A 43915-nucleotide genomic window follows, 5' to 3' on the forward strand; every position below is an offset into this window, starting at 1 on the left:
GGGTCCCTGCCGATGCGTAGAGAGTGGGAGCTGGAGGACCTCATCGAGTGCTGGACACTGGATGAGGCCGAGGCCGAGTTACTGGCGAACAAGAGCGGTGCCACCCGTCTCGGATTCGCGCTGATGCTGAAGTTCTTCGAGCTGGAGGGCCGCTTTCCGCGCCGGGAGGACGTGCCGAAGGCCGCGGTGGACTACGTGACGGGGCAGGTGAAGGTCGATGCGGCGCTGTTCGCCGAGTACCGCTGGTCGGGCAGCACGATTGAGTATCACCGGGCGCAGATCCGCCGGTTCCATGGCTTTCGCGAGCCGACGGTCGCCGATGAGGACAAGCTGACGTTCTGGCTGGCCGACAAGATCTGCCCGGTGGAGACCTCGCGGGAGCGGCTGCGTGCCGCGCTGCTGACCCGCTGCCGGGAGGACCGCACTGAGCCTCCCACGCCCAAGCAGATCGAGCGGCTGGCCGGCGCGGCTGAGGCGCTGTTCGAGCGGGAGTTCACCACCACCACGATGCGACGGTGCCCCATCTCGGCAGCGGCTGCGCTTGAAGACTTGATCGCAGTCCCCGACCCTGACCCCGACCCGGACGGCAAGGGCGAGGCCGGGGCAGCCGGAGCGCGCAGCTTCCTGCAGGAGCTGAAGGAGGACCCCGGACCGCTGCAGTTGGAGACGCTGCTGGCCGAGATCGTCAAGCTGGAGCGGGTGAAGGCGATCGGGTTACCGGAGACCTGTTCGAGGGGGTGTCGGAGAAGGTGGTGGAGGTGTGGCGGGCACGGGCGATGCGCATGTACCCGTCCGATTTCGCCGCCGCGCCGGAGCCGATCAGGCTGACCTTGCTGGCGGCGCTGTGCTGGGTGCGCAAGGCCGAGATGATCGACGGTCTGGTGGAGCTGCTGATCCAGCACCGACGCCTTCACCTCGGTGGCCTCGCGCACCGTCATCGTTGAGGCGGTGCTGCAGAGACGGCTGTTGCTGTGCCTGTACGGGCTGGGGACGAACGTCGGGATCAAGCGGGTGGCCGACGGCGTGGCCGCGGCCACGCTGCCACCCGGGCAGCTCGACAACGAGGCGGCGCTGCGGCGCACCCGCCGGTTGTTCATCAACCGGGACAACCTGCGCGAGGCGATCCGGCTCATCGTCAACGCCACCCTGAAGGCGCGCGACACGGTGTTGTGGGGCGAGGGGACCTCGTGCGCGTCCGATTCGCGCAAGTTCGGGTCGTGGTCGGCGAATTTCATGACCGAGTGGCATGAGCGCTACCACGGGCCGGGGATCATGGTCTACTGGCACGTCGAACGGCGGTCGGTGTGCATCTACAGCCAGGTGACCAGCACGACCGCCTCCGAGGTGGCCTCGATGATCGAGGGCCTGCTGCGGCACCTGACCGACGCGGAGATCGATCGCCAGTACACAGATACCCATGGAGCCTCGATCGTCGGGTTCGCCTCCTCCGAACTGCTGGGCTTCAAGCTGCTGCCCCGGTTGAAGAACATCGGCTCTGCGCGGCTGTACCGGCCGGGACCGGCGAGGATGAGGCGTGGCCGCGCCTGGAGGCGGTGCTGTCGAACAAGACCATCGACTGGGATGTGATCGCCCGCAATTACGACCAGATGATCAAGTACGCGACCGCGCTGCGGTTGCGCACCGCCGAGTCCCACCAGATGCTGCGCCGCTTCACCCGCGGCGGTCCCAAGCACCCCACCTATCAGGCGATCGAGGAGCTGGGCCGCGTGATCAGGACGATCTTCATCTGTGAGTATCTGGCGGATGAGGAACTCAGAAGGGAGATCAACGAGGGGAACGTGGTGGAGAACTTCAATTCCGCCAGCAAGGATCTGTTCTACGGCAAGGCTGGCGACCTGACCGGCGACGACCGGGAGAACGTCGAGGTCTCCACGCTGGCGCTGCACTTGGTCGCCGCGGCCATCACCTACCTCAACACGCACCTGGTCCAGATCGTGCTGCGCGATCCGGCCTGGCGAAAACGGCTGAGCCCGGCCGACCGGCGCGGGCTGACGGCTCTGTTTCGGTCCCATCTGAACCTGTACGGCCGCTTCGAGCTCGACATGAGTCGCCACCTGGAGCTGGACGGCGTTTCGCTCGGGCGGCCCAGCGCCCCGTGACGCACGGGGCCGACATGGCTGATGCTGTTCAGCCCTGTCGGCCCCGCCGTCTACGGCTCGGATCGCTGCCGGATCGGCAGGCCGGTGGCGGGGTCGAACGACTCCCACCGTTGCACGACGGTCTGCCGCACCCCCTGGTCGAGCTGCGCCGCCACGCGGTGTTGCCCCTCGAAGTAGCGCCATTCGGCGTTGGGTTCGGTGTTCGGCTCGATTCCTCCGGTGCAGGCCAGGGCGAGGACCGCATCTTGTTCCCGATCGCCAGAGACCTTGCTCGTCAAGGCGTTCGATGGCGTAGTCGCTGATGCGTTCGCCGTGAAGGCCGGCGGCTTGGGCCTGGCGGACCAGACGAATGGCCGCCTCTGCGGCCTGGCTCCAGTCCACCTGGTGGTGCCAGCAGCACGCACGCGGGGCCTGGCGGGGCACGAGCCAGGGAGCCAGGCGGCGGATCCGCCGCCTGACCCAGACCTTCGGGCCGATCATGCAGTCCGGTTCGCGGATCTCGTTGGGCACGGGCAGGCGGACGACCTTCACCACTTCATACACCGGCTCATACACCGGCTGGATCGACTCGCTCGGCTCCGGCATGTAAGCCATCTTTGCCTGCCCGGAGTGGGCGGGCCGGGGCAACGGACGAAGTCATCGAGCCGCCGCGCCCGCCGCATCGGGAGCAGTGCTGGTCTTGTCGTCATGGTCGCGGAGCATCCGCACGACGGTCGCCGCCGAGGGGCGCCGTCCTTTCCGCTTGCCCCTGGTGACGACCAGGCGTGCGGCGATGTCGCGCGGTAAAAGGCTGCCCGGACCGTGGTGCCGAGGCCCTCATCGAGGGTGGTCTTCGACGGCTCGCTGCCCTGCCCGGCCGCTGGGGTTCGAGGTGCCGGCCGTAGCGGCTATTGCGTAGGGCGGAGTGCCTGCCTTACTTCGCGGTTGATGGCCCAGGCGTCCGCCACTGGGCCTACGTGCCCGAGCTTGTCGGGGTTGATCACCGTACGGATCGTCTGGATCTGCCCGTCGAGGATGTCGAGCGCCAGGGTGTGGAGCACCTTGCCGTCCCGGTCGCGGAAGATCGCGCCCGGCTGGCCGTTGACCTCGTGCGGCTCGCCCGTCACGCCGATCAGGGCCATCTGAGGGAAGGCCGAGGCGAGCAGCCGGGCCACGTTCTGGGCGCCGATAACGGCCTTGGCCAGTTGCGGGGCCTTGCCGCCGCCGTCACCGACCATCGATACATCGGCAGCCAGCAGATTCTGCAGGCCGACGACGTCGCCTTCACGCAGGGCGTCGAAGAACCGCGACGCCAGTTCTTCTCGCTCCTTGCGGCCCGCCTGAAAGCGGGGCCGGCCTGCGGCCATATGGCGCCGCGCCCGCACCGCCAGCTGGCGGCACGCCGCCTCCGAGCGCCCCACCGCTGACGCGACCTCGGGAAAGCCGAAGTCGAACACTTCCCGCAGCACGAAGACCGCCCGCTCAAGCGGGGACAGCCGCTCCAGCAGCACCAAGGCCGCCATCGACAACGAGTCCGCCAGCTCCGCCGAGCGCTCCGGGTCCTGGTATGGATCGGCGAGCAGCGGCTCAGGCAACCACGGCCCGACGTACTCCTCCCGCCGGACACGGGCCGAGCGCAACACGTCGATCGAGATCCGGGTCACCGTGGCCGACAGGAACGCCTTGACCGACCTGAGCTCGGTCGGGGCCGCTTCGAAGCGCAGCCAGGTCTCCTGGACCGCGTCCTCGGCCTCGCTCGCGCTGCCTAGAATCCGGTAGGCGATCGAGAACAACAGCGGCCGCAGCTCCTGAAACTCCTTGGTCCTGCTCATGCCAGCTCCTCCGTGAAACCCTGCCGCCACGACGGGTAGCGCAGCTGCCAGCCGAGCTCCCGCTTGGCCTTGGCGTTGGAGAAGCCGCGCCCCTCGGTCATCATCGTCACCACCACCTGTCCGGCCAGCAGCCGGGCCAGCCATGTGGGCACCCGCTTCGGCCGCTTCGCTCCCACGCACTCCGCCAGATACGGCAGCCATTCGACGGCCGGGGCCGGTTCGTCGTCCACGATGTCGAACACCCCTCTGGCCTTCTGCTCCACCGTCAGGACCGTGGCACTCGCCGCGTCGTCCACATGCACCCAGGAGGAGTAGCCGGTACAGCCCCCCACCAGCGGAACCTGCCGCTTGCGGATGAGTTCGACCTGGTCGTCTATGGCCCCGTGCCCGTACAGCCCGCCATAGCGTAAGGCTGCACCGCCGGCCTTGACGATCACCTCCTCGACATGGCGGATCGCCGCCGCCCCGGCGCGTGCCACCGTATCCTCCTCCGGGTCCAGCGGGTCCTCCTCGGTTTTCACCCATCCGCCCTGCCGGATGCCGTTCCATGAAGCGTGGCTCTGCGCGACGAGGTGGGAGACCCCGGTGGCCTCGGCGGCGGCCAGCAGGTGGTCCGTCCCCTCCGTGCGCAGCCGGTTGGTCTGGGTGAGCCACCGGTTGAGGTGCTTGATGTCGGGCTTTCCCGCGCGCGTCATCGACATCGCGCTCATCTGGTGCACGATCGCGTCCGGCCGAGCGGTGGCCACCACCTCACCGACCGACATCGCATCCAGGCCGTCCATCACCAACCCCTGCGCGCCCAACTCCGCCAGCAGCCCCAGCTTTGCCTCAGTCGTCGTCGTGGCCGTCACCTGGTGGCCTCGCGCCACGAGCTGCGAGACCAGCCGCCGCCCCAGAACCCCACTCCCGCCTGCCACGAACACTCGCATGGTCATCACTCTCCATGGTCGGCCACGATCCCTCCGCGGAGGGGGCCAGATGATCGGAACTGGGTGTCGCCGCCCGTCAACCGGTGAAGGGCTCAAGGACGAAGCGGCCCCACGCGATGAACGCCGCAACCGCGAGGTAGACCAGGTTCAGCACCACGAACGCGGATTCGCCGCGTCGACCGTGGGTGATCATCGCGCCGGCCATCAGCAGGATCCAGCAGACTGCGGTCACCGGCACCAGAACCGGCGCGATGCCGAGCGCGCCGGGCAGGATCAAGCCCGCCGCGGCCAGGAGCTCAAGGACGCCGAGGGTCTTGACGAAGCCGACGCTGGCGTCTGCGGTCCATCCCCCACCATGGACCGCAGCCAGTTTCTCCTTGGGCACGAACGCCTTGCTGATGCCGCCGCTCAAGGCCACCACCGCCAGCAGCCCGGCAGCGATCCACAACGCTAGGTTCATCGTCCACTCCTTGATCGAGGATTGTCTGCACCCCCTAGACGAGACAGCGACCTCCGCAGTGACATTTCCCAGCCTTCGCAACCCTGCGGCCCCAGGCCGCCCCCGCGGCACTACCCGTGGCCCGCACCCCGCCACCGGGTCATCAAAACCACCAGCCAGACGGCCTGTCACAACACCAGGCGACTAAAAGCGAGCTAAGACGAGGCGCCCCGATCGGCTGTGACACAGTGTGAGCCGCCTCACAGCCGAGAGCTTTCTGACCGGTACCGACGGGACTGTACGCGCGTGGTCCGCTGGCAGGTGTGCCGAGTTGCGCGTGAATGGAACGAAATCGGCGTCGGACCCGGCCGGGTGTCAGTTGCTCGGCGGGCAGGGGTTTTCTCAGGGCAGGCGCAGGTTGGTGACGAAGGCGCGGGCCAGGCAGAGCTGGGTGTAGGCGGCCGGCATGAGCCAGGTCCACCGCAGTCGTGACGCTAGGCAGCACGGCCGCGTGCGCGGTGGTGGTCTCCGTCGCGCTCATGGCGAGCGGCTGGTGGACGTTCGCGTACGGGGGTGCGGCGGGGCAATTGGTGTGGCCGGCGCCCGCACTGTGGCTGGCGGCGCTCGGGTTCTTCGCGGCCGCGGCGTTGCGCAACACCGCGGCGGCCACGTCACCGGTGGCGTTCGTGTGGACTGGGGAGCAGCTCTTCGGCGGCGCGCTGGCGGACAATGCGGCACACCGGCTCCTGCACCTGTTCGCGAACACGTCCTGGGGGAATCGCGCCCAGCTCCGCCAGCAGCCCCAGCCTCGCCTCAGTCGTCGTCGTGGCCGTCACCTGGTGGCCTCGCGCCACGAGCTGCGACACCAGCCGCCGCCCCAGAACCCCCGCTCCCACCTGCCACGAACACTCGCATGGTCATCACTCTCCAAGATCGACCATCGCCCCTCCGCAGGACGGGGCCAGAAGATCGGGAACTGTGGGTCGCCGCCCGTCAGCCGGTGAAGGGCTCGAGCACGAAGCGGCCCCACGCGATAAACGCCGCAACCGCGAGATAGATCACGCACACCAGCACGAACACGGATTCGCCACGTCGAACGTGGGTGATCACGGCGCCGACCATCAGCAGGATCCAGCAGACCGCGGTCACCGGCACGAGAACCGGCGCGATGCCGAGCGCGGCGGGCAGGATCAGGCCCGCCGCGGCCAGGAGCTCAAGAACACCCAGGGTCTTGAGGAAGCCGACACTGGCGTCTGCGGTCCATCCATAAGCAAGCGCCCTCTGATGGAAGGCAGCCAGCTTGTCCTTGGGCACGAACGTCTTTTGGATGCCGCTGCTCAGCGCTAGCACGGCCAGGAACCCGGCAGCGATCCACAACGCGAGGTTCATCATCTACTCCTTGATCGAGGATTGCCTGCACCCCCAAGACGAGACAGCGACCCCGCCAGTGACATCTCCGAACACTCGCGCGTCCTGTCTTCGGCGGGATCCCCGGCGGGGCCGCATGTCGTGTCCATCGCAGCGACCCTGATCTGGTGACCGGCCAGCCGATGGACAAAGCTCCCGCCGATACCAGCCCACAAGCTCGCGATTGTGAGGCCGTTCACACGGTGTCACAGCCCATCGGGGCATCTCGTCTCAGAGGGCATGACGAACTCGGAACAGACCTCGGTGCTGATCACCGGTGGCAACAAAGGACTTGGCCTTGAGACGGCCCGGCGGCTCAGCGAACAGGGCTGGACGATCTTTCTCGGCTCGCGCGACGAAAGGCGAGGACGGGCGGCTGCCGACAAGCTGAGCGACGGCGGCGCGAACGTGGTCATGGTCCCGCTGGACGTGACCTCGGACGAGTCGGTGACCGACGCCGTCCGGCTCGTCCGCGAGCACACCGATCGGCTGGATGTGCTGATCAACAACGCCGGCACGCCAGGAAAGGGCATCGCGCCGGTAGACGCGACGGCCGACGAAATTCACTCCGTCTACGACACCAACGTGTACGGACCGGTCAGGGTCACGCACGCGTTCCTTCCCCTGCTGCAGGCGGCGGACCATCCGCGGGTGGTGATGGTGTCCAGCGCCGGCGGTTCCTTCGCGGTCGTGACCGATCCACAGCAGGCCGTCTCGAAAATGCACGAGCTCGCCTACACCTCGTCCAAAGCGGCGCTGAACATGATCACCATCCGGTACGCCCAGGCGATCCCGCAGGTCAAGTTCAACTGCATCACTCCAGGAGAAGTCGCCAACCACAAATTCACCGCCACCGACATGAACAACCACACCGGCCAGCTGACGGTCACCGAGGGCACCGATCCGATCGTCAAACTCGCGCTGAGCGACGCCGACGGACCGACCGGGACCTTCACCGATCGGCTTGGCCCCGTTGCCTGGTGACCACCGCGCATCCCTCGGCCTTTGCCGGCGAGCCCGCAAAGGCCGAGGTGACACCTCTCGCAGCCACCGTTGTCCCCCACGAGGGCGGCGGTCGGCGCGGCGCACGTATGAACGCCGACCCTGAACGACCGGAACAACTCAGCCAGATCAATCACTGGGAGGTCATTCATGACGAAGAGCGTTGACAGCGAACTCGCCGACCTGGAACTGCCGGTCGAGCGGGGCTGCCCGTTCACCCCGCCCGCCGCCTACGAGCGACTGCGCGAGAAGGCGCCGATCAACAGGATCCGCCTGGTCAACGGTGGCGAGGCGTGGTGGGTGTCCGGGCATGAGGAGGGCCGTGCCATTCTCGCCGACCGCCGCTTCTCCTCCGACAAGCGCAAGGACGGCTTCCCGCTCTTCAACGTCGACGCCGCCACCCTACGGCAGCTCCGCAGCCAGCCGCCGCACATGCTCAGCATGGACGGCAGCGAACACGCCGCTGCCCGCCGTCCGGTGATCGGCGAGTTCACCGTGAAGCGGCTGGCCGCACTGCGCCCGCGGATCCAGGACATCGTCGACCACTTCATCGACGACATGCTCGCCACCGACCAGCGCCCGGTCGACCTGGTCCAGGCGTTGTCCCTGCCGGTGCCGTCCCTGGTGATCTGCGAACTGCTCGGCGCGCCGTACACCGACCACGACTTCTTCCAGGGCCTCACTGCCGTGGCGGTGCGCCGGACATCCTCGCCGGAGGAACGTCAGCGGGCCTTCGCCGAGCTGCGCGCCTACCTCGACGAGTTGATCACCCGCAAGGAGTCCGAACCCGGCGACGACTTGTTCGGCCGGCAGATCGCCCGGCAACGCCGGGAGGGCACCCTTGATCACGCGGGTCTGGTGAGCCTGGCCTTCCTGCTGTTGACCGCCGGGCACGAGACCACGGCGAACATGATCTCGCTCGGCGTGATCGGGCTGCTCTCCCATCCGGAGCAACTGGCTCTGATCAAGGCCGACCCGGGCAGGACGCCCATGGCCGTGGAGGAACTGCTGCGCTACTTTTCCATCACCGACACGGTCTCCTCCCGGCTGGCCACCGACGACGTGGAGATCGGCGGGGTGAGCATCAAGGCCGGCGAGGGCGTCATCGTCTCGGGCCTGTCGGCTAACTGGGACCCGGCGGTGTTTGAGAATCCGGCGGACCTGGATGTCGAGCACGGGGCCCGACATCACCTCGCCTTCGGATTCGGCCCGCACCAGTGCCTGGGCCAGAACCTGGCCAGGATGGAACTGCAGATCGTCTTCGACACGCTGTTGCGCCGCATTCCCACCCTGCGGCTCGCCACACCAGTCCAGGACCTGCCGTTCAAGACCGACGCCGTCATCTACGGCGTTGACGAACTCCCGGTCACCTGGTGAGGACATGATGCGGAGCAAAGTCGACACCGGGGTCTGCGCCGACTCCGGCCAGTGCCTTCCGAGCCGGCCGTGTTCGCCCAAGACGACGACGGCATCGTGGTCCTGCTGACCGACCACCCCACGGCGAGACCACGGCACAGGGGGCGCGGCGCCGTCAGCACCGACTTGGTTGGTGATCATGGGGTTCTGTCGCCCGTGTTGGAGATCTCCGACGTCGCTGACGTCGTGTTCGACCAGAGGACTCGATCTCGAATCAGGAAAGGAAGCAATTGATGACTATGACGGAGCAAGGAATGGGTTTGTTGGCCGGGAAGGTCGCGGTCGTGACCGGAGCGGGGTCCGGTATCGGCGCGGCGACCGCGGCGAGGCTGGCGGCTCTGGGAGCGCGGGTGTGCTGCGCCGGACGTACGCTCGAGAATGTCGAGCGAACGGCCGGGGAGATCGTGGCTGCTGGTGGTCAGGCGTTCGGGATGCGGGTGGACGTGGCGTCGCCTGAGGACAACGATGCGATGGTGCGCGAGACGGTCGCCCGTTACGGCGCCGTGCACATCGCACACCTCAACGCCGCGACGGGACACTGGGCCGGTGTGCTGGACTACCCGCTGGAGGAGTGGGACCGCACCATGGCGGTGAACCTGCGTGGTGTGCTGCTCGGTCTGCAGGCGGCGGGCCGGGCGATGCGCGACGGGAGTGGTGGCTCGGTCGTGGTCACCTCGTCGGCTGCCGGGCTCACCGGTGCTCGGATGTCAGCGGCGTACGCGGCGTCGAAGCACGGTGTGCTCGGACTGGTCAAGTCGGCCGCCCTGGAACTGGGGCCGGTCGGCATCCGGGTCAACGCCATCTGCCCGGGATACATCGCCAGCAACGACCTCACCCGGAAAATGGGCGAAGAGCTCGACGTCGCCAGCCGATTTCCGCTGGGCCGACCGGGGCGCAGCGAGGAGGTCGCCAATCTGGTCGCGTTCCTGGCCGGTGAGAGCGCGTCGTTCATCACGGGCAGCGTGTTCACCATCGATGGCGGCTGGCTGGCCGGCGGCATCGAACTCGGGGGCGATGCCGAGCAACCAACGACCAGCGACGACCGCATGGCTGCCATTGCCAACACGTCCTCCCTGAACTCGTAAGAACTGGCCGAACAGAACACCCGCATCGCCGACGCCGCGGCGGTGTCACCGAAGAGGCATGACCTGACCGCCGTCCGGTCTGCCGCCCTGTATCAGGAGGACATGTGCAACGTGGCGAAGTCTGGTGGGTCGCGTTCGACGAGCGGCGGCCGGTCGTACTGCTGTCGGGAGACGACGCGTCCGGGATCCGGGCGATGCAGGTCGTCGCTCCGGCGGGCGTCGACATCAGCGGCCTGGGCGTCGAAGTGGTAGTAGGAGCCGTGGAAGGACTGCCCTTTGAAGGCGTGCTGCGGATAGCGTTCCCTCATCTAGGCGTCACTCCGTGCACGTGGCTGACCACGGTGTCCCGGGACGACCTGATCGAGCAAGCGGGCGTCCTGTCCTCCGCGAAACTCAGCGAGATCAGGGACGCCCTCCGTCTCGGCGGACTCAGGTAGGCGGAGAAGGCGAACCCCGTCCTGGACGACCCCACCAGCGTGACCGGCGAGGCACAGCGCATGCTCGCCTCCGGCAGGCGCAGCGTGCCGACCGGGCAGGACCGGGCCGCCTTTAAATCTCGTGAAGGGCAGGTCCGTGGCCCAACGTCTACCGCATCCTCGCCGACCGCCACGTGCGCCCATTCTGGCATCTACGCGCAGGGCGCCCCGCTCATGCCAGTTATGGAGAGTTACTTCGATACGGACCCGAGTGGCGGAGCAATGCTGATGTACGTGATAACGGCCTATTATCACGTACATCAGCGATCATGGCGGCGCGGCGACCAGGACAACACTTCGCAGGGACGGTGCGCAACTCCGGCACGTTATCCGGTACATCATCCGGGCCGCAGCATGCTCCGCCGGGCGGTCGGCATGAGCGCCGCGCCAAAGATCACCGCCCTGCGCGGCGGGCACGTCACGCTCGCCGCGGCCGCCGACGCCTTCCTCGCCACCCCGCGCACCGCCAACCCCAACACCCACCGCGCCTACGCCTCCGCGATCGACCGCACCATCGAGCGGCTTGGCCGCGACCGGCCGCTCGCCGAGATCGCCGACGCCGAGATCGGCCAGGCGCTCGCCGAGCTGTGGGGCCGCTGCGCGCCGGCGACCTGGAACCGCAACCGCGCCGCCGTCACCTCCTGGCTGACCTGGTGGGCGTCCAGCGGGCCAGCCGTCGAGGCTGAAGGCGTGAGCGTGGCGGTGGGCGTCGATGCCGGTGCGGATGTAGGCGACGACGTCTTCGGGCAGGCGTTGCCCACCTCAACCTCCTGGGCCGCTACGACATCGGCCGGAGGCCTGTGCCGGCTCGGTGAAATTCCGACCTGCCCGGGGTGATCGGGAACGCGGGGATTTCCTGCAAGATCAAGCAAGGAGCGGTGCGGACGATTTGCAGAAATATATAGACCGGTCTATTTTGACGTCATGATTGAAACAAAGGGAGCCCAGACCAGCGCCCGGCTGGCTGAAGCGATGCTCGACTTGGTCCAGCGGCACGGCTACAGCGGTACGGGACTCAACACGGTCCTCCAGCACGCCGGCGCCCCGAAGGGGTCGCTGTACTTCCATTTCCCCCAGGGGAAGGAGGAACTGGGAGAGAAGGCCGTCGAGCTGGCGGCCAGGCAGTTTCGTTCGCTTGTCACCGACCAGGCACTGGCATCGGCCTCACCGATCGAGGTGGTGCGCCGTGTGATCGACACGCTGGCCGACCTGTTCACCGACAGCGACTTCCAGCTGGGCTGCCCGGTCTCGGTGGTCACCTTGGAGATGGGTGCCCAGAGTGAGCGGCTGCGGGAGGCCTGCGCGAACGCTTTCGAGTCCTGGATCGCGCCGGTCACCGACCAGCTCGTCGCCCACGGCCGTCCTCGCCCCGCCGCCCGTGCGACGGCAACCGCCGTGGTCAGCATGGTGGAGGGAGCGTTGATTCTGTCGCGTGCCCAGCGCTCCACCGAACCGCTGAGCTGCGCCGCCGAGGCGCTCGCCGTGCTGCTGAACGACGGTGCGGAGGCCTCGGCATGAGCGCCACGCAGCGGCACGCACTGGTGCTGGGCGCCAGCGGCTTCATCGGACGCCACGTGGTCCTCGCGCTCCGCCAGGCCGGCGTCCGGGTGAGCACAGCCAGCCGGAGCCATGAGTCCTACCAGCGGCTTGCCCGCTGGCTGGCCACACGCGGACTCGACCAGGCCCCGGCCGATCTACGGGTCGACTTCACCGGCCCCACCCTGATCGAGGGCGACTGCGACGATGTCACCGAGATCTACAACTGCGCCGGCGCCTACCGGTTCGGGATGTCAGCCGACGAAGCGCGCCACGCCAACGTCGACACCGTCCGCGCGGTCGTCGCCTTCGCGGCGCGATTGCCGCACCTGCGCCGCCTGGTTCAGGTCTCCGGCTACCGCGTGGGAGGGCAGGACCCTGCCCCCTGGAGTGAGGAGCACCGACGCCAGACCTACCAGGCCCTGGGCGCCTACGAGGCATCCAGGGTCGAGGCAGACGCCGTCTTCCAGGCAACAGCAGAGCGACTGGGCGTCCCCTGGTCCATCGTCAACCCGCCCAGCGTCATCGGCGACAGCGCCACCGGCGAGTCCGACCAGCACCTGGGGCTCGCCTCCATGGTGAAAGACATCTGGCAAGGCTCGTTGCCCGCGGTCCCGGGCAACGAGCAGACATTCGTCCCCATCGTGGCGGCCGACTATCTGGCCCGGTTCATGACCCTGTTGCCGACGGACGAGGCCGCCGAAGGCGCGGCGTACTGGCCACTGGACGATGACACCCCGACGATGCCCGGCCTGCTCGCACTCGTCGCCGAGCACTACCAGACCAAAGCCCCCCGGGCACGGATCCCGGTGCCGCTGCTCAAGCGCCTGCCTCGATGGCTCACCAAGGCCGACCCGGAAACCCTGACGTTCCTGTCGAGCGACCGATACCCCACCGACTCCGCGCACGCCTTCGCCGCCCATCACGGGCTGCGCATGCCGGACACCGCCACCACGATCCGCCGCTGGGCCGACCACCTGGCCGCGCACCGTTTCGGGGACGCGCCCACCGGCGACCGACGGTTCGCCGTGCTGGGCGGGGTGCGGACGTTCGAGCTCGGCGAACCGGGCGCCCCCACGGTGGTGCTGCCGGGTCTGCCGGTCAACGCCGACACCTGGGCACCGGTCCTCGCAGCGATGCGCGGCGCCCGCGCTGTCGATCTACCCGGGCTGGGGATGAGCGCGGGACACCGCCAGGACTGGCCGTCCTGGCTGAGCGCATTGGTGACCCAGACCGGAGCCCGCCACCTGGTGGGCCACTCCATCGGCGCCGCGGCTGCCGTCGAGGCCGCGGCCGCCCACCCCGAAACGGTGGAGCAGCTCACGCTCGTGGCGCCGTTCTTTCTGCAGCCGCCCCCAGGATTCCCTGCGCGGTCGGCGTTCCTGACCCGCCAGTACCTGAGCCGAGCAACACCCCGCGCGCTGGCCGAGCGACTCACCGGTGACACCGCACACGCCACCGCACTCCACACGAGTGTGGCCGATCTTCGCCGCGGCACCGCCGCCGCCACCGCCCGCCTCCTGGCAGTCACCACCCAACCGCAATGGCGCGAAGACCTCCAGACCAAACTGCAGCGCTACCCCGGGCCAGTACACATCATCGTGGGCTCCCACGATCCCCTCACCCCACATGGACAGGCCCTGCTGGACGCACTCCCGAACGCCACCGTGATCGTCATCGCCGACGCGGGACACCATCCCCAACTGACCCACCCACACGACCTCGCCCAGACCATCACTGGGCCTGGATCCACCACACTGATTTCGAGTGAGCGTTACGGCTCACCTTGACCGCCGGGCACCAGGATCGGATGATCGCCGCTGAGATCGTCATCAATGCCCTGTCCCGGCATGGCCTGCAGGCTGCGCACCCTGGATGGCCAGATCGCCGATGCCGCCGCGGTCGCCGGCGGCCGGGTGCTGGCGATCCGACCGCCCGGCCGTCTTGCCCATACTTCCGAGATCGACCCAATCTCGGAAGTAGGCTCCCGAGCGTGACTTCCGACGCATGTGGCTGCTGCGCGACGGCCCTGCCAAGCGCAGCCGCGTCTACGTCAACTCCGTCCTCACCGCGCTGGACGACTTCCACGTCCGCCGGGGCCTGGGCAAGGCCGACATCGCGCGTGAAGACCTGCCCAAGAACGCGCCGCGCGCCCTGGCCGAACGCGCCCGCATCCGCTGGCTGCGCGCCGTCGAGGCCCATCTGTCCCCCCGCGGCCGGTGCATCGCGCTGATCCAGTACTACGCCGGCGCCCGCATCAGCGAGGTCGTCCGGCTCGACGTCGGCGACGTCCAGATGTCGGCCCGCAAGGGCAAGCTGCGCCTGTACGGCAAGGGCGACACATTCCGCGAAGTCGACATTCACCCCAAGCTCCGCACCGAGCTACAGCTCTGGCTCGACGAACGCCCCAACTGGCCCCACGCCGGCGACAACCGGGCCCTGTTCCTTAACGCCAAGGGCGGACGGCTGACCGCCCGCGCCGCCGGCGGCATCATCGCCGAGATCGCCCAGACAGCCGGGCTGGACGATCCCACCACGGCGCACGTCCTGCGCCACGCCCTCGCCACCACGTTGGTCCGCGGCAAAACCGACCTGGTCCTGGTCGCCGAGATCCTCGGCCACGCACGCCTGGAGACCACCCGCCGGTACAGCTTGCCCTCCGACCAGGACAAGGAAGACGCCCTCAAACTGATCACGGTTGACCGCTGACCGCACACTGGCCTGCAGAAACGGGTATCAAGATCGACTCGTGGCCGGTTTTACCTGTATCTCGGCTGGACCCGCATACGGGAGTTCCGGAGCCGATTCAGCGGCTCCAGACACACTCGGCGACGAAGGCTACAGAGAGTTACTTTGGGGCTGGTCGCGCCGACCCGAGCGGTGGGCCAACGGGACGAACGGGTTCATCGCCGCCGTCGCCCCTTGCGCAGGATTTGCTCATGTAAGCTAGGATTTGCTTATGCGAGCAAATGAGTCGTCCGGCACACGCGGCCGGACGTTCACGGAGAGCGCACGGCGGGCGCAGATCGTGGCCGCCACGATCGAGACGATCGCCGAACTGGGCTACGCCCGTGCCTCGTTCGCCCAGATCGCCAAGCGGGCGGGCCTGTCCAGCACGGGCCTGATCTCCTACCACTTCGCGAGCAAGAACGAGCTGGTCAAGCAGGCGGTCATCCAGATCTACGGCGAGATCACCGCGTTCATGACCGAGCGGCTGGCAGACCAGCCGACGGCGACGGAGGCGCTCCGCGCGTACATCGAGGGGAACGTCGAGTTCTCCGGAGCTCATCGGGTGGAGATGAAGGCGCTGCTCGACATCTTCATCAACGGCGGCATCGACTACGGCGAGCCCAAGGAGCGCGCCGCGCTCTCCCCAGTGGAGCAGATCCTCCACTGGGGGCAGCAGACCGGCGAGTTCCGCGAATTCGACGTCCAGGTGATGGCGACCAGCCTTCAGCGTTCCGTCGAGGGGCCGAACTTCCTGCTGGCCGGCGACACCGCCCTGGATCTGCGGGCCTACGCCCGCGAACTGGTGTCGCTGTTCGAGCGGGCCACCCGCGCGGACACCTGACACACACACCCACCATTGACAGGGAGACATCCTTCATGAAAGTCCTGCACCGCCTGGTGTGCCCCGGCGCGTTCCTGCTCACGCTGGGTGCGGCGGCCCCCACACAGACCACCGGCCCGCCCGCTCCCGACCCGAAGCCGGCGGTGTCGGCCCAGGCGACCGGCTCGCCGGTCGTCCGCCTGCAGTCCGGGCGCGTTCGTGGCGTCGACAAGGGCGCGGTCCGGACCTTCTCCGGCATCCGCTACGCCGAGCCGCCGGTCGGCCGCCTGCGCTGGGCCCTTCCCAAGGCCGTGCGGCCGTGGAGCGGCGTCGCCGACGCCACCAAGCCCGGCGCCGCGTGCCCCCAGGCCAAGATGCCCGGTGTGCCGCTGACCGACGAGGACTGCCTGTACGTCAACGTCACCATGCCGCGCAACTCCGGCGGCAAGCCGCTCCCGGTGATGGTCTGGATCCACGGCGGCGGGTTCACCAGCGGCGCCGGCAGCCAGTACGACGCCCAGCGCCTGGCCACCCAGGGCAATGTGATGGTCGTGACGGTGAACTACCGGCTCGGCGTGCTCGGCTACTTCGGTCACGAGGAACTGACCGGCTCGGGCACGTACGGGCTGGCGGACCAGATCGCCGCGCTGCGCTGGACGCGCCGTAACGCCGCCGCGCTGGGCGGCGACCCGGGTAATGTCACCGTCTTCGGCCAGTCCGCGGGCGGCATGAGCACGTGCGGCCTGCTGACCACGCCTGCCTCGGCCGGCCTGTTCGACAAGGCGATCGTCTCCTCCGGCTCGTGCCTCATCGACTGGCCGAAGGGAGGGTTGTTCCCCAGCTCTCACGCGCACACCCCGTACACGTCCCTGGCGACGACCAAGAAGGACGGCGCCGCGCTCGCCCGGACCCTGAAGTGCGACAAGGGCTCGGCCCGCGAGACCCTCGACTGCATGCGCAAGCGTCCCGTCGCCGACTTCCTGCCGCACATGACCACCTTCAGCGACCACATCACCTACGGCACGCCGTTGCTGCCCAAGAACCCCGCCACAGCGCTGCGCAAGGGCTCGTTCCATCGTGTGCCGGTGATCTCCGGCGGCACCCGCGACGAGATGCGCGCCTTCATCGGCGGCGCCGCCATGGGGGGCCAGAAGTTCACCGCCGAGCGCTACCCCGAGCTGATGCGCACGACGTTCGGCGACAAGGCCGACGAGGTGCAGGCCCGCTACCCGCTCTCCGCCTACGACTCGCCGGCGATGGCCTGGGCGGCGGTGAACACCGACCGTTCCTGGGCCTGCCCCACGCTTGAGGCCGACCGGCTGTTCGCCCGCCACACCGACGTCTACGCCTACGAGTTCGGTGACCGCAACGCGCCGAACGTCAACGGCATCGACGTCCCCGGGCTGCCCCCGGGCGCGGCCCACGCCAGCGACCTGCCGTCCCTGTTCGACCTGAACGGCGTCAACATCCTCCCCACGCCGGCGCAGCAGCGGCTCGGCGCGCAGATAGTCGACTACTGGACCGCCTTCGCCCGCACCGGCGACCCCAACGGGAAGGGCTCGCCGCGCTGGTCCCGCTTCACCGGGCAGGGGCCGGTCCTCGGCCTGGTGCCGGACGCCGTGCGGCCCGTCGACTACGCCGCCGACCACCAGTGCTCCTTCTGGAACAAGCTCAGCTGAGGCCGCCTCGCGGCGCCCGACCGGGGGCGCCGCCATCAGATCCGGGCTGGGCGCACCATCCACCCATCGGTTGATTGCGCGCTCAGCCCGATCCGCCGCCGATCATGGCCGGCGGGTCGATCCCCGGCCTGAGCTGGGAGATCACGATGGACGCATGGCAGTCATCGACGTCGCCGGCCTCACCAAGAGGTACGGCGGCCACACGGTTCTGAACGGCGTCTCCTTCTCCGTCGAGGAAGGCGAGATCTTCGGCCTGCTGGGCCCCAACGGCACCGGCAAGACCACCACCGTCGAGTGCGTGGAGGGCCTGCGGCGGCCCGACAGCGGCACGATCCGGGTGCTCGGGCTGGACCCGATCGGCGACGGCCGCGCGCTGCGCGAGCGCATCGGGGTGCAGCTGCAGCACACGGAGCTGCCCGACAACATCAAGGTGTGGGAGGTGCTCGACCTGTACGCCACCTTCTACGCCGAGCCGAACGACTGGCGCAAGCTGCTGGAGCAGTGGGGGCTGGGCGACAAGCGCGACGCTCGTTTCGGCAAGCTGTCGGGCGGCCAGAAGCAGCGGCTGTTCATCGCCCTGGCCCTGGTGGGCAATCCGAAGGTGGCCTTCCTCGACGAGCTCACCAGCGGGCTCGACCCGCAGGCCCGCCGGGCCACCTGGGAGCTGATCAAGCAGGTACGGGCCTCGGGCGTCACCGTCGTCCTGGTCAGCCACTTCATGGACGAGGTGGAGGAGCTCTGCGACCGCGTCGCGGTCTTCGATCGGGGTGGCATCGTCGCGACCGGCAGCCCGGCGGAGCTGATCGACGAGGTCGACGCCGAGCATCAGGTGCGGTTCACGCTGATGGCCGGCGCCGCCGACGACCCGGTCGCCCTGCTGAGCGGCCTTCCCGGCGTCTCGGGTGTGACGCGTGACGGCGACCGGGTGAGCGTGACGGGCCGGGGAGACTTCGCCACGGCCGTCACCTCGGCCCTGGCCCGCAACCTCATCCCCGTCGCGAACCTGCGCATCGACAAGCGCACGCTCGACGACGCGTTCACCACCCTGACCGGTCGTTCGTTCCACCCGTGAGGAAGACCCATGACCGTCATCGCCAAGCTCACCACCGTCGAGCTCAAGCTGCTGGCCCGCGAGCCCGGCTCGATCTTCACAGTGCTCATCCCGCTGTTCATCCTCTTCGTCTTCGGCAGCTCGATCCCACCCGGCGACACGGTGTTCCTGCCGATCACGCTGGTGATCGCCGTCGGGCTGGTCGGCCTGTACCAGCTGCCGACCACGTTGGCCACCTACCGCGAACGCGGCATCCTGCGCCGGCTGTCCACCACCCCGGTACGCCCGGGGAGCATGCTGGCGGTGCAGCTCATCCTGCAGTTCGTGCTGGCGCTGACCGCCTGCGCGCTGCTGACCGCGGTCGCGGGCACCGTCCTGGGCGCGCACGTGCCCTCCCAGGCGCTCCGGGTCGCCGCGGTGTTCCTCCTCGGCACGGCCGCGATGTTCGCCGTCGGGCTGCTGATCGCGGCGTTGGCGGCGAACGGGCGCACCGCCAACGGGGTGGGCGTGCTGCTGTACTTCCCGCTGGCCTACCTCGCCGGGCTCACGCAGCCGGCGGACCAGATGCCGGATATCCTGGCACGCATCGGCGCGTTCACCCCCATGGGCGCGTTCCGGCAGGCCCTTCATGACGTCTGGGCGGGGCTGACGCCGGACCTGCTGTTGCTGGGCGTCATGGCCGCGTACGCGGTGATCGTCGGTCTTGCCGCGGCCAGGTTCTTCCGCTGGGAGTGAGCGATGACGACAGAGGACGTCTCCCGTCTGGATCAGTGGGAGCGGCTGCTGCAACGGCTGCTCACCACCGTCCCGTACGTCCTGCTGGCCGTCTCCATGGCGCTGTCGTTGCTGACCGACGACCGGCCGGGAACGTACCATCTCGTCACGCTCGGCCTCTCCGTGCTCGCCGCGGCGTGGGTCTGGCTCATGCCCAGGCGCCATCCGGTCGTCTATGTAACGGGCCTGGTGATCCTCATCGCGATGCTCTGCTCGCGTGGATTGTGGTTCGGCAGTTTCTTCGCCTTCACCGGCTACCTCCACTCCTGGCACCTGCTGAAGGGGAAATGGAAGTTCGCCGGGGTGGCGGCCACGGCGGTCATCTCGATCACGGCCTTCAGCGGAGGGCTGCCCGAGCCCACCCTGCCCGCGATCGCCACCCACGTGGTGTTCACCGCCGCGATCGTGGCGGGCGTCAGCCTGTTCAGCTTCGTCGGCGAGGTCACGGCCGAGCGCAGCGCCGAACGCGAACGTATGGTGACGCGGCTGGAGGAGGCGATGCGGGAGAACGCCGGCCTGCACGCCCAGCTCCTTCTGCAGGCCCGCGAGGCCGGCGTGCTCGACGAGCGCCAGCGCATGGCCAGGGAGATCCACGACACGCTCGCCCAGGGGCTGGCCGGCATCATCACGCAACTGCAGGCGGCCGTGCAGACCGAGGCCGACGCGCGGGCGTGGCGCCGGCACCTCGACCACGCGATGGGGCTGGCCCGAGAGAGCCTGACCGAGGCCCGCAGGTCCGTGCACGCCGTCCAGCCGGGCCCTCTGGCCTGCGCCCCGCTGCCGGCGGCGCTCGCGGAGATCGCCGCCCGGTGGTCGGAGCTGAACGCCGTGCGCGTGGAGGTGTCCACGACCGGCACGGCACGTCCGGTGAACCCGGAGGTCGAGGCGACGCTGCTCCGTGTCGCCCAGGAGGCGCTGGCCAACATCGCCAAGCACGCCGGGGCGACGCGGGCCTGGCTCACACTGTCCTACATGGAGGACGTGGTCAGCCTGGACGTCCGCGACGACGGCGCCGGCTTCGACCAGGCGCGCGCGCTCGCCGGCGGCGGCTTCGGCCTGGCGTCGATGCGCGAGCGGGTGGTCTGCCTGGCGGGCGCCTTCGAGATCGAGTCCGAGCCCGGGGCCGGCACCGCCGTCTCCGCCGCCGTGCCCGCCATCACCGTGCCCGCCATCACCGTGCCCGCCATCACCGTGCCCGCCACCACCCCTGAGGAGTCCCGGAGTGCCTGAGGCCCCCGTCCGGCTGCTGATAGCCGACGACCACCCCATCGTCCGCGACGGCATCCGCGGCATGTTCGCCGGCGATCCCGGCTTCGAGGTGGTCGCCGAGGCCGGCGACGGCGCCCAGGCGGTCGACCTGGCGCGGGCGCTCGATCCCGACGTGATCCTCATGGACCTGCGCATGCCGAGGATGGACGGGATGACGGCCATCAGGGAGCTGGCCCGGCTGGGTCTCAAGGCGCGGGTGCTGGTGCTGACCACGTACGACACCGACAGCGACGTGCTGCCCGCGATCGAGGCGGGCGCGACCGGCTACCTGCTCAAGGACGCGCTTCGGGAGGAGCTGGCGCGCGCGGTCGCCGCGGCGGCGCGCGGCGAGGCGGCGCTCTCCCCGTCGGTGGCCACCCGCCTGCTCGGCCAGGTCCGCGCCCCCGCCGACCCGCTGAGCGGGCGGGAGCTGGAGATCCTCGACCTGATCGCGCAGGGCACCACCAACCGGGAGGCGGCGGCCCGCCTGTTCATCAGTGAGGCCACGGTCAAGACGCACCTGCTGCACGTCTACGCCAAGCTCGGCGTCACCGACCGGGCGTCGGCGGTGGCCGCCGCCTTCCAGCGGGGCATCCTGCCCCGCAGGTGACGGCCTCGGTCCGGGGTTCGGGCGGGTCCTGGAGATGATGGGTCGCTGCACGCACTGGTGATGAATGACATCGCCCGCCGCACCACCGCGGGGCAGCCGCCGGTACCGACATGCGCGACATCAGGAGCCGGCGGCGCCGGCCCGGGCCTGCGTGAGAGCGCCGGGGCCGGGTAGCCGGCATGTCCGGCAGGGTGGGCCGGCGTGAGCGCCGCGGATCGGGCGAGGTATGGGTGCCCGGCGGGCACTGATGGTGGCTACTGCCGGAGGGGTTCGGCGAACAGCTGCGCGACGAGCTCACCGCGGCTGGAGGTCCCCGCCTTGCCGAAGACGGCCTTGAGGTGACCGCGAACGGTATGGGGAGAGATGAACAGGGCCGTGGCGATCTCGGCGGTGGACAGGCCCCGTGCCACGAGCTGAGCGATCTCGAACTCCCGTGGCGTCAGCCCGTATGCCTGGGCGACGATGACCGCCAGGTCGGAGGGGGGCGCGGGCTCGATGACGAGGGCTGTCGGACCCGGCCGTCCGCCGGGACCGCTCAGGCATGAGGCGCGGCAGGTCAGCCACTGCTTGTCGAGAGTCCGGATGCGTATCCTGGCGCTGCCTCGGTCGTGGCCTTGGGCGACGGCCCGCGCCTGCAGTGTCGTGCCCATCAGCCAGATGGGCAGCCTCAGCCCGAGCGCTGTGGGTATGGACGGCCCGTCCGGTAGGAGCGCGAGATAGCGCCGGGCCTCCTCGTTGATCGACGTGGCCTCGCCTTGCTCGTCGAACAGCAGCAGGCCGGGCGCGGAGGCGCCGGGCTCGCCGTCCGATCGGGACGGACGGGCGAACCGGCGCAGCCGGTCGGCGAGTGGTCCGGACAGATCGGCGAGCAAGGCGATCTGGTGCGTGCCGAACGCGGGACCACCCCACATGCGGAACAGGCTCACCGCGCCCCACGGCCGGTCGCTGATCCGCAGCACGGCCCGCAGTTCGTCGTACACGCCCTGGTCGCCGAGCAGGCGGCGGAAGCGTGCGCTGCGCGCGGGCAGGTCGCCGGTGGCCGCGCGCAGACCGGCCACGGGGACTGCTGCGCGGGCGAGGTCACGGAACGGCAGAACGTTCTCCTCCAGGAGTTCGCTCTCCCAGTAGGCGGCGCATCCTTCGCCGGAGCCGAGGTTCTCCACCAGCATGGGTGCGGTGACCAGGCCTGTTTCCGGGTCGGTGGCCGTCCATACCGCGGCGTCGAACGGCATGTGCCTGCGCAGACTGGCAGAGGCACGGCTGAAGAGTTCCAGCGCGCTGGTGGCCCGCTCGGCAGCCGAAAGGATCTCGGCGTGGCGGGGCGGCTGGGTCATCGAGCTTCCTTCAGGCGGTGGGCCACCTTGCGAGGGTTGAACAAGGGTCAGCTTGCCTGTTCTCCCCTCCTTCGCCAAGCCCTCATTTGAGGGGGTCGTCTTTTGCCGATCCCCCGCAGGCGGGGGATGGAGCGGGATCATGGCGTCCGCGAGAGTCGGATGGACCTTCTGGACGAGCAGGGAGAAACGTAGTGCATATCGCGATCATCGGGGCCGGCGCTGCCGCGGTCGGCCTGCTGGACGCGCTGGCCGTCAGCGGGACGGGGATGGGGGAGATCACCGTGTTCGATCCGTCCCCGCACCTGTGGCGTGGACGGCCGTACGGGCCGGATCTGGACAGTGTTCTGGTCAACGCCCCGCCCGCCATCATGTCTATCCGCCATCTGGACTTCGAGCACTACGCCTCCTGGCTGGGGCCGGAGCGTGCCGCTGTCCACCGGGACGACTTGCTGGGACAGCCGCTGGTGCCGCGCGCCCTCTACGGGGCGTACCTGGCCGACACCGCCGAGGCCGCCCTGGCCGCGCTGCGCGAGCGCGGGTGGCGGACGCGGGTCGTCGCCGCCCGGGTCGTCGCGGTGGCCCGTTCCGGCGGGGGCCTCCGGCTGGCGCTTCGCACCGAGGACGGGCACGACCATCCGGCCGACCGGGTGGCTTTGTGCGTGGGCGGGGGGACGCCGCAGGACCATTACGGCCTGGGCGGCGTCCCAGGGTTCGTGGGCGATCCTTATCCGCTGGCGAACTCGCTCGGCCACGTCCCGGCCGCGGCCGACGTCGCGGTGATCGGCAGCGGGCTGACCGCCGTGGACGTGGCGGTGTCGCTCGCCGCGCGCGGCCACGCCGGGCGGATCACGCTGGTGTCGCGGAGCGGCATGCTGCCCCACGTCTGGCAGCGTCCCCTCGGCCACCGGCCCGTGCACCTGACCGCCGAGCGGGTGGAGGCGTCGTGCCGCGAGCACGGCGGCCTCACCCTCGACGACCTCGCCGGGCTGCTTCGCGCCGAACTGGCCGAGACGGGCGAGGACTTCGCGGACTTCACGGCCGAGTTGCTTGCGGCGGGGTCGGAGGAGCCCGTGCGGCGGTTGCGGCGGCAACTGGCCGTCGTCGGCGACCCGCGGATCGGGCGGCGGGTGCTGCAGGAAACCGCCCACACGGTCGGCCCGTACGCCTGGCGGCTGCTGCCCGAGCCCGACCGTGAACGGCTGCGCAGGCACTTCCGTCTGGCCACCAGCGTGGCCTCGCCCATGGTGCCGGTGAACGCCGCAGCTCTGCTGCGGCTGTTCGAGTCCGGGCAGCTCACCATGGTGGCAGGCGCACGCAAGATCGAGGCTGTGAAGGGAGGGTTCCAGGTTCGGGGCGACGGTGACAACCTGGACGCCGACGTCGTCGTCAACGCCGTGAACCCGCCGCCCCAGGCGGTGCCCCGCGCGACGGAGCCGCTGATCACGTCCCTGCTCACCGATGGGCTGGCCACCCTGCATCTGTCGGGAGGGCTGGTCCCCGCCGACCCGCGCCTGCACGTGGTGGGCGACCTGGCCGGCGGCGGTCCGTTCATCACCTCGAGCATCCCCGGAGTCGCCGCAGCGGGGGCCCGTACCGTCCGCGTGCTGCCGGCCGCACATACCGGCTGACCAGCCGCCGGCCTGGAGGAGCGTCGTCCCCTGGTCGGCGGCTGGTGCAGGCGCCGGCCACGGTGCCGCTGGTGCTGGGGCGGTGCGGGGCGTGGTGGCGGGCGCGGTGTTGTGCCGGGCGCAGTGCGCTGGATGGGTTCGGGGCGACGATCACGTTCGTGGGCGACTCCCGGCACCACCCGCATCATGCCGCCGGCTGCCCGGCAGGCCGAGCGGCCTTGCGCTGGAGGCGATCGTGCATCGCTATGGACCGGCGGTGAGGGTGGTGCGAACAGGTCGCCACCATCGTGGAGGAGATGTTGCCGCTCGACGCCGAGCGCCGTCCGCGCGGGACCGCTGATCCGCGTCGGCCGGGCAGCGGTCGCTGCTGCGCCTCGTATCCCGGTGGCAGATGATCGGGGCGAATGTTGTGGGATACCTCCATGACTGAAGCGTGCCGTTCTGGTGTGAGATCGACCCCATGAAGGATGAAGGGAAGCAGCGCAGGTTCCCCACGGGCGACCTGGCGAGAGTGGCCGTGTTCGCCGCGCTGATCGCCGTACTCGGGTTGCCGGGTTCGTTCAACGTCTTCGGCAACGCGACCCCGATCACCCTGCAGACCGCGGGCGTGATGCTGGCGGGCGCGATCCTCGGCTCGTGGCGGGGTGCGCTGGCCGTCGCCGTACTGCTGGTGCTGGTCGCGGCGGGCCTGCCGCTGCTGGCGGGCGGGCGCGGCGGGCTGGGCGCGTTCACCGCGCCGTCGGCCGGATTCCTGCTGGGCTGGCTGCCCGGCGCGGCGGTGACCGGATGGCTGGTGGAGCGGGCCGGCCGCTCGCCCCGCCTGGCGCACCTGCTGGTGGCGAGCCTGGTGGGCGGCATCGCAGTGGTCTACCTGGTCGGGATTCCCGTGCAGGCGATGGTCACCGGAGTGTCGCTGAGCTCGGCGGCGCTGCTGACGCTCGCGTTCCTGCCCGGCGACCTGACCAAGGCGGTCGTGACGGCCTTCGTCGCCAAGGGCGTGCAGCGCTCCTACCCGGACGCGGTGCCGGCTGTGCACCGCGAGCGGCTGCGCACCGGGGAGCGTTGACCCCGCGATGCCGGTAGCAGATCACGTGCTGCGGCACGCCGCCGAACGTCCCGCGCGGCCGGCGGTGTGCGGCCATGACGCCGAATTGTCCTACGCCGAGCTCGGCACCGACATCCAGGGCGCCGCCCGGCACCTGCGCGGCCGGGGGATCGGCCCCGGCTCGCTGGTCGCGATCGGGCTGGCCGGCCCGGCCGCGCTGCTGACCGCCGTGCTCGCCGCCGACCTGGCCGGCGCCACACCGCTGGTGGGCGACCCCGCCTGGGGGCGCGAGCGGTGGGCCCGCGTCACCGGCGCGCTCACACCGGACCTCCTGGTCACCGAGCCGCTCCCGTACGCGCCCGGCCGCGCCCTGACCCCCGACCCGGACCCCGCCGACCTGGCGTGGGCTTGTTTCAGCTCCGGCAGCACGGGGCGGCCCCGCGCCGTGGTACGCCGCCGTGCGTCGTGGACGGACTCGTTCGCGCCCTTCAGCGAGCTGGCCGGGATCGGCGCCGGCGACGCGGTCCTGGTGCCTGGACCGCTGACCTCCAGCCTGTACGCCTTCGCCGCGGTGCACGCGCTGGCCGTCGGCGCGTGCGCCGTCGTGCCCGGCCGGCTCCCCACCACGACACCGGCCGGGATGAGGGCCACCGTCGTGCACCTGGTGCCGCACCTGCTCGACGAGGTCCTGCGCCGTCCGGGGTCGCTGCGCACGGCCGTGGTCGGCGGCGCCGCTCTCCCTCCCGGCGCGCGCGCGTCCGCGGCCGAGGCCGGGGTGAACGTGGTGGCGTACTACGGCGCGACCGAGTTGTCGTTCGTGGCGGCCGACGCCGACGGGGGCGGGCTGCGCCCGTTCCCCGGCGTGGAGATCGAGGTCAGGGCCGAGCCGGGGGCCGGGCTCGGCGAGGTGTGGGCGCGCTCGCCGTGGCTGGCCGACGGCTATCTGGGTGACGTGCCGGGCCCGCTGCGTCGCGACGCCGGCGGCTGGGCCAGTGTGGGGGACATGGCGCGGCCCTACCGGGAGGGCGAGGTGCTGCGGCTGCGCGGCCGGGGTGACGGCGCGATCCAGACCGGCGGCGCGACCGTCGTGGCCGAGGACGTCGAAGAGGTGCTCAGGACGGTGCCGGGCGTGGGCGACGTCGTGGTGGTCGGCTCGCCGCATCCGTCGCTGGGTTCGGTGGTCACGGCGATCCTCGAGGCGGAGGGCGCCTCGCCCCCGTCGCGGGCGGCGCTGGAGTCGATGGCCAGGGGCGGGCTGGACGCCGCGCAGCGGCCGCGCCGCTGGTACGCGGTGCCGAGCCTGCCGCGCACGCAGTCGGGCAAACCCGCCCGCGCCCTGGTGGCGGCCCGGCTTGCCGGCGGCGACCCCGACATCCGGCGGCTGGCCTGATGGCCGTCGTCGTGGCGGCCCGGCGCACGCCCATCGGCACGGCCGGGCACGCGTACAAGGAGCTGACCGTCGACCGGCTGGCCGCCCCGGTGATCGCCGCAGTGGCCGGCGATGTGGAGGGGCGGCCGGTGGACGACGTGGTGCTGGGCAACTGCATGGGTCCCGGCGGCAACGTGGCCCGGTTGTCGGCGCTGGCCGCCGGGCTCGGCCACGAGGTGCCGGGCGTGACGGTCGACCGGCAGTGCGGGAGTGGCCTGGCGGCGATCCTGCTGGCCGCCCAGGCGGTGCGCTCGGGTGACATGGACCTGGTGATCGCCGGAGGGGCCGAGAGCGCGTCGACCGCGCCGCTGCGCACCCGCAGGGGTGAGGCGCAGCCGTACGCCAGGGCGCCCTTCACCCCCGGCGGGCATCCCGATCCGGATATGGGGCCGGCCGCGGAGGCGCTGGCTGCCTCGTGCGGCGTCAGCAGGGAGCGCCAGGACGCCTACGCCTGCCGCAGTCACGCGGCGGCGCTGGCCGCCCGCGCGGCGGGACGGTTCTCGGAGGAGATCGTGCCGGTCGGCGGTCGCGACGGCGATCAGCGGCCACGGCCGATGCGGGCGTCGTCGCTGGCCCGGCTGCCGGCGGCGTTCACCGCCGGCGGTACAGTGACGGCCGGTAACGCGTCCCCGGTGAGCGATGGCGCGGCGGCTGTGGCGATCGTTCCCGACCGCGCGGGCCTGCCGGGGCTGCGGCTGGTGGCCGGGTCCGTCGTCGGGTGCGATCCCGGGTTGCCCGGGTGGGGCCCGGTGCCGGCCGTGCGGCGGGTGCTCGCGCGTGCGGGGGTCGAGGTGGAACGGGTGGCGGCGGTGGAGATCGTGGAGGCGTTCTCGGCGCAGGTGCTGGCTGTCACCGACGCGCTCGGGCTCGATCCGCTCGGCGCCGACGGTGAGCGGGTGTGCCCCGACGGCGGTGCGCTGGCGCTGGGCCATCCGTGGGGCGCCACCGGAGCGGTCGTGGTGACCCGGCTGTTCGCCCGGCTGGTCCGCGCCGGCGCTCCGCCGGGCACGCTCGGCCTGGCGACGGCCGCGGTCGGCGGCGGCCTGGGCGTGGCCGCGCTGTTCGAGGTGGTGAGGTGATCGAGTTCGCGGACGTGCACGTCCGGCTGGGCGGCCGTGACGTGCTGCGCGGCGTCACCGCGCGCCTTCCCGAGCGGCGGGTCGGCGTGGTGGGCGCCAACGGCTCGGGCAAGAGCACGCTGGCCCGGCTGATCAACGGCCTTGCTCTGCCCACCTCGGGTGGCGTCACCGTGCTCGGCCTGGACACCCGCCGGCACGCCGCGAAGATCCGGCGCGGGGTCGGGTTCCTGTTCACCGATCCGGACGCGCAGATCGTGATGCCGACCGTGGCCGAGGACGTCGCCTTCTCCCTGCGCCGCAAGGGCCTGGAGCGTGAGGAGGTGGCGAGGCGCGTGCACGAGGCGCTGGCCGCGTACGGGCTGGACGGGCACGCCGACCACCCGGCGCACCATCTGTCGGGCGGCCAGAAGCAGTTGCTGGCGCTGTGCTCGGTGATGGTGCTCCAGCCCGACATCCTGGTGATGGACGAGCCGACCACGCTGCTGGACCTGCGCCATTCCCGTCAGGTCGCCGAGGTGCTGCGCGGGCTGCCGCAGCAGGTGGTGGCGGTCAGCCACGACCTGCCGCTGCTGGCGGACTTCGACCGGGTGCTCGTGCTCGACGAGGGCAGGATCGTGGCCGACGGCGGCCCGGACGAGGCCATCGGCCACTACAGGAAGATGATGCGGTGAACGACCTGAGCGGCGCCTACGTGCCGGGTTCGTCGCCGTTGCACCGCCTGCCCGCCGGGGCGAAGCTGGCCGGGCTGGCCGTGGCCTGCACGGTGCTGGTGCTGCTGCCCTCGCCGGCGGCGCTGGGGGGCGCAGCCGTGGTCGTGGCGGGCCTCTACGCGGTGTCGCGGGTGAGTCCGGCGGCGGCGTGGGCGCAGGTGCGGCCGGTGCGTTATTTCGTGGTGGCGCTGTTCGGGCTGCAGTGGGTGTTCGTCGGCCTGGAGGGGGCGGCGGTCACGTCGCTGCGGGTGCTGCTGGCGGTCGCGCTGGCGGGGGTGGTCACGCTGACCACCCGCACGTCGGCGATGATGGCGGCGCTGGAACGATGTCTGAGGCCGGTGAGGCTGGTCGGGCTCGACCCGTTCCGGCTGTCGTTGCTGCTGTCGCTGACCGTACGCAGTGTGCCCGTCATCGCGGCGCTGGCCGTACGCGTCCGGGAGGCTCAGCGGGCCCGAGGGGTCGAGCGCAGCCTGCGCGCTTTCGCGGTGCCGCTGGTGGTGAGTTCGCTGCGGCACGCCGACGCGCTGGGGGAGGCGCTGAGCGCGCGCGGGCTCGACGACTGACTGCCCCGGTATTGACTTATATAAGTGAATCCTGAAATATTGGGTGCTGTGCACGCCTTCGACGTCCTCGGCGATCCGGTGCGACGCCGGATCCTGGAGCTGCTCGCCGAGGGCGAGCGCAGCTCCGGCGAGGTGACCGCGGTCATCCAGCAGGAGTTCGGCATCTCCCAGCCGGCCGTCTCCCAGCACCTGCGGGTGCTGCGCGACAACGGGTTCGCCAACGTACGCGCCCAGGGCACCCGGCGGCTCTACGCCGTCGATCCCGGCCCGCTGCAGGAGGTCGACCTCTGGCTGGAACGATTTCGCGGCTTCTGGAACCAGCGGCTCGACGCTCTGGCCACCGAACTGGCACGGGGTAAACGCGAGCGCCGCATCAAAGACGACACGAAGGACGCCTGATGGATTTCATCGACGAGCTCAACCGCACCCATCGCCACCTGGTCAACGGCGAGCGCAAGACCGTCTCGCTGCGTCGCCACTATGACGCCGACGTGGCGGAGGTGTGGGAGGCCTGCACCGACGCCGAGCGGCTGAGCCGCTGGTTCCTGCCGGTCACCGGGGACCTGCGGCCGGGGGGCACGTACCAGCTGAAGGGCAACGCCGGCGGTGAGATCCTGCGCTGCGAGCCGCCGCGCCTGCTGAAGGTCACCTGGCTGTTCGGCCCCGACCCCGGCTTCTCCGAGGTCGAGGTGCGCCTGTCGGCCGAGGACGGCGGCACCCTGTTCGAGCTGGAGCACACCGCCGAGATGCCGGCCGAGATGTGGTCGCAGTTCGGGCCCGGCGCGACCGGTGTGGGCTGGGACCTGGCGCTGCTGGGCCTGGGCCTGCATCTGTCGGGCGGCGAGCAGGTGGAGGAGGCGACCTTCCACCTGACTCCCGAGGGCCGCGGCTTCATCACCGGCAGCAGCCGGGCGTGGGGGGAGGCGTTCAAGGCGGGGGGCGCCACGGACGGCGAGGCGGAGGCCGCCGTGGCCGCCACCACCGCCTTCTACGCTCCCGAGGAGGAGTCCCCCGCCTGACCGTGGCGTATCCAGATGACGCTGCGCGTCCTTGAGGCCGAGGAACGTGCGGACAGCCGTTGGCGGCACCCGCGAGTAACTTAGCTGGATGCGTGGACGGGGTCGTCCTGTACACGCCGTCACCCTCGCAAGCCCAGTCGTGACCAGCTGCACGTGCACGATGGTCGATGTGCCGTAGAAGCTTCGTCGCCCCGGTCAGTGGTCGGTGATGAGGGCGTCCAAGGCGGCGGCTTTGTCGGCTTCGGTGGGGAGAGCGTAGCGGCGGGTGGTGTCCAGTGAGCCGTGGCCGAGGAGTTCGGCGACCAGAATGGGGTCTTTGCCGTCGCGGAGGAGCTGGGTGGCGAAGGTGTGGCGCAGGACGTGCGGGCTGAAGGGTTCGGTGGGGTCGTCACCCAGTCCGACGGCGTCGCCCAGGCCGGTGATGATGTCGCGGGCGGCGCGGTCGCTCAGGCGGCCGCCGCGGTGGTTGAGGAACAGCGCGGCGTGGGTGCCGGCCCCCTTCCGGTCGGCGCGGGCCTCCAGCCAGTCGGTCAGGGCCTGACGCAGGTCGGGGTGGACGGGCAGCAGGCGGATCTTGCCGCCGTCGCGGCCCTTGCCGCGGATGCGTAGTTCGCCCTTGCGGGCCGGCAGGCGCACGTCGGCCAGGTCGAGGCCGACGACTTCGGAGATGCGCAGGCCGGCGTAGTAGGGCAGCAGGGCGATGGCCTTGTCGCGCGGCGGCGCGGTGAGCTGGACGTGGCGTATGTAGCGGCGCGCGCGCCGGGCGTCCAGGGCGCGGGGTGCGGTGCGGCGCACGTCACGTTCGCGACGCGCCTGGGGCTTGCCGAGGCCGCGGCGGGCATAGAAGTCGTCGATGGCCGACAGGTAGGTGTCGATGGTGTTGGGGGCGCGGCGGCCGTTCTTCAGATGCCGGCGGAAGTCACGCACCGCGCCGGTGGCGGCGACAGGATCGGCGAGCGGGTCGCCATCGAGCGCGCCGGCGTCGGCCTGGTCGGTGAGCCAGGCCAGGTAACCGCGCAGCCGCGAGTGGTATTTGGTCTTGCTCGTCTCGGCCAGGGGCGAGCGATTCAGCGCGGCGGCGTACTCGGCGAGGATCGCCGAGTACGGGCCGGGCAGCACGATGGCTCGTGACCGGCTCGTGTTTCCGGAAGTCACCTCGCCAGTGTACTTCCGGAACCACGCAATTCCGGAAGTTGTGAGGTAAGATGGGGACACTGAGGGCTTTTCGAGCGTTGACATTCAGGTCGGCGTCGTCCACGGTGAACCACCACCGGCACCCTTCGCAAGGAGGGGGCCTGGACAGGTCAGGCGACCATGACGCCGACGCTCCTTTCTCAACACACACCCCTCAGCCCTGTCGCATGGGCGATTCCGCGGGTCGATTTCGCGCTCCGGCTCGCTCTCTACCCGGCACCGGATCGCCGGGCCGTGGTGGACGGGGCCTGGTGGCCCTGCTCCCGCAACGCCGCCGCCGAACTGCCTCCTCTCATCGCCGCCGTCGACCAGCGGCTGGGCCGGACCATCCTGCGGATAGGGGTGTACCGGGACGCCTGGCAGCACATCCCGCGCCGCATCCCGGCCCGTGGCCGGCAGGTCCGCGTCGGCTGGTTCCGCCACTCCGATCCACGCGTGATCACTCTCGTCTTCGCCACCGGCGAGCCGATCGCCTTGCTGCTCATCCCGCCCGACACCGCCGCCGGAACTGCCGAGGCCGCGCTCAAGCTCACCGCCCAGGACACCACCGGCCTGGCCACCGACGACATCCTCATCCTGGCGAGCCTGCCACCCGATCCCGCGATCCATGCCACCTCCCGCGCGGGGACCACCGACAGCCCGGCCCGCTGGGAGAACGAGGGCGGATCGGTCATCGCGCAGAAGGCGAGCACTTCAGACACCCCAGCGTCAGCACCGGCGTGAGGTCACCCACGTGCCGCCTGCCGGCCGGATCGAGCGGATTCAGGTACCCCTATCCAGCGGTGGACCGCTCTCCTGTCGGCAGGCATCTCTCCGGACCCCCGATTCGCCGCCTCTCCGAACAGGAGACTTCCATGACCGTCATCGACACCGCCCCGCCGCTCGGCGGTCCGAGCGCCGCGGCGCCCACCCTGATCCACCTGTCCGGAGACATCGACATCTTCACCACCGAGCAGCTGCGCCAGCGGCTGCTCAACGCGCTCGGCTACAGCACCACCCTGCTCGTGCTGGACCTGTCCAAGGTCACCTTCTGTGGCGCCGGCGGGCTGGGCGTGCTGCTCGGCGTGCAGGGACGCGCCCGGGTCCGGGGCATCACACTGGCCTTGACCGGGCTCACCCCGTTGATGACCCGGCTGCTGCAGGTCTCCGGCCTGGAACGCCGATTCCCGATCATGGCGTGACCGGCCATGCCCAACGCAGCTCTCACTGATGTGGGCGATGACGGCAGCTCGTCGCTCCCCGACCCACCACGCCCGCCCGGACTGGCCGCTTACACCCACTCGCCGCCACCACGCGCAGGCAGCCGTCGCCTGGGCGAGGCGCATGAAGGCGGTTCGCCGCTGGGGCACGCGCCGACCCCGGCCGCGCGGGGGCGCCGGGCGACGGTGGTGTTCCGGCGCGGCCCGGGGCTGCGCCGGCTGCACCTGCACGAGACCTGGCTGACGGCTCCGCCCGGCTGAACCCGCGCAGGCAGCGGGCCGCGACACGAGCGGCGGGTCACAGCGGGGCACGGGTCACAGCGGGGCACGGGTCACAGCGCGGGTACGGGTCACAGCGCGGGCAGCAGCGAGAACGCCCGCCCGGCCGCGCGAACCGCCTCGGCCTCGACCTCTCCGAGCGGCCGTCCCCCGGCCAGCTGCTCCCAGGTGCGCCGGGCCAGCACCCGCTGCGTGGCCAGCACCTGCCCCGCGAGCAGTCCCGCGGTCAGGTCGTCGGTCGTCTCGGCCAGAGCCTCGGCGAGCGCCCGCTCTTCGAGCGCCATGTGCTGCAACAGCCGCGCCGCCAGGGTCGGCGTGAAGAACACCATCCGGTGGTAGGCCACCACCTCGGGGTCGTCGTTCAACCCGGTGACGGGGTCGTGCCGGGCGAGCCCGTCGAGGAAGTGGCGGCGCAGCGCCTGCACCGCCCCTTCGCCCTCCGCGCGCCGCCGCACCACGCGCGCCGCCTCCCCCCGGTGGTCGGCGATGCGGTGGAGGGCGAGGTCCTCCTTCGTCGGGAAGTACTTGAACAACGTCGGCTTCGACACACCGGCCGCCGCCGCGATCTCCGTCACGGGCACCTCGTCGAAGCCGCGCTCCAGGAAGAGCGCGATGGCCGCCGTCGAGATGGCATCGTGCACCCGCTGCCGCTGGAGCTCTCGCAGTCCCGTCATGGGCACACCCTACCAAAGTGTTAACCTGGTCAATCTCTTAACCAAGTTAACACTTTGGGAGGTGCGATGGGCACGCTCGACGACGAGAGACGGTACGTCGAAGAGTGCAGGGCCGGACTGCGCAGGATGGTGCGAGGCGCGCGCGACAACGTGATCGTCGGCGAGGCCGTGGCTGGCGACAGCTACAGCGCGGAACAGCTGGGGCGCCACCTCAAGAGCCTGGCCAAGGAGCTCGGCGAGGAGCCCGAAGGGCCGCCGTTCTTCGGCCGGCTCGACTTCGGGCCGGGTTCGGCCGAGCACCGCGGCCGCGCGTACCACATCGGCCGGCGCCACATCACCGGCGAGCTCGGCGGCCCGCCCCTCGTGATCGACTGGCGCGCGCCCGTCTCGAGGGCCTTCTACCGGGCCGGCGCCCGCGACCCCCAGGGCGTCGCGGTGCGTCGCCGCTTCGGCTGGTCGGGCACCACCCTGACGAGCTTCGAGGACGAGCGGCTCGAACAGGGCGAGGAGGGCGAGAGCAGGATCCTCGCCGCCGAGATCGAACGCCCCCGCGTGGGCCCCATGCGCGACATCGTCGCCACCATCCAGCCCGAGCAGGACGACCTCGTACGCGCCGAGCTGGACACCTCGGTCTGCGTCCAGGGCGGCCCCGGCACCGGCAAGACCGCGGTCGGGCTGCACCGGGCCGCCTTCCTGCTGTACGCCCACCGCCGGCGCCTCGAACGCTCGGGTGTGCTGGTGCTCGGCCCGAACCGGGCCTTCCTCGGCTACATCTCCGCTGTCCTGCCCGCGCTCGGCGAGGTGGACGTCGAGCAGACCACGCTGGAGCGGCTGCTCGGCGCCGTGCCCGTCACCGCGACCGACAGCGACGAGGCCGCCGCCGTCAAGCATGACGCCCGGATGGCGAAGGTCCTGCGCAAGCTCCTGTACGGGCGGATCAGCAAGCCGGTCGAGCCGGTCGTCGTGCCCGACGGCTCCTACCGGTGGCGGGTGTACGAGGACGAACTGCGCCGGTTCGTGGACGACACCCGGCGCGAGGCGCTCCCGTACGCCGTCGGGCGGGAACGCGTACGCGCGAGGGTGGTCGAGTCAATCCGGCGGCAGGCCGAGACCCGCGGCCAGACGCCGAACGCGCCCTGGCTGCGCAAGATCGGCCGCGGCGTCACCTCGTCGCTCGACGTGCTCTGGCCCGCCGCCAGGCCCGTGGAGGTCCTGTACGAGCTGCTGCGCGGCCCAGAATCAGGCCCCGATCCGGCCGCGGGCGTGCTGTCCGACGCCGAGCGCGCCGCCATCACCTGGGACAGGCCGCCCCGCAGCGTCAGGAGCGCCACGTGGTCGGCCGCCGACCTGGTGTTGCTCGACGAGCTCGCCGGGCTCATCGAGCGCCCGCGCGGCTACGGGCACGTCATCGTGGACGAGGCCCAGGACCTGTCGCCCATGGAGTGCCGGGCGGTGGCCAGGCGCAGCGAGCACGGCTCGCTCACCGTGCTCGGCGACCTCGCCCAGGGCACCACCCCGTGGGCCGCCACCTCGTGGCGGGAGCGCATGGAGCTGCTCGGCAAGCCGGACGCCCGGGTCATCGCCCTGACCACCGGCTTCAGGGTGCCCGCGGCGGTGGTCGACCTGGCCAACACGCTGCTGGCGGCGCTCGACGTGGAGGTGCCGGCGACGCGCTCGTACCGCGCCGACGGCCGGCTGCGGGTGACCCAGGTGGCGAAGCCGGCCAAGGGCGTGGTGACGGCGGTCCGCGAGGCGCTGGCGTTCGAGGGCTCGATCGGGGTGATCGCGGCCGACGCGGACGTGGAGGAGCTCGCGTCGGCGCTGCGGGACGAGGGCGTCGACGCGGGCGAGCGGCTGACGGTGCTGGCCGCCGCCATGGCCAAGGGGCTGGAGTACGACCACGTGATCGTGGCCGAGCCCGCCGCCATCGCCGAGGCGGAGCGGCGCGGGCTGAACCGCCTGTACGTCGCCCTCACCCGGGCCGTCTCCCGGCTCGACGTCGTGCACGCGCGTCCGCTGCCTCCCCAGCTCACCCGCCCCCGCTGAGGCCGCAAGGACGCTGATCCGGCTCACCGGCTCGACAGGGCCGCCGTATCGGGGTGTGATGGTCGGCCCGGTCATCACGCACAACTTCGACGTCCTGTCCGCGCGGGCTGGGCTGCCGGAGGTGTTCGTGCGCCGCTACGACCAGAAGATCCCGCCGGTGCCGCTGCTGTACGAGGCCAAGGCGCTGCTGGTGATCGGGCTACACGCCGACCGGCGCGCGGTCCAGGCCCGCGCCCGTGAGAAGGCCTGCCGTTGACGAAGCTGTCACCAGGTACACGCGATTGCGTTGTCCGTGCTCATAGCCGCCTGAACCTGGAGAGGGCAAACTGTGCGAGACCAACGCGCCGCTCGGTCGCGGCGGCGTCGGGGTCCCGGCAGCAATGGAGCAGAATCCAACGAACCCGCCTCTGGCCTGCAGTGACGTGGTGTTCCGCGCCGAGGTAGATGGACTTCGTCGTGGTCGTCGGTGCTGACGGCTGATCCGTGGGTCAGCGAGGTCAGAGCCCTTTGTGGAAGGCGGCGTACTCGGCGCGGGCCTGTTCGGCAGCGTCGGGGTGGCGCTGGGACTTCTCGTGTTCTGCGAGGGCGCTAGATGCTGGCGAGGGAGGGGTTGTGAAGACCGGCAGGGCGATTCATTGTGCTCTTCGCTCAGGAAGTCGCGAGCAACAGGGCCATGGTCGTTCCGGTGACCACGGCCAGCACCACGGGCGCCACGGCGTGGGAGCGGTGGCGCCGGTGCGCGAAGTCGCGGGCACGGAGATGGAATCCCGCTGCGCCGATCAACAGCAGCGTGAGACCGGCCGTGGCCGCGACGGCGAGCGGCTTGAACCAGAGGCCGGCCGCGAGCCCGAGCGCGCCGGCGATCTCCAGGGTGCCGATCGAGCGGGTCATCGTCGAGCCGACGCCGAGCCTGAGCAGGTTGGCCGTCACGGGATCCCGTAACAGGACCTTCTGGGCGCCGGCGAGCAGGAAGACGAGAGCGACCAGAGCGCTCAGGGTGCTGGCGGCAAACGACATGGTGCGACCTTTCACAGCAAAGAGAACGAACATTCTTTTTCTAAGAGTAAGGTGGCAAAGTTGTCAAGTACGAATGTTCGTTCTACGTTGTGATCCCATGGCACGCATGCCCAAGGAGCACCTCGAAGCCCGCCGCCGCCAGATCCTGGACGCCGCCCGGCGCTGTTTCATCCGCAACGGCTTCCATGCCACGTCCATGCAGGACGTACTGACCGAGGCCGAGTTGTCGGCCGGGGCCGTCTACCGCTATTTCAAGAGCAAGGACGACATCATCGCGGCGACCGCCGCCGAGGCTCTGGCCGAGGTCGCGTCGGCGTTCGAGGCGAAGGACGACGCGCGACCGCCGGATCTGGACAACATCGTCGATCTCGTGCTGGGGGTCGAGCGCCCGCCGCTGTCCGGATCGCAGGAGTCGGCCCAACTGCTGGTCCAGGTCTGGTCGGAGGCTCTGCGATCGCCGTCGCTGAGCACCAAACTGAAGGAGGTCATGGCGGAGGCCCGCGGCGTGGTCGGCGGCCTTGTGGCGCGGCATCAACAGCGCGGACTGCTTCCCGCCGACGTCCCGGCCGAGCATGTGGCCGATGTCCTGATGGCTCTGGTCGACGGGTTCCTGGTACGCCGCGCGGTATACGGCCACGCGGATTCGGTGACCTTCAGGAGCGGCATGCGAGCCCTGATGTCGGCGCCCACGCGAGCCGCCCGATAGAGAAGGGACATTCGCTCTTGACGACGATCGTAGGATCATGCTCTTCTAAAAAGAACGATCATTCGTTCTAAGAGGTGGGTTTGTGACTACGAAAGCGGACGTTCTCATCGTCGGAGCGGGGCCGACCGGCCTGGTGCTGGCCATCGACCTGGCACGGCGGGGAGTGATCCCACGGATCATCGACGCCGGGAGCGCGGACCACCGGGAAAGCCGGGCGGTGTCGATCGTGGCGAGATCGCTGGAAATGCTGGACGATCTCGGGCTGGCCCAAGCCGCCATCGAACGAGGCGTCCCGCTGCACACGCTGAACTTCTACCAGGGCACGACGGCCCTGGCCGAGATGGACGTGACGGCTGTGGACTCCCCGTTCCCGCTGGACCTGTGCATCCCGCAGTGGCAGACGGTCGCGCTGCTACGCGAGCGCGCCGAGGAACTCGGAGTCACCATCGAATGGGGCACCCGCCTGGTCGGGCAGCAGGCCGGCGAGCACAGCGTCAGCGTGGAACTCGGCCACGAGGACGGCCGCGGCGAACGGTGCGAAACCGGGTGGCTGATCGGCGCCGACGGCGCCCACAGCGCCGTGCGTGAGACGGCGGGCATCACCCGGGAGAGAGCCGACCTGAAGCGGGGGTTCATCCTGGGCGACGTCGCCGTGGACTGGCCGCTCACGCGGGACCGTTTCCATGTCTACTTCGGCAAGTCCGGCCTCGTGGCGGTCTTCCCCATGATCGGGGGCTACTGGCGCATCCTGGCCAGCACCCCGGACGACCGGCCGCCGCAGAGCCCAGGGCTGGACGACTTCGCCGCCCACGTCGCCGAACGCACGCCTTTGGACGCTGGCGTACGCGATCTGCAGTGGAGTTCGTCGTTCGTGGCCCGCGAGAGCCTGGCCGACCGGCTTCGCCAGAACCGGATCCTCCTGGCCGGCGACGCCGCGCACAGCCACAGCCCGGTGGGCGGCCAGGGCATGAACACCGGCATGCAGGACGCCTACAACCTGGGCTGGAAACTCGCGCTCGTCGTCACCGGGCGCGCCGAGGAGCCCCTCCTGGACAGCTACGAGGCCGAACGCTGGCCCGTGGTCAAGGCCGTGGTCGAGGCGACCTCGGCCACGACGAAGGCCGCCACCGGCAGCACACTGGTCGCCCGCAGAGCCAGGCGGCACGCGCTGCGCCTGTTCGGCCGGCTCAATCCCGTACAGCAGCGGCTGTCGAACGCCTTCGGCGAACACCTCGTCCACTATCGCGACAGTGACCTCGTCTTCGAACGCTGGCACGGATCACAGGCCAGAGCGTGGAGCGACGTGGCCTGCACCGGACCGGAAGCCGGCGAACTGGTGCGGGACGTCTACGTGGAGAACCGTGAGGGGCCGGTGGCGCTCCGTCACATACTCCGGACGCCGGGCCACCACCTCGTCCTGTTCGCGGCGGACACGACGGACTCCGCCACCCTGGCCGCCTGGCATGCCTCCGCACACGAAGCGATGGCCGGGCACGGCGAGGTCCATGTCATCACCCGCGGCCACCTGCCGCACGACTCCCTGGACGGAGTCTTCGCCGACCTGCGCAGCGAGGCGCACAACCGCTACGGCGTGCGCCGCCCCAGCCTGTACCTGATCCGCCCGGACAAGTACGTCGGCTTCCGCGGCGACAGCGTCGACTTCGCACCCGTGAGCGACTACTTCCGCGCCCTGGGCGCCCGCGCGTGACACCACCTGTCAAGAAGAGGAGCTGGACAACCCCGTGACACAAGAACCGACCGTCCCCAAAAGCCTGGCAGGAATCGGCGCGACCGCCTTGGGCGTGGCTCTCCTGCGCGCTCAAGAAAGCAGCCGACCGGACCGGCTGTTCGACGACCCCTACGCACGGCACTTCCTCCAGGCCGTCGATCCGGCGTTCACCCCTTGGGCCGCCGGGGCCTCTCCGGCGACCGCACGTTTCCTGCAGGTCATGGCCGAGCAGGTCGCCGTCCGCACCCAGTTCCTCGATCGCGCGCTACTGGAAGCCGCCGAAGGAGGATGCGAGCAGGTGGTCCTGCTGGCGTGCGGCATGGATGCCCGCGCGTTCAGACTCGCCTGGCCGCCCGGCACCAAGGTCTTCGAGCTGGACTTCGCCGACGTGCTCGCATTCAAGGCAGCCGTACTCGACGGCCGCGGCGCGACCGCCGCGTGCCACCGCGTCGAGGTCGCCACCGACCTGCGCCAAGACTGGCCGCGCGCGCTGACGGAGTCCGGCTTCAACCCGGGGCGGCCGGCCGCCTGGCTGGCCGAGGGCATCCTGTACGCACTTCCGCCCGAAGCCGCCGACCTGCTCCTCGACCGGATCACCGCCCTCTCCGCCCCAGCAAGCATGCTCGCCCTGGACCACATGAAGGACTCCGAGCTGCTCCGCAGCGCCCGCGCGGACATCTCCGCCGAGCTCGTCGACCTGTGGCGCGGCGGCCCCACCGAGAACCTCAATGCCTGGCTTACCCGCCGCGGCTGGCAGCCCGCCGTGACGGACATCGCCGAGGCTGCGGCCGCCCGCAAACGCCCGATTCCACCCGCGTTCGATCCCTCCCGCGCCGCCGCCGGCCGCGGCTGGCTGGCCACGGCACACCTCCCGAAACCTCGCTAAGAGGCCCTCGACGTGCCAACCATCGAGACCGAGCTCGCCCTACCTCGCCGTTGGGCTGGACATGCGGCCCCTGCCGGCGCGGGCTTCCCGGCCTGACGAACTGTCCCGCGCCTAGGCTGGGCCGCCGTCCGGTCCGGGCCGCTTGGAAAATGCGGGCCGGCTCACTGCAGGTGTTCATCGCAGGGTGAGCGGGGTCTCGGATGCGATGCGGGTCAGCTTGTGGGGGTTGCGCACGTAGTAGAGGCCGGTGATGCGAGCGTCCTCGACCCGGACCGCAATGACGCCGTCGATCTCGCCGTCCAGGCGCAGGAGTAGTGCCGGGCTACCGTTGACCATGGTGGGCTCGCCGGCGAGCGCGACCCGGGCCTTGCCGAGTCCCTGGACGATCATGCGGGCCACCCTGCCGGCGCCGGTGATGGGCTGCGGCGCGGCCTGCTTGACGCCGCCGCCGTCGCTCATCAGGACGACGCGCGGGGCGAGCACGTCCAGCAGGCCCTGCAAGTCTCTGGTTTCCAGCGCGCGCTGGAACGACTCCAGCACCGCCCGGGTCTGCTCCGGGGAGACCACCTCGCGCGGGTGACGGGCCTCGACATGCCGACGGGCGCGGTGCGCGATCTGACGCACGGCCGCGGAGCTCTTGCCGACGGCGGCCGCGATCTCCTCGTGACTGATGCTGAAGGCCTCGCGCAGTACGAAGACGGCGCGTTCGGTGGGGGAGAGCGTCTCCAGTACGAGCATGAGCGCCATCGAGACGCTCTCGGCGAGCTCGACGTTCTCGGCCACGTCCGGCGCGGTGAGCAGCGGCTCAGGCAACCAGGAACCGACGTAGTCCTCCTTACGCCGCCGGATGGCGCGCAGCCGGTCGAGCGAGCGCCGGGTGGCGATCCGCACCAAGTAGGCGCGCGGGTCGGACACCTGCCCATGATCGACCTTGATCCACCGCAGCCAGGTTTCCTGCAGCGCGTCCTCGGCGTCGGCCGCCGAGCCGAGCATCTCGTAGGCGACGGTGAACAGCAGGTTGCGGTGGGCGATGAACGCCTCGGTCGCCGGGTCCGCCCGCCCGCCCCCAGCCGCCGGCTCGGTGGTGCCCGTCGTCGCGTGCGTGTGCTCGTTCATGCCTGGCTCCTGCCTGCTCCCGTGGCTCCTGCTCTATGCACAAGGCGCCGGCGCCCGCCGTGGTGTGACACCCGTGCCCGGTGACACACCTCACAGGACGGCGCTGTCACAAAGTCCGGGGCTGCGGCGCCGCATGGTCAGGACGCCGCGCGAACGACGTACGCGGCACACCGCTGTCGACCGATCACCTGTGGCCCCGCTGCGTGCGGACCCCCACACAGCCGCCACCGCAGAAGACAAGGAACGGAAAACCATCATGAGCAAGGTCTGGTTCGTCACCGGTTCATCTCGCGGCCTGGGCCGCAAGTTCGTCGAGGCCGCCCTGTCGCGCGGCGACAAGGTGGCCGCGACCGCCCGCAACGCCGCAAGCCTGGAGGAGCTGGTCGCCGGCTACGGTCAGGCGCTGCTTCCGCTGGAATTGGACGTGACCAGTGAGGCAGCCGTCTTCGACGGTGTCAAGCGGGCAGCCGAGCACTTCGGCCGTCTGGACGTCATCGTGAACAACGCCGGCTACGCCCAGGTCGGCGCGGTCGAGGAACTGACCGCACAGAACCTGCGCGACCAGCTCGAGACCAACCTGTTCGGCGCGCTGTGGGTGATCCAGGCCGCGCTGCCCTACCTGCGCGAGCAGGGCGCGGGACACATCATCCAGCTGTCTTCGGCGGCCGGGCTGATGGCGATGCCGCTCAGCGGCGCCTACAGCGCCTCCAAATGGGCCCTGGAAGCGCTGAACGAATCCCTCGCCCAGGAGGTCGCCGGCTTCGGCATCAAGGTGACCATCATCGAGCCCGGCGGCTTCGCCACCCGGGACGGCAAGAACCCCGACCCCCTCGCCAACGGCCACCTGGCCGAGCCCGACCCGGTCTACGACGGCCTTCGCCGCCGCATCGCCTCGTTCGCGGGCAAGCAGCCCGCCGGCGACCCCGCCGCCGCGGCCCAGGCACTGCTTGCCATCGTCGACTCAGCCGAGCCGCCCCTGCGCGTGCTCTTCGGCCAGGGCTTCTACCCGATGCTCCAGCAGGTCTACGCCGACCGGCTCAAGACCTGGGCCGACTGGCAGGACCTCTCCGCACAGGCGCACGGCACCCCCGAGCGACAGCCTCGGTGACCCCCGGGGACCGCCGCATCCGCTGACCACCAACCAGCACACCGACAGGAGCACCCATGAAACACCGCATCGTCGTCCTCGGCGCCGGCTATGCCGGGGCCTACACGGCCGGCAACCTGGTCCGCCGGCTGTCACCGAAAGACACCGAGATCACCGTGGTCAACGCCGTTCCGGACTTCGTGCAGCGCATGCGGCTGCCCCAGCTGGCCGCCGGCCAGGACATCGAGGCGCCGAAACTCGCCGACGTCTTCGCCGGCACCGGCATACGGCTGCGACTGGCCCGCGTCACCGCCATCGACCCCGAACACCAGCGCGTCACCCTGGACGACACAGCCGACACAGCCGACGCCGCCGACACCGATGGCGGCGGCGGCGAACTGGGCTACGACACCCTCGTCTATGCGCTCGGCAGCCACGTCGCCGACCACGGCGTCCCCGGCGTGAGCGAACACGCCTTCGACGTCACCGGCCGGCCCTCGGCACTGCGCCTGCGCGAACGCCTGGACACCCTGGACAGGCGGGGCGAAGGCGGGAACGTGCTGATCGTCGGCGATGGGCTGACCGGCATCGAAACCGCCACCGAGATCGCCGAATCCCGGCCCGGCCTGTCGGTGACGCTCATCGCCCGCGGCGAACTGGGCGCCCGGCTCAGCACCGGAGCCCGCGCCCACCTGCGCCAGGCCTGCGACCGGCTGGGCATCACCGTCCGAGAGCACACCAGCGTCGAAGCCGTGGAAAGCGGGCGGGTGCGGTGCGCCGACGGCACCACCCCGGCCTCTGATGCGACCGTGTGGACGGCCGGCTTCGCGGTCAAGGCCATCGCCGCCGCCGCCGGGCTGGAGGTCACCGACACCGGCCAGACCGTCGTCGACCGCACCATGCGCTCCGTCTCGCACCCGAACGTGTACGTCATCGGCGACAGCGCCTATGCCATCGGCGACAACGGCCGGCCGATGCCGATGTCCTGCGCGTCGGCCGGCTACACCAGCCGGCAGGCCATCGAGGCGATCGTGGGACGCCTGACCGGCCGCACGGTCGCCCACACCAAGCTGGTCTACAACTACAACCACATCAGCCTCGGACGGCGCGACGGGATCCTGCAACTGGTCGACCACGAAGGCCGGGCGAAACCGACGTACCAGGGCGGCCGCAAAGGCGCGCACCTCAAGGCCGGCATCCTCACGATGTCGCTGTGGGCCACCTCACACCCCACCTACGGCATCCCCAAACGCAGGCACCGCCTGACGCCGGACGCGATCGCCCACCGGCATCATGCACGACGACCTCCCTACGCTCCGGTCCCGTAGGTCCCGAAGGCGGGGGCGATCACGAGCCGCAGCGTGCCGACCAGCCCGGCGGCCGGCAGCGACTGCGTCAGCCGGGCGCTGCCGTGGAACTGCAGCTCCCGGCCTGGCCGCCGCTTCAGCACGGCGACCTGGGCGGGCACGTCGCCGGACAGGATCGTGGTCGGGTTCCAGCCGGCCTCGGTCAACGTGTGGGAGGCCCCGTACTTCGGCAGCCCGTCGCGGCGGCCGCGAACTCATCGGTCCGGCTGCCACCGTCCGTGGACGGCGGCCGACGGGTCACGTTCGGGCGGGCCTGCGGGCCACCAGCCGCCGTCGCGTTCGGTGAAGGGGTACCACCGGCCGTCGCGGCCGTAGCGCAGCTGCAGCCTGCCGAGCGTCCAGCGGTTGCGCCAGGACTCGACGGGCGGCGGAGCCTCGCCCTCCCAGCCCGCCTCCAGCCGGGCCCGCGCCCTGGCCAGGTCCTGGCGGGGCGGCGTCCAGGGGGTTTCGAGCACGTCCAGGCCGTCGGCGCCGCCGTACCTCCAGGCCTGTACGGCGGCCTCGATCCCGAGACCGAGGCCGTGCTCGGCGGCCAGCCGCACGCGGTCCTGGTATTCGGTGAGGCGGGGCAGCCGCCCGCTCAGCAGCAGCTCGCGCGCCCGGGAGGCGGCCGAGGCGGCCAGCACGCTGAGCGCGGCGACGTCGATGCCGGAGTCTCCGCCGGGGCCGGGCTCC

Annotated in this window: 49 protein-coding genes and 1 pseudogene; 38 read left to right on the forward strand and 12 right to left on the reverse strand. The window is 70.7% G+C overall.

All coding sequences use genetic code 11. The features are described 5' to 3' along the window. From E1267_RS46425 to E1267_RS47255, 3 genes are all read left to right on the forward strand, one after another. Nucleotides 1-828, forward strand: an 828-nt coding sequence (locus E1267_RS46425; protein WP_246063978.1) for a DUF4158 domain-containing protein, incomplete at its 5' end; no start/stop codon positions are given. 120 nt (nt 829-948) lie between these two features. Further along, the gene (locus E1267_RS47250) at nt 949-1587 is read left to right on the forward strand and encodes a Tn3 family transposase (RefSeq protein WP_281283645.1); all 639 of its coding nucleotides are present in this window, start codon (nt 949-951) and stop codon (nt 1585-1587) included. Then, on the forward strand, nt 1554-2120 hold the full coding sequence (locus tag E1267_RS47255; RefSeq protein ID WP_281283646.1) for a Tn3 family transposase: 567 nt from the start codon (nt 1554-1556) through the stop codon (nt 2118-2120). Before E1267_RS47250 ends, E1267_RS47255 begins: the two co-directional genes overlap by 34 nt. Before the next feature lie 50 nt (nt 2121-2170). On the opposite strand, the gene E1267_RS17345 is transcribed toward E1267_RS47255, so the two are convergent. Further along, nucleotides 2171-2398 carry a hypothetical protein gene (locus tag E1267_RS17345; RefSeq protein ID WP_132333612.1) on the reverse strand — a complete coding sequence of 76 codons (228 nt, stop codon included), beginning with the start codon at nt 2396-2398 and terminating at the stop codon, nt 2171-2173. Between the two features lie 71 nt (nt 2399-2469). On the opposite strand from E1267_RS17345, the gene E1267_RS17350 reads away from it, so the two are divergent. Beyond that, nucleotides 2470-2709 (forward strand): hypothetical protein, encoded by a 240-nt coding sequence (locus E1267_RS17350; RefSeq protein WP_132333613.1) that lies wholly within the window; start codon nt 2470-2472, stop codon nt 2707-2709. 298 nt (nt 2710-3007) lie between these two features. Here E1267_RS17350 and E1267_RS17355 read toward each other — a convergent pair whose 3' ends face one another. From E1267_RS17355 to E1267_RS17365, 3 genes are all read right to left on the reverse strand, one after another. Further along, a complete protein-coding gene (locus tag E1267_RS17355) occupies nt 3008-3931 on the reverse strand; it encodes an RNA polymerase sigma-70 factor (RefSeq protein WP_132333614.1) in 924 nt (307 codons plus the stop codon). Further along, a complete protein-coding gene (locus E1267_RS17360; RefSeq protein WP_220449528.1) occupies nt 3928-4866 on the reverse strand; it encodes an NAD-dependent epimerase/dehydratase family protein in 939 nt (312 codons plus the stop codon). The genes E1267_RS17355 and E1267_RS17360 overlap by 4 nt, the downstream gene beginning before the upstream one ends. Nucleotides 4867-4936: 70 nt before the next feature. Continuing rightward, the gene (locus tag E1267_RS17365; protein ID WP_132333615.1) at nt 4937-5320 is read right to left on the reverse strand and encodes a DoxX family protein; all 384 of its coding nucleotides are present in this window, start codon (nt 5318-5320) and stop codon (nt 4937-4939) included. A gap of 467 nt (nt 5321-5787) precedes the next feature. Between E1267_RS17365 and E1267_RS44370 the strand changes: the two genes are divergently transcribed. Beyond that, nucleotides 5788-6303 (forward strand): hypothetical protein, encoded by a 516-nt coding sequence (locus E1267_RS44370; protein WP_165959654.1) that lies wholly within the window; start codon nt 5788-5790, stop codon nt 6301-6303. Here E1267_RS44370 and E1267_RS17375 read toward each other — a convergent pair. Continuing rightward, nucleotides 6293-6691 (reverse strand): DoxX family protein, encoded by a 399-nt coding sequence (locus E1267_RS17375; protein WP_246063979.1) that lies wholly within the window; start codon nt 6689-6691, stop codon nt 6293-6295. The genes E1267_RS44370 and E1267_RS17375 overlap by 11 nt on opposite strands. 255 nt (nt 6692-6946) lie before the next feature. Between E1267_RS17375 and E1267_RS17380 the strand changes: the two genes are divergently transcribed. From E1267_RS17380 to E1267_RS17450, 15 genes are all read left to right on the forward strand, one after another. Further along, complete coding sequence (locus E1267_RS17380) at nt 6947-7690, forward strand: SDR family NAD(P)-dependent oxidoreductase (RefSeq protein WP_132333616.1); 744 nt, start codon at nt 6947-6949, stop codon at nt 7688-7690. Next, complete coding sequence (locus E1267_RS17385) at nt 7687-7875, forward strand: hypothetical protein (RefSeq protein ID WP_132333617.1); 189 nt, start codon at nt 7687-7689, stop codon at nt 7873-7875. Before E1267_RS17380 ends, E1267_RS17385 begins: the two co-directional genes overlap by 4 nt. Beyond that, nucleotides 7859-9085, forward strand: a complete 1227-nt coding sequence (locus E1267_RS17390; protein WP_132333618.1) for a cytochrome P450 — start codon at nt 7859-7861, stop codon at nt 9083-9085. Before E1267_RS17385 ends, E1267_RS17390 begins: the two co-directional genes overlap by 17 nt. 293 nt (nt 9086-9378) lie before the next feature. After that, a complete protein-coding gene (locus E1267_RS17395; RefSeq protein ID WP_165959655.1) occupies nt 9379-10209 on the forward strand; it encodes an SDR family NAD(P)-dependent oxidoreductase in 831 nt (276 codons plus the stop codon). Nucleotides 10210-10313: 104 nt separating this feature from the next. Continuing rightward, complete coding sequence (locus tag E1267_RS48195) at nt 10314-10646, forward strand: type II toxin-antitoxin system PemK/MazF family toxin (protein WP_132333620.1); 333 nt, start codon at nt 10314-10316, stop codon at nt 10644-10646. Nucleotides 10647-11060: 414 nt separating this feature from the next. Further along, nucleotides 11061-11522 carry a hypothetical protein gene (locus tag E1267_RS46435; protein ID WP_246063980.1) on the forward strand — a complete coding sequence of 154 codons (462 nt, stop codon included), beginning with the start codon at nt 11061-11063 and terminating at the stop codon, nt 11520-11522. Between the two features lie 87 nt (nt 11523-11609). Next, the gene (locus E1267_RS17410; RefSeq protein ID WP_132333621.1) at nt 11610-12203 is read left to right on the forward strand and encodes a TetR/AcrR family transcriptional regulator; all 594 of its coding nucleotides are present in this window, start codon (nt 11610-11612) and stop codon (nt 12201-12203) included. Then, nucleotides 12200-14011, forward strand: a complete 1812-nt coding sequence (locus tag E1267_RS17415; protein ID WP_132333622.1) for an alpha/beta fold hydrolase — start codon at nt 12200-12202, stop codon at nt 14009-14011. Before E1267_RS17410 ends, E1267_RS17415 begins: the two co-directional genes overlap by 4 nt. Before the next feature lie 217 nt (nt 14012-14228). Beyond that, on the forward strand, nt 14229-14930 hold the full coding sequence (locus E1267_RS17420; protein ID WP_132333623.1) for a tyrosine-type recombinase/integrase: 702 nt from the start codon (nt 14229-14231) through the stop codon (nt 14928-14930). 250 nt (nt 14931-15180) lie between these two features. Next, nucleotides 15181-15792: a TetR family transcriptional regulator gene (locus E1267_RS17425; protein ID WP_132333624.1), complete on the forward strand. Its 612-nt coding sequence runs from the start codon at nt 15181-15183 to the stop codon at nt 15790-15792. Nucleotides 15793-15827: 35 nt separating this feature from the next. Further along, the gene (locus E1267_RS17430) at nt 15828-17450 is read left to right on the forward strand and encodes a carboxylesterase/lipase family protein (RefSeq protein ID WP_132333625.1); all 1623 of its coding nucleotides are present in this window, start codon (nt 15828-15830) and stop codon (nt 17448-17450) included. 154 nt (nt 17451-17604) lie between these two features. Beyond that, on the forward strand, nt 17605-18522 hold the full coding sequence (locus E1267_RS17435) for an ABC transporter ATP-binding protein (protein ID WP_132333626.1): 918 nt from the start codon (nt 17605-17607) through the stop codon (nt 18520-18522). A 9-nt stretch (nt 18523-18531) separates the two neighbouring features. Beyond that, nucleotides 18532-19236 carry an ABC transporter permease gene (locus tag E1267_RS17440; protein WP_181957815.1) on the forward strand — a complete coding sequence of 235 codons (705 nt, stop codon included), beginning with the start codon at nt 18532-18534 and terminating at the stop codon, nt 19234-19236. Nucleotides 19237-19239: 3 nt separating this feature from the next. Beyond that, complete coding sequence (locus E1267_RS17445) at nt 19240-20505, forward strand: sensor histidine kinase (protein ID WP_132333627.1); 1266 nt, start codon at nt 19240-19242, stop codon at nt 20503-20505. Then, on the forward strand, nt 20498-21133 hold the full coding sequence (locus tag E1267_RS17450; RefSeq protein ID WP_132333628.1) for a response regulator transcription factor: 636 nt from the start codon (nt 20498-20500) through the stop codon (nt 21131-21133). The genes E1267_RS17445 and E1267_RS17450 overlap by 8 nt, the downstream gene beginning before the upstream one ends. Nucleotides 21134-21387: 254 nt before the next feature. Here the strand turns inward: E1267_RS17450 and E1267_RS17455 are convergent, their stop codons facing one another. After that, the gene (locus E1267_RS17455) at nt 21388-22467 is read right to left on the reverse strand and encodes a response regulator transcription factor (RefSeq protein WP_132333629.1); all 1080 of its coding nucleotides are present in this window, start codon (nt 22465-22467) and stop codon (nt 21388-21390) included. A 191-nt stretch (nt 22468-22658) separates the two neighbouring features. Between E1267_RS17455 and E1267_RS17460 the strand changes: the two genes are divergently transcribed. The 8 genes from E1267_RS17460 (at nt 22659) to E1267_RS17495 (ending at nt 29940) form a co-directional block, all read left to right on the forward strand. After that, the gene (locus E1267_RS17460) at nt 22659-24095 is read left to right on the forward strand and encodes an FAD/NAD(P)-binding protein (protein WP_132333630.1); all 1437 of its coding nucleotides are present in this window, start codon (nt 22659-22661) and stop codon (nt 24093-24095) included. A gap of 460 nt (nt 24096-24555) precedes the next feature. Continuing rightward, nucleotides 24556-25161: a biotin transporter BioY gene (locus E1267_RS17465; RefSeq protein ID WP_132333631.1), complete on the forward strand. Its 606-nt coding sequence runs from the start codon at nt 24556-24558 to the stop codon at nt 25159-25161. 7 nt (nt 25162-25168) lie between these two features. Beyond that, nucleotides 25169-26530 carry a class I adenylate-forming enzyme family protein gene (locus tag E1267_RS17470; RefSeq protein WP_132333632.1) on the forward strand — a complete coding sequence of 454 codons (1362 nt, stop codon included), beginning with the start codon at nt 25169-25171 and terminating at the stop codon, nt 26528-26530. Beyond that, on the forward strand, nt 26530-27648 hold the full coding sequence (locus E1267_RS17475) for a thiolase family protein (RefSeq protein WP_132333633.1): 1119 nt from the start codon (nt 26530-26532) through the stop codon (nt 27646-27648). The genes E1267_RS17470 and E1267_RS17475 overlap by 1 nt, the downstream gene beginning before the upstream one ends. Beyond that, complete coding sequence (locus E1267_RS17480; RefSeq protein ID WP_132333634.1) at nt 27645-28319, forward strand: energy-coupling factor ABC transporter ATP-binding protein; 675 nt, start codon at nt 27645-27647, stop codon at nt 28317-28319. The genes E1267_RS17475 and E1267_RS17480 overlap by 4 nt, the downstream gene beginning before the upstream one ends. After that, nucleotides 28316-28921 carry an energy-coupling factor transporter transmembrane component T family protein gene (locus E1267_RS17485; protein WP_132333635.1) on the forward strand — a complete coding sequence of 202 codons (606 nt, stop codon included), beginning with the start codon at nt 28316-28318 and terminating at the stop codon, nt 28919-28921. The genes E1267_RS17480 and E1267_RS17485 overlap by 4 nt, the downstream gene beginning before the upstream one ends. A 48-nt stretch (nt 28922-28969) precedes the next feature. Then, nucleotides 28970-29320, forward strand: a complete 351-nt coding sequence (locus tag E1267_RS17490) for an ArsR/SmtB family transcription factor (RefSeq protein ID WP_220449529.1) — start codon at nt 28970-28972, stop codon at nt 29318-29320. Continuing rightward, nucleotides 29320-29940, forward strand: a complete 621-nt coding sequence (locus E1267_RS17495; protein WP_132333637.1) for an SRPBCC family protein — start codon at nt 29320-29322, stop codon at nt 29938-29940. The genes E1267_RS17490 and E1267_RS17495 overlap by 1 nt, the downstream gene beginning before the upstream one ends. Nucleotides 29941-30135: 195 nt before the next feature. On the opposite strand, the gene E1267_RS17500 is transcribed toward E1267_RS17495, so the two are convergent. Next, nucleotides 30136-31095 (reverse strand): tyrosine-type recombinase/integrase, encoded by a 960-nt coding sequence (locus E1267_RS17500; RefSeq protein ID WP_246063981.1) that lies wholly within the window; start codon nt 31093-31095, stop codon nt 30136-30138. A gap of 159 nt (nt 31096-31254) precedes the next feature. Between E1267_RS17500 and E1267_RS17505 the strand changes: the two genes are divergently transcribed. From E1267_RS17505 to E1267_RS17515, 3 genes are all read left to right on the forward strand, one after another. Further along, entirely contained in the window at nt 31255-31857 is a 603-nt protein-coding gene (locus E1267_RS17505; protein WP_281283649.1) for a DUF5994 family protein, read from the forward strand. A 131-nt stretch (nt 31858-31988) separates the two neighbouring features. Further along, nucleotides 31989-32315, forward strand: coding sequence for an STAS domain-containing protein (locus E1267_RS17510; protein ID WP_132333639.1), 327 nt, complete (start codon nt 31989-31991; stop codon nt 32313-32315). 6 nt (nt 32316-32321) lie between these two features. After that, a complete protein-coding gene (locus E1267_RS17515) occupies nt 32322-32594 on the forward strand; it encodes a hypothetical protein (protein ID WP_132333640.1) in 273 nt (90 codons plus the stop codon). Nucleotides 32595-32683: 89 nt separating this feature from the next. On the opposite strand, the gene E1267_RS17520 is transcribed toward E1267_RS17515, so the two are convergent. Further along, a complete protein-coding gene (locus tag E1267_RS17520) occupies nt 32684-33286 on the reverse strand; it encodes a TetR family transcriptional regulator (protein WP_132333641.1) in 603 nt (200 codons plus the stop codon). Between the two features lie 66 nt (nt 33287-33352). Between E1267_RS17520 and E1267_RS17525 the strand changes: the two genes are divergently transcribed. Both E1267_RS17525 and E1267_RS17530 read left to right on the forward strand, forming a co-directional pair. Continuing rightward, on the forward strand, nt 33353-35332 hold the full coding sequence (locus E1267_RS17525) for a HelD family protein (RefSeq protein ID WP_132333642.1): 1980 nt from the start codon (nt 33353-33355) through the stop codon (nt 35330-35332). A gap of 58 nt (nt 35333-35390) precedes the next feature. Next, nucleotides 35391-35588: a hypothetical protein gene (locus E1267_RS17530; RefSeq protein ID WP_220449530.1), complete on the forward strand. Its 198-nt coding sequence runs from the start codon at nt 35391-35393 to the stop codon at nt 35586-35588. 392 nt (nt 35589-35980) lie between these two features. Here the strand turns inward: E1267_RS17530 and E1267_RS17535 are convergent, their stop codons facing one another. Next, on the reverse strand, nt 35981-36349 hold the full coding sequence (locus tag E1267_RS17535) for a DoxX family protein (RefSeq protein WP_132333643.1): 369 nt from the start codon (nt 36347-36349) through the stop codon (nt 35981-35983). Between the two features lie 97 nt (nt 36350-36446). On the opposite strand from E1267_RS17535, the gene E1267_RS17540 reads away from it, so the two are divergent. From E1267_RS17540 to E1267_RS17550, 3 genes are all read left to right on the forward strand, one after another. After that, nucleotides 36447-37055: a TetR/AcrR family transcriptional regulator gene (locus E1267_RS17540; protein ID WP_132333644.1), complete on the forward strand. Its 609-nt coding sequence runs from the start codon at nt 36447-36449 to the stop codon at nt 37053-37055. An 82-nt stretch (nt 37056-37137) separates the two neighbouring features. After that, nucleotides 37138-38763: an FAD-dependent monooxygenase gene (locus E1267_RS17545; protein ID WP_132333645.1), complete on the forward strand. Its 1626-nt coding sequence runs from the start codon at nt 37138-37140 to the stop codon at nt 38761-38763. A gap of 34 nt (nt 38764-38797) precedes the next feature. Next, a complete protein-coding gene (locus E1267_RS17550) occupies nt 38798-39670 on the forward strand; it encodes an SAM-dependent methyltransferase (protein ID WP_220449531.1) in 873 nt (290 codons plus the stop codon). Nucleotides 39671-39844: 174 nt separating this feature from the next. On the opposite strand, the gene E1267_RS17555 is transcribed toward E1267_RS17550, so the two are convergent. Then, nucleotides 39845-40786 (reverse strand): RNA polymerase sigma-70 factor, encoded by a 942-nt coding sequence (locus E1267_RS17555; RefSeq protein ID WP_132333646.1) that lies wholly within the window; start codon nt 40784-40786, stop codon nt 39845-39847. 256 nt (nt 40787-41042) lie between these two features. Between E1267_RS17555 and E1267_RS17560 the strand changes: the two genes are divergently transcribed. Both E1267_RS17560 and E1267_RS17565 read left to right on the forward strand, forming a co-directional pair. After that, a complete protein-coding gene (locus E1267_RS17560; protein ID WP_132333647.1) occupies nt 41043-41894 on the forward strand; it encodes an SDR family NAD(P)-dependent oxidoreductase in 852 nt (283 codons plus the stop codon). Nucleotides 41895-41950: 56 nt separating this feature from the next. Then, a complete protein-coding gene (locus E1267_RS17565) occupies nt 41951-43201 on the forward strand; it encodes an NAD(P)/FAD-dependent oxidoreductase (RefSeq protein WP_132333648.1) in 1251 nt (416 codons plus the stop codon). Here E1267_RS17565 and E1267_RS17570 read toward each other — a convergent pair. Both E1267_RS17570 and E1267_RS44375 read right to left on the reverse strand, forming a co-directional pair. Further along, the gene (locus E1267_RS17570; protein ID WP_342774838.1) at nt 43183-43386 is read right to left on the reverse strand and encodes a dihydrofolate reductase family protein; all 204 of its coding nucleotides are present in this window, start codon (nt 43384-43386) and stop codon (nt 43183-43185) included. The two genes, E1267_RS17565 and E1267_RS17570, sit on opposite strands and share 19 nt — an antisense overlap. A gap of 48 nt (nt 43387-43434) precedes the next feature. Further along, nucleotides 43435-43915: pseudogene (locus E1267_RS44375) on the reverse strand (hypothetical protein); the annotation flags it as partial.

The sequence above is a fragment of the Nonomuraea longispora genome, assembly GCF_004348345.1.
Lineage (GTDB): Bacteria > Actinomycetota > Actinomycetes > Streptosporangiales > Streptosporangiaceae > Nonomuraea > Nonomuraea longispora.

What these genes read in the sequence shown, in the direction of transcription:
- E1267_RS17430 (WP_132333625.1), top strand. Translation starts at nt 15,828, where the DNA reads ATGAAAGTCCTGCACCGCCTGGTGTGCCCCGGCGCGTTCCTGCTCACG.
- E1267_RS17375 (WP_246063979.1), bottom strand. Translation starts at nt 6,691, where the DNA reads ATGATGAACCTCGCGTTGTGGATCGCTGCCGGGTTCCTGGCCGTGCTA.
- E1267_RS17425 (WP_132333624.1), top strand. Translation starts at nt 15,181, where the DNA reads ATGCGAGCAAATGAGTCGTCCGGCACACGCGGCCGGACGTTCACGGAG.
- E1267_RS17415 (WP_132333622.1), top strand. Translation starts at nt 12,200, where the DNA reads ATGAGCGCCACGCAGCGGCACGCACTGGTGCTGGGCGCCAGCGGCTTC.
- E1267_RS17390 (WP_132333618.1), top strand. Translation starts at nt 7,859, where the DNA reads ATGACGAAGAGCGTTGACAGCGAACTCGCCGACCTGGAACTGCCGGTC.
- E1267_RS17535 (WP_132333643.1), bottom strand. Translation starts at nt 36,349, where the DNA reads ATGTCGTTTGCCGCCAGCACCCTGAGCGCTCTGGTCGCTCTCGTCTTC.
- E1267_RS17530 (WP_220449530.1), top strand. Translation starts at nt 35,391, where the DNA reads ATGGTCGGCCCGGTCATCACGCACAACTTCGACGTCCTGTCCGCGCGG.
- E1267_RS17445 (WP_132333627.1), top strand. Translation starts at nt 19,240, where the DNA reads ATGACGACAGAGGACGTCTCCCGTCTGGATCAGTGGGAGCGGCTGCTG.
- E1267_RS17380 (WP_132333616.1), top strand. Translation starts at nt 6,947, where the DNA reads ATGACGAACTCGGAACAGACCTCGGTGCTGATCACCGGTGGCAACAAA.
- E1267_RS17360 (WP_220449528.1), bottom strand. Translation starts at nt 4,866, where the DNA reads ATGACCATGCGAGTGTTCGTGGCAGGCGGGAGTGGGGTTCTGGGGCGG.
- E1267_RS17505 (WP_281283649.1), top strand. Translation starts at nt 31,255, where the DNA reads ATGACGCCGACGCTCCTTTCTCAACACACACCCCTCAGCCCTGTCGCA.
- E1267_RS46435 (WP_246063980.1), top strand. Translation starts at nt 11,061, where the DNA reads ATGAGCGCCGCGCCAAAGATCACCGCCCTGCGCGGCGGGCACGTCACG.
- E1267_RS17515 (WP_132333640.1), top strand. Translation starts at nt 32,322, where the DNA reads ATGCCCAACGCAGCTCTCACTGATGTGGGCGATGACGGCAGCTCGTCG.
- E1267_RS17475 (WP_132333633.1), top strand. Translation starts at nt 26,530, where the DNA reads ATGGCCGTCGTCGTGGCGGCCCGGCGCACGCCCATCGGCACGGCCGGG.
- E1267_RS17540 (WP_132333644.1), top strand. Translation starts at nt 36,447, where the DNA reads ATGGCACGCATGCCCAAGGAGCACCTCGAAGCCCGCCGCCGCCAGATC.
- E1267_RS17440 (WP_181957815.1), top strand. Translation starts at nt 18,532, where the DNA reads ATGACCGTCATCGCCAAGCTCACCACCGTCGAGCTCAAGCTGCTGGCC.
- E1267_RS17525 (WP_132333642.1), top strand. Translation starts at nt 33,353, where the DNA reads ATGGGCACGCTCGACGACGAGAGACGGTACGTCGAAGAGTGCAGGGCC.
- E1267_RS17420 (WP_132333623.1), top strand. Translation starts at nt 14,229, where the DNA reads ATGTGGCTGCTGCGCGACGGCCCTGCCAAGCGCAGCCGCGTCTACGTC.
- E1267_RS17465 (WP_132333631.1), top strand. Translation starts at nt 24,556, where the DNA reads ATGAAGGATGAAGGGAAGCAGCGCAGGTTCCCCACGGGCGACCTGGCG.
- E1267_RS17495 (WP_132333637.1), top strand. Translation starts at nt 29,320, where the DNA reads ATGGATTTCATCGACGAGCTCAACCGCACCCATCGCCACCTGGTCAAC.
- E1267_RS17410 (WP_132333621.1), top strand. Translation starts at nt 11,610, where the DNA reads ATGATTGAAACAAAGGGAGCCCAGACCAGCGCCCGGCTGGCTGAAGCG.
- E1267_RS17355 (WP_132333614.1), bottom strand. Translation starts at nt 3,931, where the DNA reads ATGAGCAGGACCAAGGAGTTTCAGGAGCTGCGGCCGCTGTTGTTCTCG.
- E1267_RS17510 (WP_132333639.1), top strand. Translation starts at nt 31,989, where the DNA reads ATGACCGTCATCGACACCGCCCCGCCGCTCGGCGGTCCGAGCGCCGCG.
- E1267_RS17455 (WP_132333629.1), bottom strand. Translation starts at nt 22,467, where the DNA reads ATGACCCAGCCGCCCCGCCACGCCGAGATCCTTTCGGCTGCCGAGCGG.
- E1267_RS17365 (WP_132333615.1), bottom strand. Translation starts at nt 5,320, where the DNA reads ATGAACCTAGCGTTGTGGATCGCTGCCGGGCTGCTGGCGGTGGTGGCC.
- E1267_RS17560 (WP_132333647.1), top strand. Translation starts at nt 41,043, where the DNA reads ATGAGCAAGGTCTGGTTCGTCACCGGTTCATCTCGCGGCCTGGGCCGC.
- E1267_RS17435 (WP_132333626.1), top strand. Translation starts at nt 17,605, where the DNA reads ATGGCAGTCATCGACGTCGCCGGCCTCACCAAGAGGTACGGCGGCCAC.
- E1267_RS17470 (WP_132333632.1), top strand. Translation starts at nt 25,169, where the DNA reads ATGCCGGTAGCAGATCACGTGCTGCGGCACGCCGCCGAACGTCCCGCG.
- E1267_RS17350 (WP_132333613.1), top strand. Translation starts at nt 2,470, where the DNA reads ATGGCCGCCTCTGCGGCCTGGCTCCAGTCCACCTGGTGGTGCCAGCAG.
- E1267_RS17395 (WP_165959655.1), top strand. Translation starts at nt 9,379, where the DNA reads ATGGGTTTGTTGGCCGGGAAGGTCGCGGTCGTGACCGGAGCGGGGTCC.
- E1267_RS17555 (WP_132333646.1), bottom strand. Translation starts at nt 40,786, where the DNA reads ATGAACGAGCACACGCACGCGACGACGGGCACCACCGAGCCGGCGGCT.
- E1267_RS17565 (WP_132333648.1), top strand. Translation starts at nt 41,951, where the DNA reads ATGAAACACCGCATCGTCGTCCTCGGCGCCGGCTATGCCGGGGCCTAC.
- E1267_RS17520 (WP_132333641.1), bottom strand. Translation starts at nt 33,286, where the DNA reads ATGACGGGACTGCGAGAGCTCCAGCGGCAGCGGGTGCACGATGCCATC.